We start from the raw sequence: 57289 nt of genomic DNA, 5'->3' as shown, positions 1-57289 counted from the left end.
GCACGGCCAGATCAAGGAGCTGTGCACCAACTACGGGCAGCTGGACATCCTCTGGTTCGACTTCTCCTACGAGGGGATGGGGCCGCAGGAGTGGGGCGCGCAGGAGCTGATCGACACCGTCCGCGCCCTGCAGCCGACCGCGCTCATCGACAACCGGTTGGAGGCCGACGGCGGCGGTCCCGGCTCAATCGTGACCGACGCACCGACCGACTACAGCGGCGACTTCGCCTCCCCGGAGCAGCTGATACCCGTCGACGGCATCTGTGCCGAGGACGGCAGCCCCGTGCCGTGGGAAGCCTGCATCACGATCAACAACAACTGGGGCTACACCGCCGGCGACGACCTCTGGAAGAGCCCGGAACAGCTGATCACCAAGCTCGTCGAATGCGTGGCCAAGGGCGGCAACCTGCTGCTCAACGTCGGCCCCGACCCCCGCGGCCGGATCCAGCCCGAGGCCGTCGAGCGGCTCCACGCCATCGGCGCCTGGCTCTCCGCCAACGGGGAGTCGGTCCACGGCGCGGGCCCCGCCGGCCTGGAGACCCCGGAGTGGGGCTACTACACGCGCAGCGGGAACACCCTGTACGCCCACGTCCTGCGAGCGCCGATCGGACCGCTGGCCCTGACCGGCGGACTCGACAAGGACAGCATTGCGCGGATCTCGCTGCTCGCCGACGGCCGCGAACTGCAGCTGTGCGACGCCTGGGTCGTCAAGTCCTACCCCGACATCCCGTTCGTCCAGTTCGGTGAGGTCGGGCACTTCACCTACCCGCTGGCGGACCCGATCGACACGGTCGTGAAGATCGAGCTGGTCGAAGCACCGGGCGCCGTCCAGCCGGCGTAGTCCGCGCGGCCCTGGAAGCCGGTGCGCGAAGAGGGCACTCCGGACGGTCCCATCCGGAGAAGTCAGTCGATCACGGCGGTCCGCCAGGTTTCCTCGTCGGCGTCCAGGAGTGCCGCGACGAGGGCGGGATCCGGCAGCGGCGCTCGTTCTCGTCGTGCAGTTTGCGGTTGGCGTCTCGCAGTGCTCTGACCACCGTCTCGTGTGACCTGGTGGTGATCCGCTGCTGATCGGGCAGAGCTGTCTTCGACCGGCTGCTTCTTCCCGGCGCCTTCGAGACCTCGGCGTCGCTGAGGGACGGCGCCGTCCGCTACGTCCAGGTCACCAGCAAGGCAGGCGGCACCCTGCGTCTGCACAACCCTTGGCCGAAGCAGCAGAAGTTGACGGCGACCGATGAGCTCGGCAAGCGCTTCGGCTACTCGGTCAAGGACGGTGTCATCACCGTCCGGACCACGCGGGGTAGGACGTATCGTCTCCAGCCCGTCCTGGGCTGAGGCCCCGGTGACCGGGGGCTTCTTGGGTTCTAGTGGTTGTTGCAACACCCCAGTTCAAGGGGTGCGATGGACTTCGAGGTCCGCAAGGTGCGCTCGGCTCAGGGGCCCAGGAAGCTCCATGCTGAGCGGGCGGAATACTTCCGGCTCGTGAAGGCGGGATACACCAGCAAGGAAGCATCCGCGGCAGTCGGTGTGAACGAGCGCACCGGACGTGAGTGGCGCAACGGCCGCTGGGACCCGCAGCGGCTCAGACCGCCGGCGGCCCAGGCGACGCGCCGTCTCGATCAGGAGCGCGTCTACGCCAAGCGGGCACCCGTTCTCCAGGGTCGGGTGCCCGCAGCCGTACCCGTGTCTGTGGAAGTGCGGTCGCGCTATCTGTCGGAGTGCGAGCGCATCCACATCGCTGACCGGCTCCGGGAGAAGGCGTCCATCCGGTCGATAGCCGCCGAACTGGGACGCAGTCCTTCCACCATCAGCCGGGAGATCCGGCGCAACCGCACCAACGGCACCCGCAACCAGTGGCACTACCGGCCGTTCGCCGCCCAGGCCCGCGCCGATGGCCGCAGACCACGGCCGAAACCGCGGAAGATCAACCAGAACCCCGAACTGCGGAGCGCCGTCCAGGCGGGCCTGGACGAACGCTGGAGCCCGGAGCAGATCTGTCACGCTCTGCGCAGACAGTTCCCCGACCGGCCGGAGATGCATGTGGTCCACGAGACGGTCTACCAGGCGCTCTACGTGCAAGGACGCGGCCAGCTGCGGCGGGAACTGGCGAGCGTCCTGCGAAGCGGACGCGCCCGGCGTAGGCCGCGCCGCCAGGCCAACTGCCGTCAGCCGCGCTTCACCGATCCCATGGTCATGATCAGTGAGCGGCCCGCCGAAGCGGACGACCGGGCCGTGCCCGGCCACTGGGAAGGCGACCTGATCATCGGCAAGGACAGCGGCTCGGCGATCGGCACTCTTGTCGAACGCAGCACCCGCTACGTGATGCTTCTGCACCTGCCTGTCGACCACACCGCCGCCAGCGTCCGTGATGCCCTGATGCAGACCGCGCACAGGCTCCCGCAGCGCTTGAAGCGGTCCCTGACCTGGGACCAGGGCAGTGAGATGGCCGCTCACCGCAGTTTCACCCTCGCCACGGACGTCCCGGTCTACTTCTGTGACCCAGCCAGCCCCTGGCAGCGCGGCTCGAACGAAAACACCAACGGCCTGCTCCGCCAGTACTTCCCGACTTGTATTGGGGCTAACGGTGTCGTGATCGGGTTGGCCGCCCGTAACGTGCCGCAGGACGCCGGGCAGGCTGACTCGAGTACTTCCTGCCGCCCTCGCGGGCTGGCTCTCTTTGGGTGTGTCGCCCTGCCCGGTGCCCGTTCGCGGCTTGACTCAACAGAGGCATGACCATCGGCTACCCCACGTTTCTCGAAGTCGGGATGTCAGCTGCGGATTCCACTGACCCGACGTCCGAGGAAGGGGACTGCCGATGCTGATCGGCATCGATCCGCACAAGTCCACGCACACAGCCACGGCTGTCGATCCCGGAACCAATCGTGATCACGCCTCGATCCGAATCGATGCGACGCTCCAGGAATACCAGCGCATGCTGGACTGGGCTCGTCAGTGGCCAGAGCGGCGATGGGCTGTCGAAAACGCCAGGGGCCTGGGACTCCACCTGACCTCATGGCTGCTCGCCCGGGGAGAACAGATCGTCGACGTTCCGCCCAGCGCCACCGCACGGGTCCGCCAGCTCTCCCGCGGCGCAGGCCGCAAGAACGACCGCATCGACGCCGCAGCAGCAGCATGCGTCGCCGCTCTCCAAGGCGACGCGAGGCCGGTGCAGCCTGAGAGTTCAACGGATGCGCTGGCGCTGCTGGACGAGCGGCGCAGCAATCTCGCCCAGGCCAGAGTCCGCGCGGTGAACCAACTCCACGCTCTGCTGCGTGCTCTCCTGCCCGGAGGGGCACCGCGCGACCTGTCCGCCGCCAAGGCCGAGCAGTTGCTGGAGTCTGTCGTCCCTGTCGGTCCGGCCGAGCTCACCCGCCATACCCTCGCCGTCGATCTGATCGCCGAGGTCCGGACCTGGGACATGAAGCTGAAGGACAACGCCAAGGCCATGGCCTCGCTGGTCACCGAGTCCGCGAGCAGACTGACCGACACACCAGGGATCGGGGCCGTGACCGCGGCCCGTCTCCTGGGCCGGACTGGGAACCCCAACCGCTTCCCGACCGCGAGTGCTTTCGCTCAGTACGCCGGCACGGCTCCCATCGAGATCGCCAGCGCCGACCGCGCACGCCACCGCCTGTCCAGGCGTGGCGACCGCCAGCTCAACGCAGCACTCCACACCGTGGCCATCACGCAGATCCGCATGCCCGGCACGCGGGGCCACGCCTATTACCAGGCCAAACTCGCTGAAGGCAAGACATCCCGGGAAGCGCAACGCTGCCTCAAACGCCGCCTGGCCGATCACGTCTGGCGCACGATGGTCGTTGATGAGCGCCGCCGCGCGCTGTTGACGGGCCCGGGAGGACAACTGGGGGCGGCTACAGAATCCAGCGCGTCCGGCCCAACCCCGTCGGCCGGCTCTTCGGACAAGTCACTTCCCGGACCCGCCATAGCCGAGCCTACGCCACCACACCAACCAGCTTGACAAACACAGAGGCACCCAAGGGCACCGACCTGTCCGTCCACACCCGCGAGCACCTCGACGCCGTCGCCGCCCAACTCAACGGCCGACCACGCAAAACGCTCGACTGGGAAACCCCAGCCGAGCGTCTGCACAAACTACTCGCCTGCTGATCAGACCAGCCGCGTTTCGCGGGATCGCTAAAGACCGCGATTCTTGTCCCTGCGAGGCTTGCGCGGTGCCCTTCCCCAGGAGCCGGCAGGCCGTTCTTGCCGCACCCTCGATACGAATTCTTCGCGAGTCAGGACAGCTCGTGGCTGGGGGCGCAGGAGGGAGTCTGCGTCCCACGGGTCCACATGCGTCCATCCGAACCCCCGGACCACCTCGTCGAAAACCGGCGCGAAGTCCGCACCGACCAGGTCCGGCATCTGATGGCGGAACCCTCGGACGCGGGTAACGAAGTCTGCGGGCAACGGCACGTGGTACGCCTCCAAATAGTGCGCAAAGTCCGCGCGCCATACCCACAAGCCATCGGTGACAAGGGACGAACAACCGGACGTGTGCCGGTGAACCTCACCCGTGAGAACGTCAACCCCTGCCTCCATGAAGTACGTGAGGTGATGACCAACGTCCAAATATTCCACAATTTGCGCTTCGTCCGGTTCGCCAGACGCTTGCACCTGGGCCCCTAACGGTCCCGCAGCCAGCTCACCGGAGTGACCGAAGTCATCGAAGAAACCGAGCAACTTCAGCACGCCCACCCCCTCAGCCCCACCAGTCGAGGCGAGCATACGCAGGACCGATGCCTATCGGTCTCACCAAGGCGTAGCCACCGCCGCCCGGCCGCATGATCGCGACCGGGCGACTGCTTAACTGCCAGTGCAACACATCAGAGATCACGTGTTGCGACGACCAGTGGAATCCGCCCTTCGCATGGCGGGGCTTCCCGCCGACGCCCAGGACCTACAGTTCCTGACCCACGGCCACCGTCTCATCGCCGGTCCGCAGACCGGACGCTGAGACGGTGGCCGCTTCCGTCCCCGGACCAGCCCCGACGGGCACGCCCAGGATCGGCCGAGGCCCGGAAGGCGGTACCGCCCCCGCGATCACGGCCTCCGCGCCGGCGGGGGAGGCAGACGGAGTGCCCGGAGTACGTCCAGAGAGGGGAGGCGCGCGCAGTGCATTCCGCGGCCGCCCGGTTCATCGAGACCCCCACGGCACTGTCGGCACACACACTTGCCGAAGCAGGGAATCAGGACCGTGACTGGTTCGGGGGAGCGCGCAATCGATCGATCCGATGGCCACACGGAGGATTCACTTGATTCCGCCGCGTGTTCGAGCCGGATAGGGCGCGTGGCGGGTCGAACCCGTACACCACGATCCTGCCGGCTCCTACCGGTCCTGGCTCGACTCCGCTACCTGCGATCACCCGTGAGTCTCGGCATTCGACGGCGAAAGGCCTTGCCCGCCCAGGTCACCTCGCCGTCGTCACCGTGCCGAACACGTCGGTGGTGTTGGTGACCAGCGTGCCGGTGCCGGAGGTGCCGCGGGCGAGGTTGTACGTCTTGTGGCCGCCTCGCGTGGTGTCGTACAGCTGGTACGTCGAGCCCGACAGGTACGAGCCGACGGTGACCGTGCCGGAGTAGAGGGTCTTGCCGGTGCCGGTCTCGATGCCCTGGTACTCGTGGAGCTTCTTGCCGGTGGCGGCGTCGGGGCGACCGCACGAATGGGGGGCCGTGCGGAAGATGTGAGTTGCGGTGCGGGTGATCCGTGCGGTGGAAGCGTGGCATCAAGGTCGCGTACATGTCAGGACCCCGAGGTGATGTTGGCCGAAAGCCGTCTGCCTGATCTGTGTTTCGGCGCAATGAACGGGCGCCGTTCCGGATGCGCAATCTCCGGAACGGCGCCCTGTCCTCGAGGTTCGAGTGACCTAGCGGAGGGTTTTACGGGAAGGACAACTTCCAGCCATCGATGTACCCGGTGTCACCGGCGTACATGTCCTGGACCTTCAGCTGCCAGGTGCCGTTGGCCGGGGCGGAGGACGCGTTGACCGAGTAGGTCTGGTGCACGTCGGCCGCCGAGTCGGAGATGCTGTTGTTCTTCAAGCGGTACGACGTCCCGTTCGGGGCGACCAGGTCGATCCGGAGGTCACCTCGCCAGGTGTGCACGATGTCGACCGTGACCTGAAGGTTCGACGGGGCGTTGCCGCTCACCCCGGAGACGGTTATCGGCGAGGTGACCGCCGGGCCGGCGTCCGGGATCGACACGTTGGACTGGTTCTCGAACACGGTGCCGCCGGGGTTGCCGCCGCCACCGGAGCGCGAGCCGACCGCGACCGCCGCCCAGGCGTCCATCACCGCGTTGTACTCGGGGCTGGAGGTGCCGTACAGCTCACCCGCCGCCGCGAGCGTGCCGGTGCGGGCCGCGGCGTAGTTGGTGGAGGCGGTCCACTTGGTGGTCAGCGCCCGGTACCAGATCTGCAGCGCCTTGGCCCGGCCGATGCCGGTGACCGGAAGCCCGTCCACCGTGGGCGAGTCGTAGCTGACGCCGTCGATGACCTTGGCGCCGCTGCCCTCGCCGAGCAGGTAGAAGAAGTGGTTGGCGATACCGGACGAGTAGTGCACGTCCTTGTTTCCGGCGGTGGAGGTCCAGTAGTCGAGGGAGGCGCCGTCCTTGCTGGGCTTGTCCATGTAGCGCAGCGGGGTGCCGTTGCCGTTGATGTTGATCTTCTCGCCGATGAGGTAGTCACCGGGGTCCGAGGCGTTGTTGGCGTAGAACTCCACGCCGGTGCCGAAGATGTCGGACGTGGCCTCGTTCAACCCGCCGGACTCGCCGCTGTAGGTGAGGTTCGCGGTGGCGGAGGTGACACCGTGGCTCATCTCGTGGCCGGCGACGTCCATCGAGGTCAGCGGGTTGTTGTTGGCCGAGCCGTCGCCGTAGGTCATGCAGAAGCAGCTGTCGTCCCAGAAGGCGTTGACGTAGTTGTTGCCGTAGTGGGTGCGGGAGTAGGCGCCCACGCCGTCATTGCGGATGCCGCTGCGACCGAAGGTGTTCTTGTAGAAGTCCCAGGTCTCGGCGGCGCCGTAGTGCGCGTCCGCGCCCGCGGTGGCGGCGTTCGTGTTGGTGCCGTCGCCCCAGGTGTCGTTCGTCTGCGAGAACAGCGTGCCGGTTCCGGACGAGCCGTGGTTGAGGTTGTACGTCTTGTGGCCGCCGCGCGCGCCGTCGGTCATCGTGTACGTCGACCCCGACTGCGTGGTGGTCAGGGGGACCTGCCCGCTGTACCGGGTGTTGCCGGTGCCGGTCTGGATGCCCTGGTAGCGGTAGAGTTCCTTGCCGGTGGAGGCGTCGGTGATGACATGCAGCTGGTTGGGGGTGCCGTCGTCCTGGAGGCCGCCGACCACCGTCTCGTACGCGAGAACCGGCGTGCCGCTCGCCGCCCAGATCACCTTGCGGGGGGCGCCGTCGGCATCGGTCCGCGTCGAACCCGCGTCCTTGGCGGCGGCCAGCGCCTGCTGTTCCGCCTTCGAGGCGGCGATCGAGGGTGCGAGCGAGGCAACCTTGATGGTGGCCTTGGAGCCCCTGATGACCTGCTTGGTCTTCCCGGCCGAAGTAGTGTCGACGATCATGTCGCCGCCGAGGACGGGGAGTCCGGCGTACGTGCGCTCGTAGCGCGTGTGGACGGTCCCGTCGCCGTCCTTGACGACGTCCTTGACGACCAGCTTCTCCTGCGCGCCGAGGCCGATGTCGCGGGCGGTGTCGGCCTTCGCCGCGTCGGCGGTGCGGATCAGTTCGGCGCGCTGCGAGGGGGAGAGCTTCACGGCCGTGTGGGCGGGGTTGATCTTCGACGGGGCGGGCCCGGCCGGGGCGGCGCTCGCGGTGCCCGCCTGGACGGCGGCGGCCAGCAGGGCGGAGACGCCGACGAGGGCGACCACCGCGGCACGACGGGAGGGGGCGTGGGCGGTGGGTCTGCGAGAGGAACTGCGTCTCAACACTGTCTCCTTCTGCGTGGCCGCGGATCGCGCGGCCAAGGGGGGCCGGACGGCGGGTGACCGTCCGGGCAGAACAAGGCGGAACGCGGAACCAGATGCACGAAGGTGATGAGCCACGACACAGCGGTGGCACAGCGGGGCTGCTGTGGAGTGACCTTGGGAAGCCTGACAGGAGAACGCGTGAGCTGTCAGGTGCGCATCAAGAACTTGGCTGGAATCGGTCGTTGGCCGGATGGTCATGCTCGCTGTACGAACCGTTCACCGAAGTGGGTCGGCGCCGCCGGTCCGTCATCCGTGCCACGAGCGCCACAGCGCCGCGTACGCCCCGTCCGCCGCCACCAGGTTGTCGTGCGGCCCGACCTCGGTCAGTCGGCCGTCCTCCATCACCGCCACACGGTCAGCGTCGTGCGCGGTGTGCAGGCGGTGCGCGATGGCGATGACGGTACGGCCCTCCAGCACGGCGGCCGGCGCGCGTTCGGTGCGGCGGGCGGTAGTCGGGTCGAGGAGGGCCGTCGCCTCGTCGGGGATCAGGGTGTGCGGATCGGCCAGAACCATCCGGGCCAGGGCCAGTTGCTGGGCCTGGGAGCCGTCCGTACGGTGGCCGCCCTCGCCCAGCGCGGTGTCCAGACCCTCGGGCAGCTCGCGCACCCAGTCGTCGGCGCCGACGGCGGTGAGGGCCGCCCACGGCTCCTCGTCCGTGGCGGACGGCTCGGCGACCCGCAGATTGTCGGGTACCGTGCCCAGGAAGACATGGTGCTCCTGGGTGACCAGGACGACCTGACGGCGCGTCCGCTCCGGTGCGAGACCGGCCACCGGCACCCCGCCCACGGTCACCGAACCCGAGGTCGGCGCGTCGATGCCCGCCAGCAGCCTGCTCAGCGTCGTCTTTCCGGCGCCGGAGGGGCCCACGGATCCCGTCCTGCCCGCCCTGGTGATCTTCCAGACGGACGGCGCCCCGGACACGAAGACGCCCGCCACCCAGGCGCTCACGGCCGCCGCGAAGGACCACCCGGCCGTCTTCTTCTCCTTCATCGCCTTCGGCGACCCGGAGAACAAGGACTTCGACTACCTCCGCAAGCTCGACCGCCTTGCGGGCGTTCTTCGCGACCGTCGAGCCCTCGCCGGGTGCGGCGGCCGCGATCTGGCCGAGCCCGCTCGGTCAGGGTACGGCGCTGGGCCTGCGGATGGGCCGATAGGCCGGCTGTTGCGGGGGCGGTGCTTGTCACGGTGTTCCTTCGCTGGGTGGCCGTGGCCGTCGGGTGGGGGCCCGGCCGTCCTGCGCGGGGCGGGTGGCCGGACTACGGGCGGTGCGGGGACGTTCCTCTGACTGTCAAGCCGCCGGCGCGAGATCGGTCTGTGTGATTCGTTCCGTTGGTGCGGTGGTCAGGGCGCGATAGACCTCGCGGGCGACGAGTCGTCAGGCAGCACCGTACGGTGACCGGCGCCCGGCACGGAACGTCGGCCCGGTCGGCGGCATCGTCTCAGCGGCACACCGGTCGCTGCGTGGCGGTGGGGCCGCCGCTCATGCCAGCTCTCCGACGTCCACGGGCAGCTCGGCCAGGCGCCATTCGAGCATGCCGTCGTCGAGACGGATCGCGCGTCGACCGCGGTCGGTCAGCAGGCGCACCGCGTCGTAGGCGAGGACGCAGTACTCGCCACGGCAGTACACGACGATCTCGGTGTCCTCGGGCAGTTCGTTGATCCGCTCGACCAGCTCCTCCATCGGGATGGAGAGCGAGCCGGGGATATGGCCGGCCCGGTACGCCGTGCTGGGTCTGGACCCCCTGTACGTCGCCAACGAGGGCAAGCTGGTGGCGTTCGTACCGCGCGAGCACGCCGACGCCGTCCTGGACGCGATGCGGGTACACCCGCTGGGTACGGAGGCGAGGGTCATCGGAGAGGTGGTGGCGGACCATCCGGGCATGGTGGTGGCTCGCACCGGCCTGGGCGGCACACGGGTGGTCGACCTGCCGATCGGGGAGCAACTGCCGAGGATCTGCTGAGGGTTGGTCAGCCGCGGGCGCCCGGCCCGCGCCGCCGGGCCCCTGGGCGGGACAGCGGCGCCGCCGCCCGTCCCGGGGTACCGGGCGCCCGGCGGAAGAGCGGACGGCGGGGGCGGCATCCCGGACCCTATGCTGATCGCAGAGCTCGATGGGAGCGAAGTGATCATGGCCGAAGACGACGGGAAGCTGGCCGAGGGGCAGCGGCGGCATTGGCAGGACACCTACGCCGCCCATCCCGGCATGTACGGTGACGCTCCCTCCGACCCGGCCGTCCACGCCGCACAGGTGTTCCGCTCGGCCGGGGCCGCGGACGTCATGGACCTGGGCGCCGGGCATGGCCGCGACGCCCTGTACTTCGCGCGCGAGGGCTTCGCCGTCCGGGCCGTCGACTTCAGCCCGATCGGCCTGGCGCAGTTGCGGGGCGCCGCCCGCGCCCAGGGGATCCGGGGACGGGTGACTACCACGGTGCATGACGTGCGGGAGCCGCTGCCGCTGCCCGACGCCTCCGTGGACGCGGTCTTCGCCCACATGCTGCTCTGCATGGCCCTGTCCACCGAGGAGATCCACGCACTGGTCGACGAGGTGCGCCGGGTCCTGCGACCCGGTGGCATGTTCGTCTACACCGTGCGGCACACCGGCGACGCCCACTTCGGCGCCGGAACCGGGCACGGCGACGGCATCTGGGAGAACGGTGGCTTCGCGGTGCACTTCTTCGCCCGGGATCTCGTCGACGCCCTCGCCGACGGCTGGGAATCGAACGAGGTCCACGCCTTCGTGGAGGGCGGACTTCCCCGCCGTCTGTGGCGCGTCACCCAGACCCGGCCGCGGTAGCGCCGCCGCGCGCTGACCACGACGGCACTTCTTGCACCAGGAGAGCGTGAATGGTCTCCGCCGCTTGTGGGTACGGCCTACCAGGTTGTGGTGGTTCCGCGTCGCGTTGGCGGGTCCATGCCATGTCATGCATTTGCCACGCACGGCCCTCTTGTCGAGGACATGCCCATGATGCATTAGTTATCTCGGTGGATGAATCCATCCACTGTCGACCGAGAACCAGCGCACGGGTCGACCCCAGCTCAGCAGCATGGGAGTCACACATTGCGCACTTCTAGGTATTCCAGACCGGCCGCGCGGAAGAACTCCGCACGGTTGGCTGCGTTGACCGCGACGGCCATCGCCGTCCTGGGTTTCCCCGTCGCCCAGGCGACCAGCGCCACGGCAGTCACTCAGGGCACCGCCGCAACCGCGGCCATCGGCTCGCACGGCGAGGTTACCGGCGCCGTCACCGACAGCTCCGGTAAGGCGCTCGCCGGCGCCTCCGTCGTGGCCGGTGACTACCGGGCGACCACCGACGCCCAGGGTCATTACACCCTGACGATCCCGCCCGGCACCTATGACATGGCGGCGTACGGCTACGGGTACAAGGCCAAGAAGGTCCGCGGCGTCGTCGTCGACGCGGACGGTACCGTCACGACCAACTTCGCGCTGGACGCGGTGCCCCACCAGACCGTCACCGGTAAGGTGACCGATGGCTCCGGCCACGGCTGGCCGCTCTACACGAAGATCACCATTAACGACGTGCCTGGCGCCCCGGTCTTCACCGACCCGTTCACCGGCGAGTACAGCGTCGACCTTCCTGAGGGTAACGACTACACCCTGAACTTCACGTCCGTGTACCCCGGCTACAAGGCCGTCACCAAGCAGGTGACCGTGGACAACGCGGCGCAGACCGTGAACGTCGCGGTCCCGGCGGACGCCCAGGAGGCCAAGGCGCCCGGTTACGAGGTCAAGCGGTCCGGCTCGACCGAGCCCTTCGACTCCACCACCGACGCCCCCGCGGGCTGGACCATCGTCAATGCCGACGGCACCACCGGCGGCTGGTCCTTCACCGACATCGGTAACCGGGGCAACAAGACCGGCGGCTCCGGCGCCTTCGCCATGGTCGACAGTGACAAGATCGGCGCAAGCAAGAAGCAGGACAGCTCGCTGATCACCCCGGTCTTCGACCTGACCGGTAACAACAGCCCGCAGCTGGAGTTCGACACCGACTACAAGAGCTACAGCAACCAGACCGGCAACATCGACGTCACCACCGACGGCGGTGCGACCTGGACCAAGGTCTGGAACCGCACCACCACCCTGACCGGCCCGGCCCACGTCGAGGTTCCGCTGACCGACTACGCCGGGAAGCCCGGCGTGCAGCTGCGGTTCCACTTCACGGGTAGCTACGGCTACTGGTGGGAGCTCGACAACGTGTTCGTGGGCAAGCGGACCTACGAGCCCGTCAACGGTGGTCTGGTGGCCGGTACGGTGAAGGACGCCAACACCGGCGACGGCGTCGTCGGCGCCACTGTCGTCAACACCGACTCCCCGCAGGACAAGGCCACCACCACGGCCACCCCGGACGACCCGGCGCTCGGCGGCAGCTTCTACTGGATGTTCACGTCCAAGACCGGCAGCCACACCTTCACCGCCTCCAAGTCGCACTACGCCGACGTGGACAAGACGGTGGACGTGGCGGCGGACACCACCAACAAGGCTGACTTCGGCCTGAAGGCCGGCAAGCTGGCGTTCACCTCCAACTCGGTCGACAAGACGGTCGGCTGGGGTGCGAAGGCCACCCAGGACCTGACGGTGAAGAACACCGGCGGGGCACCTGCCAGCCTCACCCTGGGCGAGCAGCCGGGCGGTTTCACCCAGCAGGTCAACGGCGGCGCGCCGCTCAACCTGGTGGAGGGTGACTACTCCCCGCTGGCCCTCAGCAAGGGCAAGACCGCGGATGCGGCTCCGGCCGCCAACGCGGCGGGTGACGCCTGGCAGCCGGTGGCCAACCTGCCGGGCGCGGTGCAGGACAACATCGGTGCCGTCTACGACGGCAAGGTCTACTCCGGCTTCGGCTACACCGGCAGCGCGGACAGCAACGCGCTGTACGCCCTCGACCCCGGCGCCGGCACTTGGACCAAGCTGGCCTCCGCGGCCGACACCCGTGAGGGCAATCCGGCCCACGGCTTCATCGGCGGCAAGCTGTACGTGGTCGGCGGCTGGGGTGCCAGCGGTGCCCCCGACGCCAAGCTGGAGGTCTACGACCCGGCGTCGAACAGCTGGTCCACCAAGGCGTCCTCGCCCAAGCCGTACGCTGGTTCGGGCAGCGCGGTGCTCGGCGGCAAGCTGTATGTCGTCGGCGGCTGCACCAGCACCTGCGGCACCACGGACGTCACGGTCTACGACCCGTCGTCCGACAGCTGGTCCCAGATCGCCTCCTACCCGGAGCCGATCGCCTGGCAGTCCTGTGGCGGTATCGGCGGCAAGCTCTACTGCGCCGGTGGCAACGGCGGCAGCAGCTCGACCAAGCACGCCTACGTCTACGACCCGGGCGCCGACAGCTGGTCGTCCGTCGCCGACATGCCCGCCGACCTGTGGGGTTCGGCGTACGGCGTGGGCAGCGGCAAGCTGGTGATCTCCAGCGGTGTCGTCAACAACAGCTCCGCCATCACCAACCAGGGCTTCGCCTTCGACCCGGCTGCCGGCAGCTGGTCCGCCCTTCCCAACGCCAACACCAGCGTCTACCGCGTGGGTGCTGCCACCGGCTTCTACAAGATCGGCGGCAACCCCGGTGGCAGCAGTACGCCGCCGGTGTCCACCGTCGAGGTGCTGCCCGGCTACGACCAGGGCGGCGAGTCCTCGGACGTCTCCTGGCTGTCCACGAGCAAGGACAAGGTGACGCTCCAGCCCGGGGAGAGCACCACGATCACCGTCGGCCTGGACTCCACGGTCGCCGAGGTCACCCAGCCCGGCGACTACACCGCGGTGCTGACCGCCCAGACCGACACCCCGTACTCGGTCGCCAACGTCGGCGTGAAGATGCACGTCAACCCGCCGAAGGACTGGGGCAAGTACGCCGGCACCGTGCTCGGCGAGGACGGCAAGGGTGGCACCACGCCGCTGGCCGGGGCGACCATCCAGATCAACGCCTCGACGACGAGCTACACCCTGCGGACGACCAAGGAGGGCACCTACGGCCTGTGGTTCGACAGCCGCCTCAACCCGGTCAAGGTGATCGTGTCCAAGGACGGCTACCAGCCGGTGACCACCACGGTGAAGCTCGCGAAGGGGGGCACCGTCACCGGTAACTTCACGCTGAAGAAGGTCTCGTGACCCAGTTCCGGTGAAAACAGCGCGGGCCGGTCCCTCGGGACCGGCCCGCGTCGCGTTCAACGGCTGGTCGCCGTTCAGACCGCGCGCCTCTTGTACAACTCGCCGACGTTCGCGCGCGGTGCGGGACGGTGGTGTGCGGCGGGGCCCTCCGCGAAGGCGCGCAGGAGGTTTTCCGTAGTGCGGGTCACGAAGGTGCGGGTACGGGCGTCCATGCCGTGGTCGCGGCCGCCGTCGGGGGTGCCGGCCATGAGCCCCTTCACCCAGCGCATGGTGCCGGTCGCGAAGACGCCCGCGCCGCCGCTGACCGTGTAGTACGCCGAGTCACTGTGGCTGCGCCGCCCGTTGCACACCAGCGGAGAGTGAGCCGTGATCTCCAGCGGTGCGGGGACGGGCGCACCCGGGGTGACCCGGTCGTACTCGACGCCGACCAAGTGGTCGAAGCCGTCTGCGGGGCGTACGCCCGTCCCCTCGTGCAGCCAGTGGTCCGCCGCGTGGACGACATACGGCGCGTCCGTCGAGTAGCCCTCGTAGAGCACGCCCGTGAGTGACGACTCGGGGTCGGCCGCGGGCGCCTGGCGGAAGTCGGTCGTCGCCACGGCGGGGCGGGTCGCGTAGCAGGGGTCGGACCGGACGGAGGACTTGTAGCAGACGACCGTGCGGTCGGGCCGAGTCCCGCCCTCTTCGAGCCGGATGCGGCGGAAGCAGGTGTTGGCGCCCAGGAAGGCGATGTTGGCGCCGGCATTCGGGTGTACGCCGACAACCCGATCCGTGCCGGTCGGACTGGCCGTAGGTTCACGCCATGACGATCGTTGACGACATGGACTACGAGTTCCGCACTGCCCGGCCTGAGGACGCCGAGGCCATCGAGGCACTCGACGGATCCTTCATCACCCGCACCATCTTCCACGTGGCCGTCTCCAAGGCCGGGTTCGCCCTCCAGGAGATCCCGGTGGCCCCGCCCATTCACAAAGTGGAAGTACCAAGGCTTCCCATCGATGTCAGCGAGGCCAGCGCGTGGTCCGTCGTCCCACTCCAACTCGGCGTACATGCTCGAAGCCGTCCGCTCAACTGCGGGTAGTCGCCGCACCCTCTCTGTGACGGCAATCTTTCCGTCCTGGCGACGCGTCAGGAAAGTCAGCAAACGGTCAGCGTGAGTCCTGCAACACCTGGGGACAGCTGATCGAACATGCGAATCGTTGTAGGCTCCGAAGGACGCCCTTGACCCGCAGGAAGCAGGCAGGGAGCAGACAAATCGGGAGTTTCTCCGTGTTTCGTACAATGTTCAAGTCCAAGATCCACCGTGCCACCGTGACCCAGGCCGACCTGCACTACGTCGGTTCCGTCACCGTGGATGCCGCACTCATGGAAGCCGCGGATCTTCTGCCCGGCGAGCTCGTGCACATCGTCGACATCGACAACGGTGCTCGACTGGAGACGTACGTCATTGAGGGCGAACGCGGCTCCGGCGTCATCGGTATCAATGGCGCCGCCGCCCACCTTGTCCACCCCGGCGACCTCGTGATCCTGATCAGCTACGCGCAGGTCGACGACGCCGAGGCCCGCACGCTGACCCCGAGCATCGTCCATGTGGACGCGGACAACCGGATCGTCGCGCTCGGCGCCGACGCCTCCGCGCCCGTGCCGGGCACCGCCACCGAGCGGAGCCCGTACGCCGTGCCCGCCGCCAACTGACCGTTCCACCGTTCCTGTGGACTGAGCAGGACTGAGTCCGCTCGGACGCCGTCGGCCGCGTCCGCGTCGTCGTACGTGCCGCGCTGGCGGACACCCTGGCACCGACCCTGGCCCTGCTGGCCGAGGAGACCGGTGATCGGGCCGCGGACATCCGTACGGTCCGGGTCGAGGGGGCATGGACGCGGTTCGAAGCCGGCAACCGCGACGGCTGTCTGGAGCTGGTGGCCGCTGCCGCAGACCGGGTGACGGACGCCGATGCGATCGTGCCGGCCCAGGCGTCCAGGGCCGACGCCGTCACCCGGACAGTCACGCGGATTCCGGTCCCCTTCAGTCCCCGGCCCGGGCTTGCTGCCGCGGCCGTGGCCGCCCGATCAGAGGTCGCCCGGCAGGCTCTGAGCCGCCGCACGGGCTCTCGTCCGGTGGCACGGAACCCGTACGTATGCTCTCGGCAGGCGCGGGCAGCTGCTCCGGGAGACGGTGGACAGGAGATCCGCCCGCGCTTATGGAGCCCGAGATGACCAACCCGTATCCCGAACCCGTGCCGCCTCCCGACCCCGTGCCGCCCGCGCCGACGCCCGGACCTATGCCCGGACCTCCCTCGCCGCTGCCGGGGCCGACACCTGCCCCGCCCGTACCCGGCCCGGTGCCGCCCGGTCCTTCACCGGACCCGATTCCCCAGCCCCCGTCGCCCAACCCCGAACCGGTGCCGGAGCCGGAGCCCACACCCCGCCCCGCCGAATGACGAGTGAAGGCCGGACGGCTACTCCGTGTGCTGGGGGCCGATTCCGAGGAGGGAGTCGGCGTGTCCCGCCCCGCTCTCCTCGGCGATCGACTCCAGCGACTGGGCGTCACGCACCGGCGCGAATCGAACGGCCTCCTCACCCGGGCTGCCGCTCCCGGCGCCGACCGTGCTGAACCCGTATACGGCGGGCCTCGGCAGACTGTTGTACGACCAGGGGGTCGAGAAGTAGTACGCGCCGGTGTCGTACAGCACCACGAAGTCGCCCTCCCGCAGCTCCGGCAGTTCCCGGGCGTGTGCCACGACGTCCCCGGCGAAACAGCACGGTCCCGCGATGTCCTGGACCAGCGGCGGTCCGTCCTTGGGGCGCCCCTCGGCGTCGAACGCACCGACCCGCAGCGGCCAGGACTCGGGCATGAAGACGGTACGGGTGGCGATCTGGGCGCCCGCGTGGGTGAGCGCGATACGGCGGGAGCCCGCGTCCTTCGTGTACTCCACCAGTGCCCCGATGAAGCCGTTCTTCGCGAGCAGCGACCGGCCGAACTCCGTGACCAGCTCGTACCGGCCGTCGAAGAGCCCCGGGGCCGCTTCGCGCAGCGCCGCCACATAGTCGGAAAAGGTGGGCCGTACGGAGTCGTCCTCGAAGTTGACGGGTAGTCCGCCGCCGAGGTCGATGCTGGTGATCTGCCGGGCACCGAGGGTTTGGTTGATCTCCTCGGCGAGTCGGTACGTCTCCGCGACCCCGGTCGCGATCAGCTCCAACGAACAGCCCTGGGAGCCGACGTGGGCATGCAGCCGGGTCAGCCAGGAGTGTTCGGCGAACGCCCGGACGACACTCTCGCGCGCGCCGGGGTCGTGCAGCGCCACGCCGAACTTGGAGGTCGGCGTCGCGGTGCTCATCGCACTGATGGAGCCTCCGCCCACCTGCGGGTTGATGCGCAGTCCGATGACGGAGACCGAGCTCCGGGGGCGCAGCGAGGCGATGCGCCGCACCTCCTCGAGGCTGTCGGCATTGAGTGCCACACCGAGCGCGAGCGCCTGGCGGATCTCGTCGCGCGTCTTGGCGGGGGAGTCGAGGACGATCGCCGAGGGTGCGAATCCGGCGTCGAGGGCGAGCCTCAGCTCACCGGGGCTGGCGACCTCGCATCCCATGCCGCAGTCGGCGAGCAGCCTCAGCACGGGGACGAGGGCCGCGGCCTTGGCGGCGAAGGTGTGCAGCACGGTGGCGGGCGTGTCGGTGAACGCGCCATGGAGGGCGGCGACCGAGTCGCGCACCCCGTCGGTGTCGATGAACCCGGCGACGGGCCGGCCCTCGCCGAGCAGCCCGGTTGCGACAGCGTGGCGGACCGCGGCGGCGACACGCGCGGAGGACGAAGGGCCCGGAGCTGGCGTGGTGAGAGGCATACGGCGAGAGTCGGTGATGGGAGCCCCGCAGGTCTCTGTCGAGCAGAACAGGATCGGCGCCGGACCTTGGCCGCAGGGCCAACGACCATACGAATCAGGGACAAATCTAGCCGTTCAGCCGGACGGCGAGGGTGATGAGCAGCCGGGTGTCGGGGTCGTCGAGATCGACGCCGTACCGCTCCCGGGCGCGGCGCAGCCGGTACCGCAGCGTGTTGGGGTGCAGGACGAGCTGCCGGGCGGCCCGGGCGATGTCGCCCGACGCGTCGAAGTAGGCGGCGAGGGAGCGGACCAGCTCGCCCCCGGTCGCCAGGTCGGACCGTACGAGGTCGTGCACCGGCCCGCGGCCCGCTTCCCAGACGGGCCGTACGGCGTCCAGGATCCGCAGGACGTCCAGGGAGGGACCGACCTCGGCCGCCCCGGCGTACCGCGGCGGCTCAGGATCCCAGCCGCGCGCGGCGCGGTTGCGCAGCACTCGTACGACCAGCGTCGCCTCCTCGCAGGAGGCGGCGGCCCGCAGGGCGGTGGGCACGACGGGACCCGCACCGACCCGGACCGGCGCAGAGCCGTGCATCGACACGGCGAGTGCGTCCAACTCGCGTGCAAGGCCGAGCACTTCCCTGTCCCGGCCGCGCTCGACGGGCAGCAGCACCAGCAGCCGGTCCCCGTCGCGCAGCACGCGGACCGAGGGGCGGTACGAGGATGCGTGCAGACCGAGTACATCGAGGACGCGGTCGGCCGACGGCCCTGCCGCGCCGTCGCGTTCGGCCACCAGGACCGCGCACGGCGCGTCCGGTGGCAGCCCCAGCGACCAGGCGTGGGTGCGCCGGTCCCCGCACCCGTACAGCAGACCGCGCAGCGCATGGTTCCTCCGGCGCACGGCCCCGCTCGCGCGCAGCCGGTGCTGCACGAGGTGGGGGGCGGCGAGTTCAGCTCCGCGCCGCAGCGCGTCCGCTGCCTGCGCGGAGAGCGCGCGCCCGTCCGTGGCCGCCCAGATGGAGCCGAGGACTTCGGAGCCGCTGCGGACCGCGATGATCAGTCGCTCGGGGCTGTCGCCTTCGGCGGCCCGGTGGATGACGTCCCGGGACGTCCACAGGGCGCGGAGGATTCCGCTGCGCCGGAGCTCGGCGACGCGCCACTCGGGAACCCTGCCGCCGAGAATCGTGGACCGGCGGACCCCGTCGGCCTCGGGGCGGGTGGCGGAGTGGGCCAGCACCCGGAAGTGGGTGTCCTCGATAGTGATGGAGCCCCCGGTGTGCTCGGCGATGGCCGAGGCGAGGGCTGTCAGCCCGCCGACTGAGGTGTCCGCTGTGATGGCCGTGTCCCCGGCACGGCCCGTCGCGGCGTAGGAGAGCGCGGAACGCAGCAGAGTCGCGGTGTCGGTCCAGTCGGCCCAGGCCGCACGGGCGAGCAGGGCGATGCCCGACTCCTCGGCGGCGGCCAGTACTTCGGGCGCCGCGGGCACCCCCTCCGTATCGCGGAGCACTACGGCGCAGGCGCCGCGCCGGGCGGCCTCGCGGACCGGGCCCGCCGCATCGGCGGAGGAGGCCGGCGGGCCGACGGCCAGCACGATGCGCTGTTCGAGTGGCTGTGCCTGCCCTTCGTCGCCGACCGCCACACCGCGGACGCCGACGACGTGGTCGGCGGGCGCGAGCAACAGACGGAGGGCGCCGCCGTCGTCGAACGCCAGGATCTCGCGGAGCGTGACCCCGGATTGCGGCTCCCGCTCCGGCTCGGGCACGTCGCGCCTCGTCATGGGAACCGAGCATACGAGCGACCGGCCGATGGCAGGACCAAGTACGGCGGCGCCGGCTACTCCGGTCTGCAGGCCGAGGACTACCCCTTCGGCGGCGTGTCCACGCCCTCCTCCGACAACTCCAAGTCGAGCATGATCGCCGTTCATGAGATAGGCCACTCGGTGGGCCTCCTGGACGACGAGTACACGTACCCCTCGTACGGCACCTGGACCGGCGGCGAGACCGACGGGCCGTCAAGGCGGCCGGGCACCGGTAGGCAGCAGCCGCGGACCCGGCCCCGGCCGTCAGGCGATGATCGGGACCACGGCTTCCGGCGTCAGCATCCGGAACGTGAACGACTGGTGGAAGTAGAGCCGGATGTGCGTCGCGTCGTGGTCCCGATAGCCGATGGACAGGTCCTGGCCAAGGCGCAGTTCGAAGTCGCCACCGCGGGTGGACAGCAGCACACCGCCCGCGACGGCGGGCGCCCAGAGGATCTGGTCGTCCAGCAGCCGAGCGAGATGCGTGGCCACCGGATAGCCGTGGTCGGACGTCTCGGTCGCCTCGGTGAATGCGTCGGCGCCGAGCAGCAGCCGGTACGGCCCGTCCACACCGGCCAGCCGCAGCTGGGTCAGCGCCTGGCTCACCGTGGCCGGATAGTCGCGCGCATCGGCGGGCAGCGGCAGCGGAGTGTGCGAGGAGCCGTCGCGCAGGCCGGTGATCCCGGCCGCCGCGTACCCGTCGATGATGGCCATGTCCTCGGCGAACGCACACGTCCGGGCGGCGTCCTTGACGGGCTGCCAGTCACTGTCGTCGGAGCCGCGCTCGACATCGTCCACGGCCGCCCGCGTCACCGTGAACGGCACCCGCCACTCGATCACCGGCACGGAGGTTCGGGCCCGGGCGATGACATCCGGCGTCGGTGGGTCGATCTCCCGCAGATGCCCGTCACCGACCGCCGAGAACGACGGTCCCTCGGGATCCGTCACATCGACGACGCGACGGCCCGCCAGATGGCGGCTGAAGGTGCGCCGGGCCTCCTCCTCGATCTGGTCCCAGGCGGCTTCCGTGACGGGGGCGAGTTCGCGGTGGAGGTTGTTCATCACTGGGCGCTTTCTTGCAGGCTGCCGATATGCAGCGAACCGTCCCGCGCATCCGCCGGAACCGCGATCCGAGCGACTGGCGCGGACGCCGGCTGCGACAGGGATTCGGTCCCGGACAGGACGGGGGTCGGCGGCGGGGCGTCGAAGAAGTCGGCGCTGGGGGCGTAGAAGAGGGTGCCGGTGACGGCGGTCGAGAAGTCGAGAATGCGGTCGTACGTGCCCGGCGGATCTCCGAGGAACATATTGCGGAGCATCTGTTCGGTCACGTCCGGATCGGCGGCATATCCGATGAAGTACGTGCCGAACTCGCCCTGTTCGAAACTGCCGAACGGCATGTTGGCGCGCAGGATCTCGCGCGCGGTGCCGTCCGGCGCGGTGAGGGTGTTCAACGCGACATGGGAGTCATGGGGTTTGACGGCGTCGGGCAGCTCGACGTCGTCCAGCTTGGTGCGGCCGATGACACGCTCCTGCTCCTCCGTGCTCAGCGTGTTCCAGGACGCCAGGTCGTGGAGATACTTCTGCACGATGACATAGCTGCCGCCCGCGAAGGCGGGGTCGGCTGCGGAGCCCACGAGCGCCGCCGTCCGCGCACCGGCGCCGACCGGGTTTTCCGTCCCGTCGACGAAACCGAGCAGGTCCCGGTGGTCGAAGTACCGGAACCCCTGCGTCTCGTCGACGACCGTCACCGCCCCGTCGAGCCGGTCGAGCAGTCGGGCGGCCCACTCGTAACACACGTCCATCTGCTCGCCCCGGATGTGGAACAGCAGATCGCCCGGGGTGGCGGGGGCGTGGTGGCGCGCGCCGTGCAACTCCCGGAACGGATGGAGGGAGGCCGGCCGGGGCCCCGCGAACAGCCGGTCCCAGGCGTCCGAGCCGAACCCGGTCACACAGGCAAGTCCGGCGTCGGGCACCCGGAAGTCGATGGAACGGGCGAACGCCGCAAGGTCCGGCAGCACCTCGCGTACGGCGCTCTCACCACCGGGTTCGATCGTGACGACCAGGATCAGGGCAGCGGTGGTCAGCGGCGTGACGACGGGTTGGGCGGCGGCCGGGTCCGGGACGGCGTCGGGCATGCGGCGGCTCCGAGTGGGTGGTGGCGACAGCTCGGCTGGGGCATCCCGGTGGTGCGGGACGCCGACGGTACTCGCTGCTACTTACGCATACGTGCGGCCCCGCCGCATCCCGCGGGACCCGACCGGGCGACCGGGCGCCCCCGTCAGCCGGTGGCGACCTCCGACCGGTCGCCGCCCCAGAGCGTGTGGAACGAGCCGTCACGGTCGGTACGCCGATAGGTGTGCGCTCCGAAGAAGTCCCGCTGCCCCTGTGTGAGCGCTGCGGGCAGCCGGTCGGCGCGCACCCCGTCGTAGTACGAGAGCGCGGCGGCGAACCCGGGGGTCGGCACCCCTTGGCGCACCGCCTCGGCGACCACCGTCCGCCAGTCGTCCTGCGCCGCACCGATCTCGGCGGCGAACTGCTGGTCGGAGAGGAGACTCACCAGCCCGGGACGCGCGTCGTACGCTGCGCGGATCCGGTCCAGGAATGCGGCCCGGATGATGCATCCGGCCCGCCAGATCGCCGCTACCCCACCGAGATCGATGTTCCAGTCGTACGCCTCGCTGCCCGCCCGGATCTGGTGGAACCCCTGCGTGTAGGAGACGATCTTGGAGGCGTACAGCGCCTGTTCGACCTGGTCGGCGAAGGCTGCCGCCCCTGACCCGGTGAGGGGGACGGCCGACGGCCCCGGCAACTCCCGTGCGGCCTCCCGGAGATCCGCGTGGCCCGACAGGGAACGGGCGAACACCGCCTCCGCGATACCGGAGACCGGCACCCCCAGATCCAGCGCGATCTGCACCGTCCAGCGGCCCGTCCCCTTCTGCTCGGCACGGTCCTGCACGATGTCGACGAAGGGCTTGCCCGTCGCCGCGTCCGTATGGGCGAGGACCTCGGCGGTGATCTCGATCAGATACGAGTCGAGGCGGCCGGTGTTCCAGCTGCGGAATGTCTCGGCGATCTGCGCGGGGGAGTAGCCGGCCACCCGGCGCAGCAGGTCGTAGGCCTCCGCGATCAGCTGCATGTCCGCGTACTCGATGCCGTTGTGGACCATCTTCACGAAATGCCCGGCGCCGTCGGGGCCGATGTGCGTGGTGCACGGGGTGCCGTCCTTCGCCTTTGCGGCGATCCTCTCCAGCAGCGGCCCCAGGGATTCGTACGACCGGGTGGAGCCGCCCGGCATGATGCTCGGCCCGTTCAGCGCACCCTCCTCGCCGCCGGAGATACCGACACCGACGAAGTGGATCCCGCGCTCCCGCAGGTCCTTCTCGCGGCGGCGGGTGTCCTCGAAGTGGGCATTGCCGCCGTCGATGATGACGTCGCCCTCCTCGAGCAGCGGGGCGAACTCCTGGATCACGGCGTCGGTCGGATCGCCCGCCTTCACCATGATGACCAGCCGACGCGGTCGCTCCAGTGCCGCCACGAACTCCTCCGGTGTGCGTGCGGCGACGAAGGTGCCCTCGTCGCCGAACTCCTTGACCAGGGCATCGGTTTTTGCGGTCGTACGATTGTGCACCGCGACCGTAAAGCCGTTGCGGGCGAAGTTCCGGGCGAGATTGCGGCCCATCACCGCGAGTCCAGTGACGCCGATCTGCGCAGTGCCGCTCATCTGTGTGCTCCTGCAATCTGTCGAGGATGCCGGGATGACCAGTATGGCTACGGGAAGCGGGCCCGGCCTGTTCATGCCGCACCGCTCCGTTCACGCTGTTGCAGCAGAACGCCCGTACGGTCGGGCGGGGAGCCGGCCGGGCCGGTGGAACAGGGCTCTCCCGCGGGGGACAGGCCCCGCCCGTCCCCGCCGCTGGACGCGGTGGCCGGCATCGCTCCGGCTCTGTCGCGGCGGCCCCCGGGCGCGGTCGGGTGAGGCGCAAGCAACGGGCGGTATGCGCATCGCATACGGCACCCGCGCCCCGGGCGATGCCGGTGCCGTCGTCCACGGCCGGACGACCGGCCGACGGGACGTACCGTTCGAGCGGACGGTGCGCGCCGCCGTCAACATGCCCCGGAAGAGCCTCTGTTCCTCGCGATCCGAGGTGCGCCCGTTTCGTGCGTGACAAGCGGGATCTCGGCTGAGCCCTTGTCATCCCCCTTTACCTGCACCTAAGTTGACCGCTTGCGACGTGTCCTACAGCCAGTGGGGGAGCCAAGTCATGGCCGCGAACGGACGGCACCGCAAATACCAGCCCAGCCGCATCAACCGCGCCTCGCTGACGGTCACGGCAGGCGGTGCGGGCATCGCGCTCCCGCTCATCAGCGCAGCTTCGGCGGGTGCCGCGTCGACGGATGTCTGGGAGAAGGTCGCCGCCTGCGAGTCCACCAACAACTGGCACATCAATTCGGGCAACGGATACTTCGGCGGGCTGCAGTTCACCCGGTCGACCTGGGCCGCTTACGGCGGCACCGCCTACGCGCCGCGCGCCGATCTGGCCACCAAGGCACAGCAGATGGCTATTGCGGAGAAGGTACTGGAGGCGCAGGGCCCCGGTGCCTGGCCGGCCTGCTCCACCCGGGCGGGCCTGACTCGGGGCGGCGGCGCCCCCGACGTCAAGCCGCAGGCGGAGCGGACCGGCGGTCCCGTCGACACCTCCTCGAAGGGGACTTCCACCCCGAAGAAGTCGAAACCGAAGGCCGACAAGGCACCCGCACCCGTCACACCGACCACGGTGCCCGGCAAGCGCGAGTCGTACACCGTTGCGCGCGGCGACTCGCTCTCCGCGATCGCGTCGACCGAGCGCGTGAGGGGCGGCTGGCAGCATCTCTATGCGGCCAACCGCAAGGTGGTCGGCGACGACCCGGACCTGATCTTCCCCGGCCAGCGGATCACCCTGGACGCGGCCCGGACCCCGAAGCCCGCTTCGAAGACCGGCCTCAAGCCGGGTGCGTCCACCGGACCGCAGCAGAAGGCGAAGCCGCGTCGACAGGCGGAACCGAAGCACGAACAGGCGGAACCGCAGCACCAGGCGGCGAAACCGCACCACACGAAAGAGGCGAAGCCGCACCAGGCGGCAAAGACTCACCCCAGGAAGGCCGAGCGGGCCGAGAAGCACTCCGGGCTCACCGCCCCGGTGGCGGCGACCCGCATCGGCACCTCCTACCACCAGGCCGGTTCCTGGGCGAGCGGCTATCACACGGGCATCGACTTCCCCGTCCCCACCGGCACGTCGGTCAAGGCGGTGGCCTCCGGCACGGTCGTGTCGGCTGGCTGGGCGGGAGCGTACGGCTACGAGATCGTCATCCGGCACAGCGACGGCACGTACAGCCAGTACGCGCACCTGTCCGCGCTCCATGTGCGCGAGGGCCAGCACATCAGCGGCGGTCAGCGCATCGCGCGCTCGGGCTCCACGGGCAACGTCACCGGACCGCATCTGCACTTCGAGATTCGTACCGGCCCCGGCTACGGCTCCGACATCGACCCCGTGACCTACCTCAGGGCGGGCGGCGTCAGCGTCTGAACGCTGCCGGGAGGTTGCGCGGAGTCATCGGGCTCGGCGGCCGACAGGACACGTCGTCCCGAACCCGTGCGCGGCAGCGACGCGGGGCCGAACCCAACCCGACCCGCCCGGCGACCCCTCAGCGTCACCGGCACCGTCACCGGCGGCGGGGGCAGCGGGGGAATCGAGCCGGCAGCGGCCGAACCGGACACGGCGGGCGTGCCCCTGGCAGGCTCCGCCTGCGGCTGATGCCCGGCCGGTACCCCCGCGAACTCCACCGCACCGGCGGACTCGGCGGCACTCTCCGCGCCCTCCGGGGCACCTTCCATGTCTTCCAGGGCAACCCGGGAATCCATCTCCGGCACATCCGCGCCGATCCCCTGGACCCGCTGATTCTCGCGCTGCTCCGCGCTCATCCGCTCCGTGGTCAGCAGGATCAGCCCGCCCGCGGCCACCACGCCGCACGCGAGCGCCAGCACCGTGCCCGCCGTGCCGTGCCGGAACTCCTCGCCGAACAGCGTGATGCCGACCGCCGCCGCGATCACCGGGTTCACGACGGTCACCGTCGCGAGCGGAGCGGTGAGGCCGGCGCCCCGGTACGCAGCCTGGGCCAGCAACAGTCCGGCCCCTGCCAGCGCCGCGATCACCAGGAGCGTGGGCAGCCCCGCGCCCACGGCACCCGACGTCCACTCCATCGCCTCCGTCTTCGTGAACACGGAGGCGATACCGAACGCGACACCGGCCGCACCGGCCAGCACCACGCTCCGTACCACCGGCTTCCGCACGCCCTTCGAGACCACGAGAAGCAGCGCCACCGCACCGAACGTCACCGTCGCGAGCATGAACTGCTCCGGCCCGTCCAGCGTGTGCGACTCGCCGCTGCCGGTGAGCGCGAGCAGGCCCGCCAGACCGGCCGTCGCCATGATCGCGCCGCGCCAGGCAGTCGCCCCGGCCCGGCGGCGCACGAAGAGGGCGGCCATCGGCAGGGCGAAGACGATCGTCAGCGCACCGAGCGGCTGCACCAGGCTGAGCGGGCCGTACGCCAGTGCCAGCACGTGCAGCACCGCACCCACACCGTTCAACGCCACCGCCACCCACCACACGCGGTTGCGCAGAGGGGTGAGCGAGCGGCCGTCTCCGGCCGTGGCGACGCGCTCCTGGACGATTGCCCCGGCCGCGTACGCGACCGCGGAGACCAGTGACAGCAGCACCGACAGTGCGAGGAAACTCATGTGCACCACGATGGCCCTTCAAAGCCGCCGAGTCGTCGTCCTTGAGACTGCGATCCGACGTACTGCTTTGGTAGTACGGCAGTGGTCCGCGTGTCCTCCTCCCGACGGTAGTCCTCCTCCCGTCGGGCCTCAGGACGATCATCCTGCAGCGATACAGTGAACGGCGAGCCGCGGTACCCGGGATGCCCGGGATGTCACCAGGAGTGATCGATGGACCGGCGCAGGAACAGCGCATGAAGCAGGCGGACGCGGCCTCGCCGGGCGGCTTCTTCGCCCTGCGCAGCACACCGGTACCCGGTGGCGCACACCGTCCGCTGGCCCGGCTGTACGCGGGAGAGACGGAACCGCTCACAGTCCGTATCGACACGGTCGCCTCTGCGCTCCGTGCCCCGGACCGCAGAGTGGCCGCGTCCGTCGCTCACCTGGGCCTGGCCGCCCGTCTCTGGTCGACCGCCCTGGGGCCGGCGGCCATCAGGGGCCGCTTCCCCGATCTGTCCCCCGGCACGCTCCACTGGGACCCGCAGCGCCCCGCCCCCGACGACCTGTGGCACGAGCCGGTCGCCACGCTGCCCGGCACCGCGGACCGGATCCGCGAGGTCGTCCAGTTCGGCCATCTCGTCCCCCTGGCGGAGGCGATCCGCCAGGACGGACACCTCGCTCCGCGGCTGCTCTGGGGCAACGCGGGATCGGCCCTCGCCGGAGCACTCCGCGAACTGATCGCCTGGGCGCGGACCCACCACCGCCCGGACGTCGCGCAACGGGCCCGCGCCCTGGTCGCCGAACTCTTCGACCACCCGGATCTGCGCACCACCGGCTCCCCGCACACCCCGGCGTTCCGCAGACGCAGCTGCTGCCTCTACTACCGGTGCCCGGGCGGGGGCCTCTGCGGGGACTGCGTCCTCGACCGCAAACCGGGACCCCCTGCGGACTGCGCCCCTCGGTGATCGACCGCGCGCCGGCAGAGATGCCGTGACGGCGTCGCAGGCCCTCACGACCCCTCGACCGGCTCCTTCCGCGCCCGCGACGCCCTGCGGCCCCGCGTGGGCAGCCGGAGCCCGACCTCCCGGCGGCTGGTCCCCGGAACAGGGCCTGAAGGCTGTCCACCGGACCGTGGCCGGGCTGCGAACGGGTCAGCTGCTGAGCTCGAACTCGGCCCGGATCCGCTTGCCCACCGGCACCCGCTCGGCGGTGAGGCGGTCGCACAGGGCGACGACGATCTCCATGCCGTGACCGCCGAGGCGGGTCGGGTCGGGGGAGAAAAAGACGGGAAGTGCCGTGCTGCTGTCGTAGACCGTGACGCTGACCCGCTGCGCGGTGCCCTCCAGCTCCAGCAGGTAGGGGCCGTGGCTGTAGCGGTCGGCGTTGGTGACCAGCTCACTCACGGCCAGCATCAGATCGTTACGCGTGTGCTCGCCGAGCACCGCCAGCCATTCCGTGGCGAGCCTGATCAGAAAGCGGTCGGCCAGTGCGCGCGCCTGTGCGATGCATCCCGGCTCACCACCGAACACTTCGGTGATGTGCAGTGCCTCAGTGGGCCGGTGACCCGGATGCGGGTCGTCCGGCCGGGAGAGGGCGTATGGGTTCATGAGCTCCAGCCAGGGCGCAGCAGGGGAGGTCGGTGACCTATTCTTCGCGGTTCATCTACCCGTGTCATGACATCCCACTCCTGGGAACGACGAGGGTGGTCAGGGGCGTCCCGGCAGTCGTACGACCGTCACGAAGCACTCGTCGATCCGGCGCACGGCCACGGTGAACCGGCTTTCCTTTCGCCGGCCCGGTCACGGCACCCACCGTGGCCCCTGCGCGTGCGCGATCCTGTCCTGGGTGCTGCCGTCGGGCTGCCGACGTCACCCGGGTCCCTGGGGTTCCCTCCCGCGGCCCGCTGGCCGCCCTGATCACCCGGATGGAGCAGCGCGGCGGACATGGCAGACTTGAGCGGGGCGTTCGGCCCGAAGTGCGGCGGCTTCGCGCAAGCCCGCAGCCGGGCCTCAGCCCCGTGGATACCAGTCCTCGTGAGCCCGGTGCGGCAATGCGCCGGGGCCGCCGAGAGATCCCGGCGGCATGACTGACAGAGGAACGGCAATGACGGTGACAGAGGACAGCGCGGAGTTCGCTCCCGGTATCGAGGAGTTCGGTCCCGGCATCGACCCGGAGCGGCTGGCCGTCTGCCTGAGCGTGCTCGACGAACTCGACACCATCGAGGTCGACCACCCGGACGCCATCGCCGTGCGCCGCGCCACCGCCGGTATCTACCGGACGGTGAAGCAGCGCCGACGTCAGGAGCGCCGGGCCGCCAAGACCGCGCACGACAAGGCTGTCACCGAGGCCACCGCCACCGGCTCGGCCGACCGCATCGATGACGAGACCCAGGGTGTCCTGCCGTCCTCCTCGGCCACTGCCGAGATCGCCGGGATACTCCAGCGGCCCCGTTCCTGCTACATCTGCAAGACCCGGTACGTCGAGGTGGACGCTTTTTACCACCAGCTCTGCCAGCAGTGTGCCAAGGAGAACCGGGCCCGCCGCGACGCGCGGACCGACCTGACGGGACGCCGGGCGCTGCTCACCGGCGGCCGGGCCAAGATTGGCATGTACATCGCGCTGCGGCTGCTGCGCGACGGCGCGCACACCACCATCACCACCCGCTTTCCCAACGACGCGATCCGCCGCTTCAAGGCGATGCCGGACAGTGACGAGTGGATCCACCGGCTGAAGATCGTCGGTATCGACCTGCGCGACCCCGCCCAGGTCGTCGCGCTCGCCGACTCGGTCGCCGCCGAGGGCCCGCTGGACATCCTGATCAACAACGCCGCGCAGACGGTTCGCCGCTCCCCGCAGGCGTACAGCGAACTGCTCGGTGCCGAGTCCGCACCGCTGCCCGCGGGGGAACTCCCCGCGGCCGAGGTCATCGGCACCTTCGGCAGCGGCTCGGTCGACCGCGTCGCCGCCCTGCCCGCCGCCCGCAAGGAGGGGCTGAGCGCGCAGGACGTCACGGAACTGGCCCTGGTCACCGGATCCGCCTCGCTGGAACGGATCGCTGCGGGCACCGCGATCGACGCGGGCGGTCTCGTGCCGGACCTGCATCACACGAACAGCTGGATCCAGACGGTCGAAGAGGTTGAGCCGATCGAGCTGCTCGAGGTCCAGCTCTGTAATTCCACCGCGCCCTTCATCCTGATCAGCCGGCTCCGTCCCGCGATGGCCGCGACGGCGGCCAAGCGCGCCTACGTGGTCAACGTCTCCGCGATGGAGGGTGTGTTCAGTCGCGGCTACAAGGGCGCGGGCCACCCGCACACCAACATGGCCAAGGCGGCGCTGAACATGCTCACCCGCACCAGCGCCCAGGAGATGTTCGAGAAGGACGGCATCCTGATGACTGCCGTCGACACGGGCTGGATCACCGACGAGCGCCCGCACCCCGACAAGATCCGGCTGGCCGAGGAGGGCTTCCACGCCCCACTCGACCTGGTCGACGGCGCTGCCCGGGTCTACGACCCGATCGTGCGCGGCGAAGCGGGAGAGGACCTGTTCGGTTGCTTCCTGAAGGACTACGCGCCGGCCGGTTGGTAGATCGATCCGTTGTCCGAAAGTGACTGAGCGCACACGTTCCATCGAGCGCGAAAGCGCTCATTTGGTTAGGCTGAGGTGAACGGACGCCACCCGGGGAACCACAAAACTCCCCGGGCCGTCCTGGGACAGGCTTGTAACCAGGCCGCCGTTCCGCCTTGTACCCGGCGCCACCGCGACCGAACTGTTCCTGCCCCGCCCCCTGTGGGCGGTCGATTTCCGGTAATGAGGCCGGAGTGTCGGCAACGCCCGGGGTTTCGCGACACAAAGGAGTGCGCGGTGACACCAGAACTGACGAAGCAAGAGAAGCGACCGGCCGAGCGACAGGGAGAGCGGGCCCGTCGGCCCGAGAAACTCCAGAACCTCGAAGTCTGGGCCAGATCCGCGCCGATCCGGCTGGCCGGCTACGAGGACGATCTCGCCGAGCCGCACATCCTGCCCGGCATCGACTGATCTGCGGGCCCGGCTGCGTGCCCGCCCGATGTCCGCGATGTCCGTCAGCCAGGGAGCCCCGGCCTTCCGACACAACGGAGGGCCGGGGCTCCGGCGTGTCCCGGCCGGGTCACCGCACCGGGCGGAATCCAGGTAGCCCCGGGGCCCGGGTCTTCAAGGGGGCGTGGTCGGGCTGATGCGGGCGGGGGCGAGGGCCACCGGTCTGATGAATTCCCGCACATAGGTGCGGTGCCACCAGTTCCCGGTGGCACGCAGCTCGCGCCAGGTCGTGTACCGGTAGCGGTACACCCTGGCGCGGAGGTGCGTGGGCGGGGTGCTGGGGAACGGGTTGTGGCGCAGCAGCCGCAGCGTGTCCCGGTCGTTCTCCAGCAGCCGTTCCAGGAAGGGCCCGAACCAGGGATGGGCGTACGCGGGAGAGAGCGCCGCGAACCACATCAGCCAGTCCAGGCGCAGGTGATAGGGAGCGAACTGGCGCGGAAGCCTCCGGGGATCGCCCGGCTTGCCCCGGAAGCCGTACTCCTGCCAGACGGTGTCGGGGTGGAGCACCGTCTCGTCGGTGCCCTCGACCGCGATCTCCAGCCGGACCCGGCTGATGCTGCCGAACGCGCCGTACGTGTTGACGAGATGCAACGGGTCGAACGAGCGGTTCATCACCTGGCGGCGGGAGATCAGATTGCGCGCCGGACGGTAACTGAGGGCGACCACCAGCGCGGTGACGGCGATGACCAGCACCTCGTACCAGAGCGGCGGCGCCGACTGTGCGGGCTGCGCGGTGACCAGCGACCAGTCGACTGCGGACAGGGCGAGAGCGATGGTCACCCAGTTCAGCCAGGCGAAGTTCCCGGAGAGCACCAGCCACAACTGGGTGACGATCATCAGTCCCGCGGCCGCACTCGCCACCGGTTGCGGGGTGAAGAGCAGTATCGGGACGAGGAGCTGGGTGACATGGTTGGCCGCCACCTCCACCCGGTGGACCGATCGGGGCAACCGGTGGAAGAACCAGCTCAGCGGTCCCGGCATCGGCTGGGTCTCGTGGTGGAAGTACAGGCAGGTCAGCTTGCGCCAGCACTCGTCGCCCCGGATCTTGATCAGCCCGGCGCCGAATTCGACCCGGAACAGCACCCAGCGCAGCAGCCACAGCACCAGCACCGGCGGAGCCGTGTCCGCGTTGCCGAGAAAGACGGCGAGGAAGCCCGTCTCCAGGAGCAGCGACTCCCACCCGAAGCTGTACCAGACTTGGCCGACCTGGACGATCGACAGATACAACGCCCAGGGCAGCAACCACATCAGCATGGCGGCCCAGAGCGGTACGTACGAATCCACCCCGGCGATCAGCGCGACCGCGAGCGCGCAGCCGGTCCAGGCGACCACCGCGAAGAACCGGTCGGAGTAGTGGAGCCGGAAGAGACCGGGAGCGAGCCGCCAGTCCGTTCGCCGCAGGAACTCGGGCACGGGCAGCATGCCCCGTTCGCCGATCAGCGCCCGGAACTGGAGGGCGGCGGCGAGAAACCCGGCCAGGTAGATGCAGGCGAGAGCCCGCTGGAAGATCAGCCGGCTGAGCCAGTAGCCATCTGCGGTGAACCATCCCATCACTTCCAGTATCGATGCTGCGGAGCGGCTGAGCGCTTCAGTCCTCCGACACGATCCGTCCCAGCGCGGTGCCGAGCCGGCGTGCGTACCAGCGCTGGAGCACCGGCACGAGGGGTCCCGCCACCCTGCTGTACCAGCGGGCCGGACGGGAGAACGCCAGCACGGTGAACCACACCGTCCCGTCGTCCGCCAGCTCCACCACGAAGCACTCCTCACCGCACTCGGGGTGCCGGTGCCGGGTCCCGTACCCGAAGCCGATGCGCTCCTTCTCGTACGCGGTCCAGACGACTTCGCACGGCGCGGTGAACCGGAGCGGACCGAGCCCGATCGACACCTGCACGGAGGTTCCGGGCTCGGCGCGAGCCGTCGACGCCCGCACCCGGGCGCCGGAGGTGCGGTGCATGCGCCAGCCGGTGACGGCTGCGCCGGCCGTCTCGAAGTCGGCCCGGCCGCGGCCCACCGCGACCCGGTGGTGGAGGTGGTGGTAGCCGTCGGGGAGCGGGCCGAGCCGGGTGGCTCCGACCTCCGGGTACGTGAGGGTGCTCATGACGACCTGCCTTCGGGGTCGGTGAGAAATGGGACGGTGCGGGTCGGGGCAGTAGGGGCGGAGCCGGCGCCGTTCTGGAGCCTTTGCCGGGCGAGCACCGAGCAGAGCGCGCAGCGGAGCAGGCGGGGCGGCGCGTGCAGGGCGAGAAGTGCGGCCCCGAGTGCGTAGCAGGCGGCGAGAGCTGTCGCGGGGCCGCCGCGCGGCAGCCAGAGGGAGGCGGCGCCGGGTGCGGCGAAGAGCGGCCACAGGCGGCGGATCCGGTCGAGCTCGGGCGCGCCGGTCAGGCGCAGACCGGCGGGTACGAGGACCAGCATGCCCAGCATCACGATCGTGCCGACCAGTACGGACATGCCGCACCCCCCGCCTTGAACGCGTTCAAGTAGCTTGCCGTGCCGACTCTAAGGGGTTTCTTGAACGCGTTCAAGACCGTTGTGGCAGAGGAGGGGTGACCGGGCTCGCCGCAGGCGGCAGCTCGATCCGGCAGCCGCGGAGGACGACGAGCGGGCCGTCGCGGAGGGCGTCTCCGTGGGGCCGTACGCCTGCTTCGACCGGGGATGGCGGGGCGAGTGAGGGTCCTGGGTCAGCGCGGGAGGGCCACCCGGAACGCCGTGTGTCCCGGCCGGCTCACGACATCGGCCGTGCCGCCGTGGGCGGTCACCACCGCGCGGACGATGGCCAGGCCGAGCCCCGTGCTGCCGGTGGCTCTTGCGCGACTGGGGTCGGTGCGGACGAAGCGCCCGAAGATCTCCGGCCGCAGCGTGTCGGGGATGCCCGGACCGTTGTCCGTGACGGTCAGCCGGACCTCGGCGGCGTCCGCCCGGAGTCGCACCGTCACCTCCGTACCGTCCGGGGTGTGTACCCGGGCGTTGGCGAGGAGATTGCCGATCACCTGCTGGAGCCGGTGCGCGTCGCCGGTGACGGTCACGGGCTCCTCGGGGAGGTCGAGGAGCCAGCGGTGGCCGGGGCTCGCGGCCCGTGCGTCGTCGGTCGCGTCGAGCACGAGCAGGGTCAGATCGACCGGTTCGTGGTCGAGCGGGCGCCCTGCGTCGAGGCGGGCGAGCAGCAGCAGATCGTCGACCAGGCGGCTCATCCGCCCGGACTCCGACTGGATTCGTTCCAGGGCGTGCCGGACCCCGGCGGGCACGGGGCCGTGGTGGCGCAGCGCGAGTTCGGCGTGGCCGCGGATGTTGGCGACTGGTGTGCGCAGCTCGTGGCTGGCGTCAGCAGCGAAGTGCCGCAGCCGTTCCTCGCTCGCCTGCCGCCGGGCGAGCGCGTCCCCGATGTGTCCGAGCATGCGGTTCAACGCGGTGCCGACCTGCCCGACCTCGGTACGAGGATCGGTGACGGGCAGCGGGTCGGGCATGGCGACCTCGCCGCCGGCCAGCGGCAGCCGGGCCACGCCGACCGCCTGCTTCGTGACGCGTCGCAGGGGGCGCAGGGAGACCCGTACCCACAGGGCTCCGGCCACCCCGGTGGCGAGCAGGACCGCGCCGAACACGACCCCCTCGACCGCTTCGAGCCGGTGGAGGGTCTCTTCCACGGGGTGCAGCGGCAGTCCGGTGATCAGCACGTCCCGGTCGTCGCCGGTGACGGCCGCGACCCGGTAGCCACCGAGCGCGGCGAGCCGTACGCTGCGGCCCTCCCCGGCGTCGGGCACAGCCGCGAGCGTGCGCCGGTCGTCGGCGGTCAACGGCACCTTGCGGACGTTCTGCTCATCGACCACGGCGGCCTGGGTCACCCGGCCGTTCTGCAGCCTTGCGCCGAAGGTGGAGTCGGCCTGGCCCCGCGAGTCCGGGTGGTTGTCGGCGTCCGGCGCGGCCTCGTGCTCCAGGCTGGCGGGGAACCTGCCGCCGGACGCGGTCAGCTGCTGGTCCAGGCGGCTCACCAGGAAGCCCTTGAGGGCGTAGACGGTGGTGAGTCCGACCGCGAGACATGCGGCGGCGAGCAGCAGGACGAGCCCGGCGGTGAGCTGCCCGCGCAGCGTGTGCGGCGGCGGCCGCCTCATGACCGATCCGGTTTCAGGACGTACCCCACTCCGCGCACCGTATGGATCATGGGAGCGCGGCCCGCGTCGATCTTCTTGCGGAGATAGCTGATGTACAGCTCGACGACATGGGCGCGGCCGCCGAAATCGTATGCCCAGACCCGGTCGAGGATCTGTTCCTTGGACAGCACCCGGCGCGGATTGCGCATCAGGAAGCGCAGCAGCTCGAACTCGGTGCGGGACAGCTCGACGACGGCGCCGCCGCGCCGGACCTCCCTGGCCTCCTCGTCCATGGTGAGCTCGCCGACCGTCAGCCGGTGCCGGCCCGGCGCACCGGCCATCCCCGCCCGCCGCAGCAGCCCGCGCAGCCGGGCGAGGACCTCCTCCAGACTGAACGGCTTGGTCACATAGTCGTCGCCGCCCGCCGTGATCCCGGCGATGCGGTCCTCCACCGCATCGCGGGCGGTCAGGAACAGCACGCACACCTCACGGGCCTCACGGCGTAGTTCCCGCAGCACGCGCAGCCCGTCCATGTCGGGCAGCATCCAGTCCAGCACGACGGCGTCCGGCCGGAAATCGCGCGCCGCGGCCAGGGCGGAGGCACCGTCCGCCGCGGTACGGACCTGCCAGCCCTCGCCGTTCAGCGCTCCGGCCAGCACCTCCGTCAGATCGGGTTCGTCGTCGACGACCAGCACCCGGACCGGGCCCCCGTCGAGGCGGTGCAGGGGCGGCTGTGCGCGGTGGTTGTCCATGGTCTGTCCAGCATCCCCCAGCGCGCACGGCGGCGGGCCGCCGGGGACCTCTGAGTTCCCTCTGAGTTGCCTCTGCACTCCCTCTGGAATCCCGGCGGACCGGGGCGGCCGCCGCCCATTCAGAAGGTACGCAGAGGATGCGCTGCGAGGCTTGCCGCCGTCGGCCGCCCCAGCGGTCCCTTACGAGGGGAGCCCCATGACCACCACAGCCCCCGCCTCGCCGTACGCGAGCAAAGGCACACGTCACCGCCGCCCGCCGCGCAGCGTCGCCCCGCATCTGGTGTCCGCCGTCATCTACGCGGGGGCCGCAGCCGTCCTCGCCCTGTGGTGGAGCGACACGTCCGCCGTCGTCGGCGCCGCGGGCCGGCTGACCAACGCAGGGCGCATCACCGGGCTGCTGGCCGGGTACGCCTGCGCGGTCCTGGTGGTTCTGATGGCCCGCGTCCCCCTGCTGGACCACAGCATCGGCACCGACCGGCTGGCGCGCCTGCACGCCGCCGCCGGCCGGTGGACCATCTCCCTGGTCCTGGCCCACACCCTTCTCGTCATCTGGGGCTACTCCCTCAGCGCCCACACGGACGTGGTGAGCCAGACCTCGGTCCTGGTCCTGCACTACCCGGACCTCCTCAAGGGCACCGCGGGCTTTCTTCTTCTCCTCCTCACCGGTGCCGTCTCTGCCCGCGCCGCCCGCCGCAGGATGAGCTATGAGACCTGGCACTACCTCCACTTCGCCACCTATCTGGCGATCTTCCTCGCCTTCGGACACCAGCTCTCCGACGGCGCCGACTTCGTCGGCAACCGAACCGCGCAGCTGGCGTGGTACGCCCTCTACCTGGGCGCCGCCGCCCTGCTCGTCTGGTACCGGTTCGCGGTCCCGGTACGCCGCGGCCTGAGGCACCGGCTGACGGTGACCGCCGTCCACTCCGAAGCCCCCGGCGTCGTCTCCGTACACCTCACCGGCGAGCGCCTCGACGAACTGGGGGCCGAGCCGGGACAGTTCTTCCGCTGGCGCTTCCTCACCCGAGGCCTGTGGTGGACCGCCAACCCGTACTCGCTCTCCGCGCCCGCCCATCCCCGCCACCTGCGGATCACCGTCAAGGCCGGCGGCGCCCACAGTGCCGCGCTGGACCGTCTCGCACCCGGCACCCGGGTCTGGGCCGAGGGACCGTACGGGGGACTCACCGCGCGGCGCCGTACCGCACACCAGGTGCTCCTGCTGGCGGGCGGAGTCGGCATCACTCCGCTGCGGACCCTGTTCGAGACGCTGCCCGGACCGGTGACACTCGTCTACCGTGCCCGTCGGACCGAGGACCTGGCGCTGCGCGCCGAACTCGATGCCATCGCCGCCCACCGCCGCACAACGGTCCACTACGTCGTCGACGGGGGTGCCCCACTGACCGCACCGGCCCTCAGTCGTCTGGTCCCCGGCCTGGCCGCGCACGACGTCTACCTCTGCGGACCGCCCGGCATGACCGAGGCTGCGATCCGCGCCCTGCGCGACGCCGGAGTGCCGCGCCGCCGCATCCACCACGAATCGTTCACTTTCTGATGAGTGTCCCGAGGAGAATCACCGTGCGCCGAGCCGTTCTCGCCACCACCGGCACCAGTGCCCTGGTCGTGGCCCTGCTGTCCCTGAAACCACACCAGGCTCCAAGTCTCCTCGACGCGGGCAGGCGCCCGGCGACCACGGTCTCCCCGCACGCGTCGACCGACGCCGCCGCTCCGACGGGCACGTTCAACGGTGATCCGGTGGACACGCGGTACGGACCGGTGCAGGTCGCCGCCACCCTCGTCAAGGGGAGGCTTACCGCCGTGCGGGTGCTCCGGGCGCCCGATGAGAACGGCCACGACCGGGAGATCGCCGCGTTCGCGCTGCCCCGGCTCACCCGGGAGGCGCTCGGTGCCCAGAGCGCGGACATCGACTCCGTCTCCGGAGCCAGCTACACCAGTCAGGGCTATATGGAGTCCCTGCAGAGCGCATTGGACCGGGCCGGTGGCTGATCGCGCGCCCGGGATGCGCCATGTCGAGCACGTGATGGGCACGGTGTTCTCCTTCGACATCAGGGACCGGCCCACCCCTGCGATCCGCCGCGCCCTCGACGATGCGGTGCGCGGGCTGCACCACGTCGACGCGGTGTTCTCCACCTATCGTCCGGACAGTGCCATCAGCCGACTGAGCCGCGGCGAGTCCGGACTCGGCACCTGTCCGGCGGAGGTCCGTGAGGTCCTCGACCTGTGCGGCGATGTCACCCGGGCCAGCCACGGCTGGTTCAGCGCCACACCGGGCGGTGTCCTCGACCCCTCCGGGCTGGTCAAGGGGTGGGCGGTCGAGGCCGCCTCGCAGCTGCTCTACGAGAGCGGCGCGACCAACACCTGCGTGAACGGTGGCGGCGACCTTCAGCTGCGCGGCGAGGCGTGCCCCGGCGTCCCCTGGCGGATCGGTATCGCCCACCCCCTGCGCGGCGGGGCGCTGGCCACCGTCGTGTCCGGACGTGATCTGGCAGTCGCCACCTCCGGCACGGCCGAACGCGGTGCGCACATCCTCGACCCGCACACCGGCACCCCGGCCCTGGGCCTCGCGTCGATCACTGTGGTGGGGCAGGCGCTGACCCTGACGGACGCCTTCGCCACGGCTGCGTTCGCTATGGGCGGTGAGGCGCGCGGCTGGCTGGAGTCGCTGGACGGGTACGAGGCGCTCGCCGTCACACCCGACGGCCGGGAGTGGCGCACCAGTGGGTTCGGCTGGTAGCCCTCCGAAACGGGCTGACGGGTCTGATGACCTGGTCGCTCAACCGGGACGGGCCGAAGTGGTGGACGTGCCGCTTCAACGTCAAGGCGCTCCAGGGTTGCGGAGAACCGCTCATCGGAGGCATTCCGCCTGCCGTCCGTCGGACGGGATCGTTCGAGGAATCGGACAATCAATGGCTCGCATGGGGCGTGGAGCCCCGCGGCAGCGGCAAGTGCGTGTGGTGCGAGTTCATCGTCCCGAGGCGCGAGTGACACGTGGCCATGGTTGACGCCGATGAGTGCGACGCGTACTACCAGTTGGTAACAGAACGTAACATGTCAGTACTTGACCGTAACCGATCGCGAGCGATTGACTGCGACTGCGGCAGGCGTTGACTCCGGCAAACTTTGCCTTCGATGACATGAGGACCCGTTGGGCACTGAACTACTGGCACCTCTCGATCTGGCTTTCTGGCACCTCGAAACCGATGCGCACCCCATGCACCTCGGCGCGCTCGCCGTCTTCTCGCCGGCGCCCGCCCCGGCGCCGGGCGTCACCGCGGACGCCGTGGTGGAGCTGCTCGGCGCCCGCGCCGCGGCGATCCCCCGGCTGCGGATGCGCGTACGGGACGTCCTGCTGCCGGTCGGCGGCGCCGCCTGGTCCGTCGACAAGGACTTCGACGTCCGTCGGCACGTCCAGCGCGTGCTGCTGCCCCGGGACGACGGGTCGCCGGACGGCGGCTTCATGGCCGGGGCCACCCGGCTCGCCGGCGAGCTCATGGAGCGGCCGCTGGAGCGGGGGCTGCCGCCCTGGGAGATGTACGTCATCTCCGGCGCCGACGAGGGGCCCTTCGCCGTGCTCGTCAAGCTGCACCACGCGCTCGCCGACGGCATGCGCGCCGTCGCCATCGGCGCCGGGATCTTCGACGAGATCGCCTCCCTCGGAGCCCGCGCCCGCGGCGGTTCGAGCGCCCGCCGACCGCGCCCGGTCCCGCCCCGCTCGTGGATGCCGGGGCCGCGCCAGGTGGCCGGATTCGCGCTGGGCCGGATCGAGGACCTCTCGCGGGCGTTCGGGGTCGGTGCCTCCGTCGTGTGGGCCAGCCGCCTCGATCTGCGTGGCGCCCCCGCGCTCACCGCGATCTCCAGTGGCACCCGTCGGCTGGCCACCGCAGAGTTGGACGGCGAGTCCGTCCACCGGATCCGCCGGGTCGCGGGCGGGACCACCAACGACGTCCTGCTCGGCGTCGTCGCCGGAGCGCTCCGCCGCTGGATGGTGGAGCGCGGCGAGCGGCTGCCCGTCGCTGACCCGCGCGCCCTCGTCCCGGTCTCCCGGCGCCGGCCCGGCACCGGCGCGGCTTCCGGGAACCGGCTCTCCGCCTATCTGCTCGGACTCCCCGTCTCCGAGTCCGACCCGTGGGAGCGACTGCGCACCGTCCGCACCGCAATGGACCGCAACAAGGCCGCCGGACCACTGCGGGGTGCGGGCGCCGTCGCGGTGCTCGCCGATCAACTGCCCTCACTGGCTCACCGATTCGGCGCCCCGCTCGCCGGCAGCGCCGCCAGGATGCTCTTCGACGTGCTGGTCACGAGCGTGCCCCTGCCGCGCTCGGCGCTCTCGCTGGGCGGCTGCCCGCTGCGGGCCGTCTACCCGATGGCGCCGCTGGCGCGCGGGCAGTCGCTGGCCATCGCTCTGTCCACGTACGGCGGCCGGGTGCAGATCGGCCTGGTGGCCGACGGCAAGGCGGTCCCCGACCTGGAGCGGCTGGCCTGTTGCGCCGAAGACGAACTGCGCGAGCTGCTCGACCTGCTGCCGGTCGGTCAACCCACCCAGAGGTCCCGATAGATCGGACAGGTTTTGGCGGTGGTGCGGTATTTCTTGGCGCCGAGGGTGTTGACGCGTTCAAGTGATCCGATGAATATTCGTTACGCAGGAATTAACGATCATTGGTGAGGACGGCAGCGGCATGCGGCGAAACAGGCTGGGAACGAGTGCGGTCGAGGTGACCGAGCTGTCCTTCGGGGCGGCCGCCATCGGCAATCTCTTCCGTGAGGTCGACCCCGCCCAGGCCGCCGCCGCCGTGGACGCCGCCTGGGACGACGGCGTCCGCTACTTCGACACGGCACCGCACTACGGGCTCGGCCTCTCCGAACGCAGGCTGGGCGCGGCCCTGCGTCACCGGCCGCGCGACTCGTACGTGGTCTCCACGAAGGTCGGCCGGCTGCTCGACCCCCTCCCGGCCGACCCGATCGCGTCGTACGACGGCCTCTCCGAGGGCTTCGCCGTGCCCGCCACCCACCGCCGCCGCTGGGACTTCAGCGCCGACGGCGTACGCCGCAGCATCGAGGACAGCCTCGAACGGCTCGGTCTCGACCGCATCGACATCGCCTATCTGCACGACCCGGACGACCACGCCGAAGCCGCCTTCCGCGAGGCCTATCCGACCCTGGAGAAGCTGCGCTCGGAAGGCGTCGTCGCAGCCATCGGCGCGGGCATGAACCAGACCGCGATGCTCACCCGCTTCCTTCGCGACACCGATGTGGACACCGTCCTCTGCGCGGGGCGCTACACCCTCCTCGACCAGTCCGCGCTCGCCGAGCTGCTGCCCGAGGCGACCGCACGCGGCCGCAGCGTCGTCGTCGGCGGAGTCTTCAACTCCGGGCTGCTCGCCGACCCGCGGCCCGGTGCGACCTACGACTACACGGCCGCCCCACTGACCCTTCTCGACCGGGCCCTGCGCATCAAGGCCGTCGCCGAGGGCCACGGCGTGCCACTGCGCGCCGCCGCCCTGCACTACCCGCTCGCCCACCCCGCGGTCGCCACCGTGCTCGTCGGCACTCGCTCGCCCGACGAGATACGCGACGCCGCCGACCTGCTCTCCCGCGAGATCCCCGACGCCCTCTGGGACGAACTGCGCGCCGAGGGCCTGCTCACCGAGGACGGACACCGGCCATGAGAATCGCCCTGCACACCAAGGTCCGCGCCGACCGCGTCGAGGAGTACGAGGCGGCGCACCGCGAAGTTCCCACGGAGCTCACCGCGGCGATCCGTGCCGCGGGCGCCACCTCCTGGACGATCTGGCGCAGTGGCACCGAGCTGTTCCACGTCATCGAATGCGAGGACTACGCCCGGCTCCTCGCCGAACTCGAGCAGCTGCCCGTCAACGTGGCCTGGCAGGCCCGGATGGACGAACTCCTCGACGTGACGCACGACTACTCGTCGGACGGCGCCGAAGCCGGTCTCCCCGTCGCCTGGGAGCTGTGACATGACCGACCCGCAACGGATCGTCGACGCCCACCACCACGTGTGGGACCTGTCGGTACGCGACCAGGAGTGGATCACCGGCGAGGAACTGGCCCCGCTCCGGCGCACCTTCACCCTGGCCGACCTGGAGCCCGAGGCCCGCGCCGCCGGGGTGCACGCCACGGTCCTCGTCCAGACCGTCACCGTTCCCGAGGAGACCCCCGAGTTCCTCGCCCTCGCCGACGGCAACGACCTCGTCGCGGGCGTCGTCGGCTGGACCGACCTCACCGCGCCCGGCATTGCCGACACCCTCGCCACCCTGCGTGAACTCCCCGGTGGCGACCGGCTCGTAGCCATCCGCCACCAGGTCCAGGGCGAACCCGACCCCGAGTGGCTGCTGCGCCCCGAGGTGCAGCGCGGACTGTCCGCCGTGGCCGCCGCCGGACTCGTCTACGACCTGGTCGTCCAGTCCCACCAGCTGCCCGCCACCGTCAGGGCCGCCGCGCTGCTGCCGGAACTCACCTTCGTGCTCGACCATGCGGGCAAGCCGCCCATCGCCGCCCGGAGCCTGCACCCCTGGGCGGAAGACGTCCGGGCGCTGGCCGACCGGCCCAACACCGTCTGCAAACTCTCCGGCCTGGTGACCGAGGCCGACCTGCGCTCCTGGACGGTCGACGACCTCCGCCCGTACGCCGACACCGTCCTCGACGCCTTCGGGCCCGACCGCCTGATGTTCGGCTCCGACTGGCCGGTCTGCCGGCTCGCGGCGAGCTATACGGAGGTCGTCGACGCCGCACGCGCCCTCACCGACGGACTGGGCGCGGACGAGCGGTCGGCGGTCTTCGCGACCACCGCGGAGCGGACCTACGGCCTCTGAGGTCGGTGGCAGGGGCCGGCGGGCTGCGGCATCCTGGGACCCATGCCCGAACTACCGGAGGTCGAGGCGCTGCGGGTCTTTCTCGACGAGAACCTGACCGGCAAGGAGATCGCCCGCGTCCTGCCGCTCGCGGTCAGCGTGCTGAAGACGTACGACCCACCGCTCACCGCCCTGGAGGGCGGCACCGTCACCGGCATCGCCCGGCGCGGCAAGTTCCTGGACATCGGCGCCGGTCCGCTGCATCTGATCACCCATCTGGCCCGGGCGGGCTGGCTGCACTGGAAGGACAGCTTCCCCGCCGCCCCGCCGCGCCTTGGCAAGGGACCCCTGGCGCTGCGTACCGTACTCACCGGTGGGGACGGATTCGACCTCACCGAGGCGGGCACGACCAAACGTCTCGCCGTGTACCTCGTGCACGACCCCGCGGAGGTGCCCGGCATCGCCCGCCTCGGCCCCGACCCGCTCGACGCCTCCTTCGACCGGGACGCGTTCGCCGCGCTCCTCGCCGGGGAACGGCGGCGGATCAAGGGCGCCCTCCGCGACCAGTCCCTGATCGCGGGCATCGGCAACGCCTACAGCGACGAGATCCTGCACGCCGCGAAGATGTCTCCGTTCACACTCGCCGCGAGCCTCACCGACGACGACATCACCCGGCTGTACACGGCCCTGCGCACCACCCTCCGCGACGCCGTCGCACGCTCCTGCGGAGTGCCGGCCGGGAAGCTCAAGGCGGAGAAGAAGAGCGGGCTGCGTGTCCACAGCCGCACGGGCGAACCCTGCCCCGTCTGCGGGGACATCATCCGGGAGGTCTCGTTCAGCGGCTTCTCGCTCCAGTACTGCCCGACCTGTCAGACCTGCGGCAGGCCACTGGCCGACCGTCGCCTCTCCCGACTTCTCAGATAGGGCAGCTCAGCGGGTGAGTTCCAGCAGCTGCCGCCTGTCGGCCACACGCACCTCGAACGGAACGCACCCGTGAATCACTGGGGCCAACACCTCCGGACACGCTCTACACTCCGGCCTCATGCTGCGCGTACTCGCCGTCGACGACGAAGCACCCGCCCTGGAGGAGCTGCTCTACCTCCTGCGCGCCGACCCCCGCATCCGCAGCGCCGAAGGCGCCACCGGGGCCACCGAGGCGCTGCGCCGGATCGGCAGCGCCGTCGACGCCGGTCCCGACGACCCGTCCGCCATCGACGTCGTCTTCCTCGACATTCACATGGCGGGCCTCACCGGCCTCGACGTCGCCCAGCTGCTGGCCGGGTTCGCGGCGCCCCCGCTCATCGTCTTCGTCACCGCCCACGAAGGGTTCGCCGTCCACGCGTTCGACCTCAAGGCCGTCGACTACGTCCTCAAGCCCGTCCGCCGCGAACGCCTCGCCGAAGCGGTCCGCCGCGTCGCCGAACAGGTCGGCGGCCGCTCCGCTTCCGTCCAGGACACCGCAACCGACCAGATAGCCGTCGAACTGGGCGGAGTGATCCGGTTCATCCCGATCGACGACATCGCGTACGCGGAGGCACAGGGCGACTACGCCCGGCTGCACACCGCGGGCGGCAGCCACCTCGTCCGGATTCCCCTCACCACCCTGGAGGAACGCTGGCGCTCGCGCGGCTTCGTACGCATTCACCGCCGCCATCTCGTCGCCCTCGGCCGGATCGACGAACTGCGGCTCGACGCGGGCAGCATGAGCGTCCGCATCGGCACCGCATCGCTTGCCGTGAGCCGCCGCCACGCCCGCGCCCTGCGCGATCTGCTCATGCGGCAGACCGGCCGCTGACCAGGGACTACCCAGGTCCGACACCTTCCCAGAGCGGTCCCCGGCTGCGTACACTCCGGGCCCATGTCCGCAGAGTCGACGCCCCGGCGTGAAGTGGTGACGGGGGAGCCCCGGCGGGTACGCCCGCTGCCCCGCTACCGCACCCAGTCGGAGATCGACGAGCAGACCGCGCTCGGCGGCGCCTACGTCCGCTCGCTGATGCGCAGCCAGCTGCGCGCCGGGCTCACCGCGTTCACCGTCCTCGCCGTCGTCGCCGGCACGCTGCCGCTGGTCTTCGCGGCGCTGCGCAGCGCCGCCGTCGTCTGGACGGTCCTCGGCTTCGCCGCCTACCCGCCGCTGACTCTGACCGCCTGGTGGTACGTGCGGCGGGCCGAGCGCAACGAGCGCGACTTCGCCCGGCTCGTGGAAGGCCGCCCCGCACAGTGAGCCGCACGTATGCGGTGGTGGCCGTCGCCGCCGTCGTCCTCGCCACCGTCCTCGTCGGCGGTTTCGGGCTGCGGATCTCCCGTACCACCTCGGACTTCTACGTCGCCTCCCGCACCGTGCGCCCACGGCTCAACGCCGCCGCGATCAGCGGCGAGTACCTCTCCGCCGCCTCCTTCCTCGGCATCGCCGGCCTGGTGCTCGTGCACGGCCCCGACATGCTCTGGTACCCGGTCGGCTACACCGCCGGCTATCTGGTGCTGCTCGTCTTCGTCGCCGCGCCGCTGCGCCGCTCGGGGGCGTACACCCTGCCTGATTTCGCGGAGGGGCGGCTCGAATCCCGGCAGGTGCGCAGGCTGGTGAGCGTGCTCGTCGTGGGGGCGGGCTGGCTCTACCTCGTACCGCAGCTCCAGGGTGCCGGGCTCACCCTCAAGATCCTGACCGGGGCGCCCGGCTGGCTCGGCGATGTGCTCGTCGCAGCCGTCGTCGTGGTCGCTGTCGCGGCGGGCGGCATGCGGTCCATCACCTTCGTCCAGGTCTTCCAGTACTGGCTGAAGCTGACGGCGCTTCTGGTTCCTGCGATCTTCCTGGTGCTGGCCTGGCAGGGCGACGGGCGGCCACGGGTCACCTTCGACGAGCAGCTGTCCGTCTTCCGGGCCGACCATCCGCTCTACGCGACCTACGGGCTGATCATCGCGACGTTCCTCGGAACGATGGGGCTGCCGCACGTCGTCGTCCGCTTCTACACCAGCCCGAACGGCCGCGACGCCCGCCGCACCACCGTCGCCGTCCTCGCCCTGATCGGCGTGTTCTACCTGCTGCCGCCCGTGTACGGGGCACTGGGCAGGCTGTACGCCCCCGAGCTGATCCACGGCGGGGACGCCGACGCCGCCGTGCTGCTGCTGCCCGAACGCGCCGTCGGCGGGCTCGGCGGGGACCTGCTCGGCGCACTCATCGCCGGCGGTGCCTTCGCCGCGTTCCTGTCGACCGCATCCGGACTCACGATGGCCGTCGCCGGCGTCATCACCCAGGACGTCCTGCCCTCGCGCGGCGTACGGCACTTCCGGCTGGCCACCGTTCTCGCCATGTGTGTGCCACTGGCCGGCTCGCTCATGGTCAGCCGGGTGCCGGTGGCGGACTCCGTGGGGATGGCGTTCGCCGTATCGGCGTCGTCCTTCTGCCCGCTGCTGGTCCTCGGCATCTGGTGGCGGCGGCTCACCCCGCCGGGCGCGATCGCCGGACTGGTGCTCGGCGGCGGCTCCGCGTTCCTGTCCGTCGCGATCACCGTCAGCGGTGCGGTGCGCCCGCCCGGCTGGCCGCACACCCTGCTCGCCTGGCCCGCCGTCTGGTCGGTGCCGGTCGGCTTCCTCGCGATGGTCCTGGTATCGCTCGCCACGCCCGGTCGCATACCGTCCGGCACGAATGCCGCGATGACCCGCTTCCATCTGCCGGAGGCCCTGATGCCCGGGAGGCACCGATGACAGGGCCCGCGTACGCCGTCCTCGTCCTGCTCGTGCTCCTCCTGCTCGGCGCCGGGTTCCTGCTCGGCCGCCGCACCGCCCGTCCCGTCCGCCCCAGCGACGTCGGCACCCCCGTCGAGCACGCCACCTTCGAGACGCTGCACACCGCGTCGCTCGCCGCGCCCCCGCTGCGCGCCGGACTCACCGAGGAGAGCGCCCGCAAGTCAGCCCGCAGACTGCGTTCCCTCCTCGGCACCGACGCGCTCTGTCTCACCGACCGGGACCGGGTCCTCGTCTGGGACGGCGAGGGCGACCACCACGGCAGACACGTCATGGACCAGGTGCAGGGGCTTCTCGCCAGCGGCCGCGACACCGCCTTCCACAGCGACTGCGACGACCTCGACTGCCCGCTGCGCTGGGCCGTCGCCGTGCCGTTGACCGTTGACCACCGTGTCCTCGGCACCCTGATCGCCTACGCCCCGCGCGAGTCGGCGGTCCTGGCCAGGGCGGCCGGAGAGGTGGCCCGCTGGGTCTGCGTACAACTCGAACTCGCCGAACTCGACCGGTCCCGCACGCAGCTCATCGAGGCCGAGATCAGGGCCCTGCGTGCCCAGATATCCCCGCACTTCATCTTCAACTCCCTCGCCGCGATCGCCTCGTTCGTCCGCACCGACCCCGAGCAGGCCCGCGAACTGCTGCTGGAGTTCGCCGACTTCACCCGCTACTCGTTCCGCAGCCACGGCGACTTCACCACCCTCGCCGACGAGCTGCACTCCATCGACCAGTATCTGGCCCTCGTCCGGGCCCGCTTCGGTGAACGGCTCGCGGTCACCCTCCAGGTCGCCCCCGAAGTCCTGCCCGTCGCCCTGCCGTTCCTGTGCCTCCAGCCTCTGGTCGAGAACGCCGTCAAGCACGGACTCGAAGGCGCCGTCACCCGCAGCCGCATCACCATCAGTGCGCTGGACGCGGGCTCGGAGGCAGAAGTCGTCATCGAGGACGACGGCACCGGCATGGACCCGGAACGGCTGCGGCACATCCTGCGCGGCGAAGGAGGACACTCCACCGGCATCGGACTGCTCAACGTCGACGAACGGCTCCGCCAGGTGTACGGCGACGACTACGGGCTCGTCATCGAGACGGGCATCGGCGCCGGGATGAAGATCACGGTGCGGCTGCCGAAGTACCGCGCCGGGGTTCACGGTTCGTGAGAGGCGAAGGCACCCGCCATGCTCAGTGCAGATGGATCGCCAGATGCCCCAGGGGCAGCCCCAGCTGCCAGGCGGGCGTCCACACCTGGGCCGACGCCTGCGCCCACTCCTCGTCGCCCTCGGTGCCGGGCGGCTCCCACGGCGGCGGCCCTATCGCGTCGAGATCGGCCGCGAGCAGCTCGGTCTCGTCCAGCCACCGCCATGCGCGACGGGCCAGCGCCAGATCGGGATCCGGAACACCCCGGCCGCCGACCTGCGAGGGGACCCCGGACGCCGTCGCGCCGAGCCGTTCGCAGACCCAGCGGCGCCAGGCGCTCCCGTACGCCGTCAGCAGCCGCAGCTCGTCCATCCGGGTCGCGGGCAGCGCATCGGCCGCCGCCCCGTCGGAGAGGAAGATGGTCAGGGCGAGCGCCTCGCGCCCCGCTCGGTACTCCAGTGTCGACGGCTCCATCAGATCGCCGGTCCGCAGCAGTTCATCGGCGATGTACTCGGCGTACATCCAGGCCATCGGGACCAGCAGCCCGCCCCCGCTGGTTCCATCCGCATGTTCCGGGCGCATCCCGTCTCGCCTCTTCCTCATCTCGGCACCGGGCCACACGCAGCATTGAACCGGGGGAGCGCGCCCCGCGTGGCCAGAAGGACAGGATCCGTCCGACCCGATCCGTCACAGACATGAGGTTGCGATGACCGCCGATCCCGGGGAGGGACCGCACATGCGGCAATTGCTCGGCGCGTACGTGCTCGATGCACTCACCGACGGGGAGGCCCGGCAGGTCTCGCGGCATCTGCAGGACTGCGACGGATGCGCCGCCGACTATGTGGAGGTCGCGGAGACGGTGTCGCTGCTCGGCCTGCTGAGCGAGGAGGACCTGCTGGAGTAGCCGGGCAGATTGCGGGAGAGCAGGCGCAGCGCGTAGTAGGAACGGGACTTGACCGTGCCCGCCGGTATGCCCAGCACCTGCGCCGTCTCGCCCACGCTCAGCCCGCGGAAGTAGATCTGGACCAGCACCGCACGGTGCTCCGGGCTGAGCGTCCGCACCGCCTCGCGGACATCGAGCGCGGCGACGGTCGCCTCCGTCGTGTCCTCCCGGTTCGGGGCGCTCTCCAGTACGAGGTCGCTGACCTCGGTCGGCCGGGCCTGGCGGGATCTGCGCGCATCGATCGCCAGCCGCCGGGCGACCGTGAAGAGCCAGGGCCGCATCGATTCGTACGGACTGTCGAACGCCTCGGGGTGCTGCCAGGCGCGTACGAGCGTCTCCTGGAGCAGATCCTCGGCGCGCTGCCGGTCGCCGAAAGTCAGACCGAGCAGGAAGTGGAGGAGCGCGGGACCGTGTTCGCGCTGCAACTCCGCGAGGGCCCGCTCATCGGTCGTCGTGGTCATGGTGAACGCCCCTTTCCCGCGGAGGCCCCTGCTGCCTCGCCGCTGCCTGCGCCGTATACGAACGCATCGGGGCCGCGACGAACAGAAGTAGCACCGAGGCGTGCGACGAGCGGTCGCACGGAGCGGCGAATGGTGCGGTGAACGGTCGGCCGGGCGGTGAACGGACAGGAGCAGGCAATCGTGCGGCGCGCGCGACCCCGCACTCGGCCGGCGTGCGGTGTGCCGAGTGCGGCGTCGGTGGCGGTCAGCGAGGCGCGGACGCCGGCCGTACGGACAGCAGCCACCCCCGGCCCGGCGCCACCGGGACCGGCTCGCCTGCCGCGAACGAGCGTTCCGGCTGGAAGCCCTCGATCGCGGGTGCGTACGCGGCAACCGGGTCGCCGGAGCTGGTCAGCACGCACTCCACCGGAGTCGCAGCCCACGAAGCGACCGCGGTCGCCGTTCCGCCCGGTCCCTTCCAGCTGGAGGCGAGGACATCGTCCCGGCCGGTCGCCACGGGCTGTTCGTCCGCCCACCATCCGGTGAACCCGGCCTCGGGCAACCGCAGCGTGTCGAAGGCCCGCCACAGTGGCCGGACATCGGTCATCGGGGCGCGCGCCGTCATCCCGAAGACCAGGCCCCGCCACGGGTTGCCGCCACCCTCCAGCATCTCGCCCATCATTCCGAACGGAATCCCTGAGAGCTCCACCAGCCAGTAGGCGGGGTCGGTCCCCTCGTAGTCGAACAGCTCGCCCAGCCAGAGCCGGTCGGTGTACGGCATCAGCTCCGCGTACAGATTGGCGCTGGACGCGAAGCCGTCCGGCTCCCGGTACTGGTTGCAGGAGTGCAGATCGATCAGCGGCGCGGTGTCGCCGGACCGGGCCAGTATCTTGCGGACCCGCTTCATGGTGGTCCGGTCGTACGCCACGTCGTCGAGGTAGAGTCCGTCGATTTTGATCCGGCGGCGGAGCCGGTCGATGCCGCACACATAGGAGTTGTGCCAGCGCGAGTCGCCCGAGGTCACGACAGCCACATCGGCGACGTCGGGGGCCACCCAGCCGGGGACGTAGTCCGTGCCCAGGTGCTCGCACAGCCAGGCGTGTCCGCCGCCGGGCCCCGGCGCCAGGACCTCGCTGCCCAGCGAGGCGAGGGCAGGCAGCTCCGGGTTGTGCCGGGTCAGTTCGCGCACGGTGTCGTACACCTTCACGCGGATGCCGAGCCGGTGTGCCTCGGCGGTGTAGTCCCGCAGCACATCGGCGGCCAGCAGGGGGTCGTTGATGTACGGGTTGGGCGGCGTCGCATGATGGATGTTGACGACATTCGCACCGTACGCGGCTACCTCGGCGGGGGCGGCGTACGCATGGAAGTAGCGCTCGGCGAGCTGGAGTCCGGGCCTGATCGGCTTGAACGGAGTGAGCAGCAGCCGCAGTTCGAAGCAGCGGCTCTCCCCGGCGGCCATCCGGAGCGGGCCGCTGTACGCGCTCACCGTCCGCACCCCGTCCTCGGTGCGCAGCCGGACCCCGCCGCTGCCGTCGCCGGCCCAGGAGCGAGGCATGACCAGAGGCTTCTCGCGGTAGTAGTTGGTGTTCAGCGGCCGTGCATAGTGCTCGTCGCGCAGCGAGAGCTGAACACCGGCCGCGGGGGAGCCGAGCCAGAGGGCGTCCTGGTTGTGGACGGGGGTGTCCCACTGCCAGTCGTACGTCTGCGGGCAGAACTGCCCCGGCAGCCCGAGACCCATCGCGTACCGGGCGATCTCCGCCCGGACCGGCACGTTCAGGCGCACGTCGAGGGCGAGCTCGTCGACCGCCTCGACAGTCGTCCGTACGACGAGGAAGCCGTCGGCCTCCAACGCTCCTTCGGTACGCAGCCGGATACCCGGGCCGGTGGCCTCGCAGGACCAGCAGCCGCGCGCCGGTCCGGTCCGGTCGAGCCTCAGTGGACCGTGGTCAAGCGGGTGACCGACCGTGAACGAGACCGGTCCGGCAAGCAGATCGCGTTCCGGACCGTCCGTGCCCGTCACCCCGGAGGTGAACGAGGAGGTGAGCCGCTGCGGCAACCCGGCGGGGCCGATCTCCACTGCCCGGCCGAGGATCTCCAGGCGGTTCCCGGCCATCTTCACCGGGGTGAACGGCGGGACGATCTCGTCGTCCTGGCCGAGCGTCGAGTCCAGCCAGCGCAGCCGCGCCAGCCGGGCGGGGTCCCCGGCGCCGTGGTCGGCAACGGTCTGCGGACCGACGGTGATCCGCAGCGGCAGCACGCGCTCCCCGGTGCCGTGGGCGCGTACGGCGATCTCGCCCTCGTACGTACCGGGTTCGGCGGCATCCGGGATGTCCAGGCCGAACCAGAGCGCGTGGACATGCCCCGTGCCGACATCGATCCGGTTCTCGAACGGCTCCCCCCGTGCGTCGGTGCCGCCCGCACTGAGAGACCGGACCGCGAACGGCAGCCCGCGGACCTCGGTACGGAGCTCCGTCAGCTCCTCCACCGCGTACACCCCGGCCTGCAGCACATAGAACTCGCCGCGTGACGCCGCACCCGTGAACGGGGCGGACGGCACGGCGCGGGCCCAGGTGGCGGGCAGCCGGTCGTACCGGCCCAGCGGATGGTCGCGGTCCTCGCCGAACAGCAGGAACGGCTCGTCCGGATGAGCCGCGGTCAGCGCCTCGCACTCGTCGTCCGTGGCGGCGAACCCCAGTGGGGCGAAGGAGTCGACGGCGCTCACGGCCTCGTACCGGAACGCTTCCGCGCGCGGCAGCGAAGCCCAGATCACGTCCGGCCGGTGCAGCCCGCAACGGTGCACCCAGTCGGGGTCCGCAGTCGGCGTCGGATGCCGGTAGGCGGCCTGCGGATAGTACGGACGGCCCGTGTGCGCGTACGGCAGATAGTGCACGGCGTAGTCGCCCCGCCCCTCCACCGGCTCGAACGCGATCCGGCCGCGCTCGGCCGTCACCTCGATCCGGACCGTGTTCCGTACCCGGCGGCCTGACGGGGCGAGGACCAGGATGTCCACTGCCCCGGGGTCCGGATCCCTGCGCCGCCACGGCAGTTCCGCCCCGAAAACGGGGCCGTCCGAGGGAGCGCGCACCAGGATCCGGTGATTGCCGTACATGTCGCTGTCCCATGAACCGAGCCCGCACTGCAGCTCGGGATGGCCCTGCTCACCCATGTTCGCACTCCCTCAAGGGCGCTATTTATTAGGTAAGTTGCTGAATTGCCATGGGACACCATGGAGATCCGACGATCAGGCTGTCAAGGGAGCGCCATGGACCGGGGTGGGGACGCCTCGCTGCTGCGCCGGCTGAACACGGCCGCTGCCCTGCGGGTGATGCGAGAACGCGACGACGTCACCGTGCCGGAACTTGCCGGGCTGATCGGGGTGTCCCGGCCGACCGCCCAGGACCTCACGGCGCAGCTGCTGCGCGAGGGCCGACTGGTGGAGCTGCGGGCCAACAGTGGTTCCGTGGGCCGCCCGGCCCGCCGCTTCCGGTTCCGGGCCGAGGCGGGACATGTCATCGGCGTGGACATCGGGGCGCACAAGGTGCTGGTGCAGGCCGTGGACCTGCTCGGCCGCACCGTCGCCTCGGAACGGGCCGCCGTCACCCCCGCCATGACCGCCCGGGAACGGCTGGGCACCGTCCGAGGGGCGATCGATGCGTGCCTGGCCCGGCCGGAGAGCACCGGGGTGCGCCCACTGGCCACCGGCATCGGCACCAGCGGGATGGTGGACCTCGCGGGCCGGGTGGTGCGGAGCACCGCGCTGCCCGGCTGGACCGGACTCGACCTCGGGAGCGAGCTCGCGGACAGTGCCCCGGGCCCAGTATTGGTGGGCAACGACATCCAGCTGGCCACCTTCGCCGAATGCGCCGGGGGGGTAGCCGTCGGGGTCCGGGACGCCATCTACCTCTACGTCGGCAACCGCCCCGGCATCGGCCTGTGGCTGCACGGGCGGCTCCACCGGGGGCACGGCGGTGCGGCAGGCGAACTGCTGCCCCCGGACGGCTGGTCGGCGGCCTACCGGCGGCTGCTGGACTGGGCTGCCGGACACCAGGGCGCCGAGCTGCCCACCCGGGACAGCGCCGCCCGCGCCGTGGTCGAGGCGGCGGCGGCCGGGGACGGCGGCGCACGGTACGCGCTGCGCGCCTTCGCCGAGTCGCTCGCCGCATGCCTGGCGCCCCATGTCGCCGCCCTCGATCCCGAGCTGGTCGTGCTGGGCGGCGGTATCTCCCGGGCCGGAGCGCTGCTCAGCGAGCCGTTCGGCGCGTCACTCTCCGCTCTCTGCCCGAACGCGCCGAATGTCCGGAACTCCTCGCTCGGCGAGGAGTCAACTGCGATCGGGGCAGCTCGGCTGGTACTGGAACATATCGAGAACACGGTTTAGAAAAGTCCAACTCGACAGGGCTGTATGGCTGTTGACGTACCAGGTCGACGCTTCGATGATGTGGCCACTCTTTTCGGAAAGTTGGTTTCTAAATTCGCCGTGTCGTCAGGCAAGGGAGTACGTGTGACATCCCCTGCAACAACGCGCAGCCCCCGGGCCGCGTCCCCTCCAGCGTCCAAGGCGAAGACCGGCCGGCCCCCGCTGCGCCGCGTACCGCTGCGGGTCCGGCTGCGGAACAACTGGGTGATGCTCGCCCTGATGGCCCCGGGCCTGCTCTTCTTCGCCGCCTTCTTCTACGTGCCGATGCTGGGCAACATCGTTGCCTTCCAGGACTACCAGCCGTTCATCGGCTTCAAGGGCAGCCCGTGGGTGGGCCTGGCCAGCTTCCAGGAGATCTTCTCCGACCCGGCGTTCTGGGAGTCCGTACGCAACACGCTGGCCTTTGCCGCGCTGCAGCTGATCTTCTTCTTCCCCGCCCCGCTGGCCCTCGCGCTGCTCATCAACAGCGTTGTCAGCAGCCGCGTGAAGAAGTTCGTCCAGAGCGTTGTCTACCTCCCGCACTTCATCTCCTGGGTGCTGGTCGTCGCCCTCTTCCAGCAGGTGCTCGGCGGTGCGGGACTCATCAGCAACTTCCTGCGTGACCACGGGCTCTCGGCCCTCGACGTGATGACCGATCCCAGCACCTTCCCCATGCTGATCACCGCACAGGTGATCTGGAAGGACATCGGCTGGGGCATGATCATCTATCTGGCGGCGCTCGCCAACGTCGACCAGAGTCTGTACGAATCGGCCGCCGTGGACGGCGCCGGACCCTGGCGGCGCATGTGGCACGTCACCCTGCCCGCCGTCCGCGGTGTCACGATCATGCTGCTGGTGCTGCGCCTCGGCGACGTACTGTCCGTCGGCTTCGAGCAGTTTCTCCTCCAGCGCGACGCGGTCGGCGCCCGGGCCTCCGAGGTCCTCGACACCTACGTGTACTACCACGGCGTGGTCTACGGCGATTGGGGCATCGGCGCCGCTGCCGGCCTGGTCAAGGGCGTGGTCGGCGCACTGATGATCTGGGGCGCCAACCGGCTCGCCCATGCATTCGGAGAGCAAGGGGTGTACAGCACATGACCATCGGACTGCCTCTCCTGAAGCCCCGGCCCGCCGACCGCAGGGCCGCCTGGGAGGAGCCGCCGACCCGGCTGGGCTCGGCTGCCAAAGCTGTCGTCCTCACCGTCATCGTCGCCGTGATGACCCTGCCATTCCTGGTCGTCCTCTCGACCAGCCTTGCCTCCCGTGAGGAGGTCACGGCAGCCGGAGGATACGTACTCTTCCCGACCGAGCCCACCCTGCAGGCGTACCGCACCATCCTCTCGGGCGGACTGGTCACACGTGCCGTCACGGTCAGCGTCCTGATCACCGGCGTCGGCACAGCGCTCTCCCTGCTGACGACCATCGCCCTGGCCTATGCGCTGAGCAAGCGCGGCGTCCCCGGCAGCAAGCCCGTGCTGCTGCTCGTCCTGTTCACCCTGCTCTTCGCGCCCGGCATGATCCCGATGTACGTCCTGGTCAAGGAGCTCGGGCTGCTCGACTCGTACTGGGCGCTGATCCTGCCGGGCCTGGTCAACGCCTTCAACCTGGTGGTGATGAGGGCATTCTTCATGAACATCCCCGAGGAGCTGTACCAGGCCGCCCGGATCGACGGAGCGGGCGACTGGCGGATCCTCACCCGGATCGTGCTGCCGCTCTCCAAGGGCGTCATCGCCGTCGTCGGGCTCTTCTACGCGGTGACGTACTGGAACGCCTTCTTCAACGCGATGCTCTACCTCAACGACTCCGGCAAATGGCCCATCCAGCTGCTGCTGCGCACCTATGTGGTGCAGAACAAGCAGATGGCGGCCGACCAGCTCGGCGTGGCCCATCTGCCGCCCCAGCAGTCGATCTCCATGGCGGTCGTCATGCTCGCGCTGATCCCGATTCTGCTGCTCTACCCGTTCCTGCAGAAGTACTTCACCAAGGGCGTACTCACCGGAGCCATCAAGGGCTGACCCATGCCCGCTCATCTGTCCCCAGCCTTCTCACACCGTTGCGGAGATTCCCTATGACAGGCATGTCCCGACGCACCTTCCTCGGCCTGAGCACCGCCGTCGCCGCAGGCGCCGCCACCACGCTCGCCGGCTGCGGCTCCTCCACCGCCGCCAAGGGCGAAGCCGCCTCGGGGAAGGTGAAGCTTCCCTCGTACGTTCCCAGCACCAGCATCAAGCCCGATCTGCCTCCCAACGCGAAGGGGCTCTCCGCGGGCTACCTCTCGTACCCCAAGGAGCTGATCCAGAGCGTCCCGAAGGCCCCCGGCGACGGTTCGAAGGTCACCCTGCTCACCGAGATCTGGACCCAGCCGCCGCTCCCCAAGGGCTCCAACGAGCACTGGCAGAAGGTCAACAAGGCGCTCGGTGTCGATCTCTCCGCCATCCTGGGCACAGACCCCGGGTATGACGAGAAGTTCTCCGCCACTGTTGCCGGCGGGGACCTGCCCGACCTGATGTGGATACCGCCCAACCAGGGCATCCAGCACGTCGCCCAGCTGCTGGAATCCAAGTGCGCCGACATCACCGTTTACGTCTCGGGCGACGCGGTCAAGGACTACCCGAACCTCGCCGCGATGACCCCAGCACACTGGAAGACTGCCGTGGTCAACGGCAAGATCTGGGGTGCGCCCAGTCCCTACCCCGCGTTCGGCCAGGTCTATGGCGGCAACCCCAACGTCTGGGAGAAGGCGGGCGGCCTGTCCGCCGGCAGTGCCGACGAGTTCCTGGCCAAGTGCAAGGAGGTCACCGGCGGCAAGGTCTGGGCGCTGGAACCGATCTACGTCAATGCCGTCAGCGTGATGAGCCAGTGCTTCGGAGCCCCGAACAAGTGGCGGCAGAACAAGGACGGCTCACTCACCTTCTGGCAGGAGACCGACGAGTACCTGGCGGCACTGGACTTCGTACTGAAGCTCAAGAAGGCCGGGGTTTTCTACCCGGGCGACCCGAAGATGGCCGATGCCTATCTGAAGATGGCCCAGGGCTCCATCGGCGCCGCGGTGTTCGCCAACCCGTCCGGCGCCCGTGCCAACCTCCGTACCAACGACCCCTCGCTCGCCGCCGAGATCCTGATCCCGTTCGCTGCGGGCGGCCGCCAGTCCAACCACCATTACCACCTGGGCACCATCGGCTACACCGCCATCAAAAAGGGCAGCGAGGAGCGGGTACGGATGCTGCTCGGCGTCCTCGACTACCTCGCCGCGCCCTTCGGCACCAAGGAGCGCGAACTGCTGGAATTCGGCACAGAGGGGGCCGACTTCACCTACGACAAGCAGGGCTTCCCGCAGCGCACCGACCGGGGGAAGCAGCAGGTCGAGGGGTTCTACAGCGGACTGGCCACCGCGACCACCGCCCCATTCGCATTGCTCCCTTCCACGTTCGCCGGATCCGATGGCCCGCAGGACGTGAAGGACATCTACGCCGTCGAGCAGAAGCTCACCGGGACCGCCATCGCCAACCCGACGGTGGGTCACTACTCCGACGCGTACACCGAGCACTACGGGCGTATGTCGACCGAGGCCACGGACCTGGTCAACGACATCGTCAGCGGCCGCAGGAAAACCGGCGAATGGAAGCCGTTCTGGACCGAGTGGCGCTCGCGGGGCCTGGACAGGATGGCCCGTGAGTTCCAGAAGTCCATCGAGAAGAACGCCTGACGGACCCGGAGGCGGGGCCCGTCCCGACGCTGCCCACCGTTCACGGGACGACGGTGACGGGCCAGCGCCCCGCCTTCACCAGCCGGATCGCCACCGATCCGATGAACCGGTGTCCCGCCGACTCCGACGCGCCCACCACGACGGCATCCGCCTTCAGCTCGTCTGCCGCGGTGACCAGGCCGCTGTACGGATCACCGCGGAAGGTGTGGAACTCCCAGCGCACATCCCATATGTCCTTGAACCGCTCCGTGGCCGCCCTGATCTCGCTCACCAGGCCCTCCACGACCTCGCCCATCGTGTCGGCGACCGGTGCGCCGAGCGCGGCACCCGCGGGCATCACCGGCTGGACATAGACGAGGGCGAGCATGGCGTTCTGCCGACGGGCCAGCCCTGCGGCGTACGCGGCGGCGCGCATCGACGAATCGGACCCGTCGAGGCCCGCGACGATCACTTTCGGACCGTCCGTGCCACGTTCGAACCGGTGAGGCTGCTGGTCTGTCACGGCAGTGAGGTTAGCCGCTTCCGTCGCTGCCCTCGGTCCGGGCTGCCCGCTGCCCTGACCGGCGCGTCCCCCGTGCGTCTTCAGTGGATGGGCCATCACGTGATCCGGTCGGCCGAACGCGGCCACCGGCCCGGGTCGCCCCGGGGGGGGGGGGGGGGGGGGCGGGCCCCCCCCCGGGGGGGGGGGGCCCCCGGGGGGGGGGGGGCGGGGGGGGGGTGCGGGGGTTGTGGCGGGCGCCCCCCCCC

The 57289-nt window shown here is 70.5% G+C and carries 45 protein-coding genes and 8 pseudogenes (1 of these 53 cut by a window edge); 32 read left to right on the top strand and 21 right to left on the bottom strand.

Translation table 11 applies throughout. The features are described from left to right. The 4 genes and pseudogenes from ACIBB8_RS16570 to ACIBB8_RS16555 all read left to right on the top strand — a co-directional run. Window positions 1-841, top strand: partial view of an alpha-L-fucosidase gene (locus ACIBB8_RS16570; protein WP_398952637.1) — the 3' portion only. 539 nt of this gene lie to the left of the window's left edge; the window shows 841 of its 1380 coding nt (coding positions 540-1380); its start codon lies beyond the left edge, outside the window; its stop codon occupies window positions 839-841. A 649-nt stretch (window positions 842-1490) separates the two neighbouring features. Further along, window positions 1491-2730 (top strand): annotated as a pseudogene (locus tag ACIBB8_RS16565) (IS30 family transposase). 82 nt (window positions 2731-2812) lie between these two features. Continuing rightward, entirely contained in the window at window positions 2813-3976 is a 1164-nt protein-coding gene (locus tag ACIBB8_RS16560) for an IS110 family transposase (protein ID WP_398952635.1), read from the top strand. Between the two features lie 14 nt (window positions 3977-3990). Further along, window positions 3991-4125: pseudogene (locus tag ACIBB8_RS16555) on the top strand (IS30 family transposase); the annotation flags it as partial. A gap of 1307 nt (window positions 4126-5432) precedes the next feature. On the opposite strand, the pseudogene ACIBB8_RS16550 reads toward ACIBB8_RS16555, so the two are convergent. From ACIBB8_RS16550 to ACIBB8_RS16540, 3 genes and pseudogenes are all read right to left on the bottom strand, one after another. Beyond that, window positions 5433-5663: pseudogene (locus tag ACIBB8_RS16550) on the bottom strand (peptidase M4 family protein); the annotation flags it as partial. Window positions 5664-5895: 232 nt separating this feature from the next. Further along, window positions 5896-7941, bottom strand: a complete 2046-nt coding sequence (locus ACIBB8_RS16545; RefSeq protein ID WP_398952633.1) for a M4 family metallopeptidase — start codon at window positions 7939-7941, stop codon at window positions 5896-5898. 288 nt (window positions 7942-8229) lie between these two features. Beyond that, window positions 8230-8862: pseudogene (locus ACIBB8_RS16540) on the bottom strand (ATP-binding cassette domain-containing protein); the annotation flags it as partial. On the opposite strand from ACIBB8_RS16540, the pseudogene ACIBB8_RS16535 reads away from it, so the two are divergent. After that, window positions 8855-9022: pseudogene (locus ACIBB8_RS16535) on the top strand (VWA domain-containing protein); the annotation flags it as partial. The pseudogenes ACIBB8_RS16540 and ACIBB8_RS16535 sit on opposite strands and share 8 nt — an antisense overlap. Window positions 9023-9463: 441 nt before the next feature. On the opposite strand, the gene ACIBB8_RS16530 reads toward ACIBB8_RS16535, so the two are convergent. Beyond that, a complete protein-coding gene (locus ACIBB8_RS16530; protein ID WP_345509430.1) occupies window positions 9464-9664 on the bottom strand; it encodes a rhodanese-like domain-containing protein in 201 nt (66 codons plus the stop codon). Window positions 9665-9704: 40 nt separating this feature from the next. Here ACIBB8_RS16530 and ACIBB8_RS16525 point away from each other — a divergent pair. The 3 genes and pseudogenes from ACIBB8_RS16525 to ACIBB8_RS16515 all read left to right on the top strand — a co-directional run. Continuing rightward, a pseudogene (locus tag ACIBB8_RS16525) lies at window positions 9705-9944 on the top strand (AIR synthase-related protein); the annotation flags it as partial. Window positions 9945-10073: 129 nt separating this feature from the next. After that, on the top strand, window positions 10074-10775 hold the full coding sequence (locus tag ACIBB8_RS16520) for a class I SAM-dependent methyltransferase (protein ID WP_398952631.1): 702 nt from the start codon (window positions 10074-10076) through the stop codon (window positions 10773-10775). Between the two features lie 324 nt (window positions 10776-11099). After that, a complete protein-coding gene (locus tag ACIBB8_RS16515; RefSeq protein WP_398952629.1) occupies window positions 11100-14096 on the top strand; it encodes a carboxypeptidase regulatory-like domain-containing protein in 2997 nt (998 codons plus the stop codon). Between the two features lie 74 nt (window positions 14097-14170). Here ACIBB8_RS16515 and ACIBB8_RS16510 read toward each other — a convergent pair whose 3' ends face one another. Further along, complete coding sequence (locus ACIBB8_RS16510; protein WP_398952627.1) at window positions 14171-14968, bottom strand: N,N-dimethylformamidase beta subunit family domain-containing protein; 798 nt, start codon at window positions 14966-14968, stop codon at window positions 14171-14173. On the opposite strand from ACIBB8_RS16510, the gene ACIBB8_RS16505 reads away from it, so the two are divergent. Beyond that, complete coding sequence (locus ACIBB8_RS16505; protein WP_398952835.1) at window positions 14896-15174, top strand: hypothetical protein; 279 nt, start codon at window positions 14896-14898, stop codon at window positions 15172-15174. The genes ACIBB8_RS16510 and ACIBB8_RS16505 overlap by 73 nt on opposite strands. 188 nt (window positions 15175-15362) lie before the next feature. Then, the gene (panD, locus tag ACIBB8_RS16500) at window positions 15363-15788 is read left to right on the top strand and encodes an aspartate 1-decarboxylase (RefSeq protein ID WP_398952625.1); all 426 of its coding nucleotides are present in this window, start codon (window positions 15363-15365) and stop codon (window positions 15786-15788) included. Between the two features lie 760 nt (window positions 15789-16548). Here the strand turns inward: panD and ACIBB8_RS16495 are convergent. Both ACIBB8_RS16495 and ACIBB8_RS16490 read right to left on the bottom strand, forming a co-directional pair. After that, complete coding sequence (locus ACIBB8_RS16495; RefSeq protein WP_398952623.1) at window positions 16549-17931, bottom strand: diaminopimelate decarboxylase; 1383 nt, start codon at window positions 17929-17931, stop codon at window positions 16549-16551. A gap of 106 nt (window positions 17932-18037) precedes the next feature. Continuing rightward, a complete protein-coding gene (locus ACIBB8_RS16490) occupies window positions 18038-19684 on the bottom strand; it encodes a PucR family transcriptional regulator (protein ID WP_398952621.1) in 1647 nt (548 codons plus the stop codon). Between ACIBB8_RS16490 and ACIBB8_RS16485 the strand changes: the two are divergent. Then, window positions 19565-19834, top strand: a pseudogene (locus ACIBB8_RS16485) (hypothetical protein); the annotation flags it as partial. The gene ACIBB8_RS16490 and the pseudogene ACIBB8_RS16485 sit on opposite strands and share 120 nt — an antisense overlap. Before the next feature lie 135 nt (window positions 19835-19969). Here the strand turns inward: ACIBB8_RS16485 and ACIBB8_RS16480 are convergent. From ACIBB8_RS16480 to gndA, 3 genes are all read right to left on the bottom strand, one after another. Then, window positions 19970-20767: a family 1 encapsulin nanocompartment shell protein gene (locus ACIBB8_RS16480; RefSeq protein ID WP_358861315.1), complete on the bottom strand. Its 798-nt coding sequence runs from the start codon at window positions 20765-20767 to the stop codon at window positions 19970-19972. After that, the gene (locus ACIBB8_RS16475; RefSeq protein WP_398952619.1) at window positions 20767-21840 is read right to left on the bottom strand and encodes a Dyp-type peroxidase; all 1074 of its coding nucleotides are present in this window, start codon (window positions 21838-21840) and stop codon (window positions 20767-20769) included. Before ACIBB8_RS16475 ends, ACIBB8_RS16480 begins: the two co-directional genes overlap by 1 nt. A gap of 143 nt (window positions 21841-21983) precedes the next feature. Continuing rightward, a complete protein-coding gene (gene gndA / locus ACIBB8_RS16470) occupies window positions 21984-23426 on the bottom strand; it encodes an NADP-dependent phosphogluconate dehydrogenase (protein WP_398952617.1) in 1443 nt (480 codons plus the stop codon). A gap of 541 nt (window positions 23427-23967) precedes the next feature. Between gndA and ACIBB8_RS16465 the strand changes: the two genes are divergently transcribed. Beyond that, on the top strand, window positions 23968-25269 hold the full coding sequence (locus tag ACIBB8_RS16465; RefSeq protein WP_398952615.1) for a peptidoglycan DD-metalloendopeptidase family protein: 1302 nt from the start codon (window positions 23968-23970) through the stop codon (window positions 25267-25269). Here the strand turns inward: ACIBB8_RS16465 and ACIBB8_RS16460 are convergent. Continuing rightward, window positions 25239-26480, bottom strand: coding sequence for a DMT family transporter (locus ACIBB8_RS16460; RefSeq protein ID WP_398952613.1), 1242 nt, complete (start codon window positions 26478-26480; stop codon window positions 25239-25241). The two genes, ACIBB8_RS16465 and ACIBB8_RS16460, sit on opposite strands and share 31 nt — an antisense overlap. A 233-nt stretch (window positions 26481-26713) precedes the next feature. Between ACIBB8_RS16460 and ACIBB8_RS16455 the strand changes: the two genes are divergently transcribed. Beyond that, entirely contained in the window at window positions 26714-27424 is a 711-nt protein-coding gene (locus tag ACIBB8_RS16455; RefSeq protein ID WP_398952611.1) for a (2Fe-2S)-binding protein, read from the top strand. A gap of 186 nt (window positions 27425-27610) precedes the next feature. Here the strand turns inward: ACIBB8_RS16455 and ACIBB8_RS16450 are convergent, their stop codons facing one another. Then, window positions 27611-28066: an ATP-binding protein gene (locus ACIBB8_RS16450; protein WP_398952609.1), complete on the bottom strand. Its 456-nt coding sequence runs from the start codon at window positions 28064-28066 to the stop codon at window positions 27611-27613. Between the two features lie 496 nt (window positions 28067-28562). Here ACIBB8_RS16450 and ACIBB8_RS16445 point away from each other — a divergent pair, with 496 nt between their 5' ends. After that, window positions 28563-30047, top strand: a complete 1485-nt coding sequence (locus ACIBB8_RS16445; RefSeq protein WP_358861322.1) for an SDR family NAD(P)-dependent oxidoreductase — start codon at window positions 28563-28565, stop codon at window positions 30045-30047. A 276-nt stretch (window positions 30048-30323) separates the two neighbouring features. Next, complete coding sequence (locus tag ACIBB8_RS16440) at window positions 30324-30497, top strand: hypothetical protein (RefSeq protein ID WP_266978285.1); 174 nt, start codon at window positions 30324-30326, stop codon at window positions 30495-30497. A 153-nt stretch (window positions 30498-30650) separates the two neighbouring features. On the opposite strand, the gene ACIBB8_RS16435 is transcribed toward ACIBB8_RS16440, so the two are convergent. From ACIBB8_RS16435 to ACIBB8_RS16415, 5 genes and pseudogenes are all read right to left on the bottom strand, one after another. After that, window positions 30651-32087: a lipase maturation factor family protein gene (locus ACIBB8_RS16435; protein ID WP_398952606.1), complete on the bottom strand. Its 1437-nt coding sequence runs from the start codon at window positions 32085-32087 to the stop codon at window positions 30651-30653. A 37-nt stretch (window positions 32088-32124) separates the two neighbouring features. Next, window positions 32125-32634 (bottom strand): DUF1990 family protein, encoded by a 510-nt coding sequence (locus ACIBB8_RS16430; protein WP_398952604.1) that lies wholly within the window; start codon window positions 32632-32634, stop codon window positions 32125-32127. Window positions 32635-32747: 113 nt separating this feature from the next. Continuing rightward, window positions 32748-32984, bottom strand: a pseudogene (locus ACIBB8_RS16425) (YndJ family transporter); the annotation flags it as partial. 230 nt (window positions 32985-33214) lie between these two features. After that, window positions 33215-34639 carry a sensor histidine kinase gene (locus tag ACIBB8_RS16420; RefSeq protein WP_398952602.1) on the bottom strand — a complete coding sequence of 475 codons (1425 nt, stop codon included), beginning with the start codon at window positions 34637-34639 and terminating at the stop codon, window positions 33215-33217. Continuing rightward, entirely contained in the window at window positions 34636-35370 is a 735-nt protein-coding gene (locus ACIBB8_RS16415; RefSeq protein WP_398952600.1) for a response regulator transcription factor, read from the bottom strand. Before ACIBB8_RS16415 ends, ACIBB8_RS16420 begins: the two co-directional genes overlap by 4 nt. Window positions 35371-35566: 196 nt before the next feature. On the opposite strand from ACIBB8_RS16415, the gene ACIBB8_RS16410 reads away from it, so the two are divergent. The 12 genes from ACIBB8_RS16410 (at window position 35567) to ACIBB8_RS16355 (ending at window position 47080) form a co-directional block, all read left to right on the top strand. Next, window positions 35567-36919, top strand: coding sequence for a ferric reductase-like transmembrane domain-containing protein (locus ACIBB8_RS16410; RefSeq protein ID WP_398952598.1), 1353 nt, complete (start codon window positions 35567-35569; stop codon window positions 36917-36919). Window positions 36920-36942: 23 nt separating this feature from the next. Further along, window positions 36943-37371 (top strand): FMN-binding protein, encoded by a 429-nt coding sequence (locus ACIBB8_RS16405; protein ID WP_398952596.1) that lies wholly within the window; start codon window positions 36943-36945, stop codon window positions 37369-37371. Window positions 37372-37405: 34 nt separating this feature from the next. After that, window positions 37406-38119: an FAD:protein FMN transferase gene (locus ACIBB8_RS16400; RefSeq protein ID WP_398952817.1), complete on the top strand. Its 714-nt coding sequence runs from the start codon at window positions 37406-37408 to the stop codon at window positions 38117-38119. A 411-nt stretch (window positions 38120-38530) separates the two neighbouring features. After that, window positions 38531-39940 carry a wax ester/triacylglycerol synthase family O-acyltransferase gene (locus ACIBB8_RS16395; protein ID WP_398952594.1) on the top strand — a complete coding sequence of 470 codons (1410 nt, stop codon included), beginning with the start codon at window positions 38531-38533 and terminating at the stop codon, window positions 39938-39940. A gap of 121 nt (window positions 39941-40061) precedes the next feature. Then, complete coding sequence (locus ACIBB8_RS16390; protein WP_398952592.1) at window positions 40062-41051, top strand: aldo/keto reductase; 990 nt, start codon at window positions 40062-40064, stop codon at window positions 41049-41051. Further along, window positions 41048-41359, top strand: coding sequence for an L-rhamnose mutarotase (locus ACIBB8_RS16385; protein ID WP_398952590.1), 312 nt, complete (start codon window positions 41048-41050; stop codon window positions 41357-41359). The genes ACIBB8_RS16390 and ACIBB8_RS16385 overlap by 4 nt, the downstream gene beginning before the upstream one ends. A gap of 1 nt (window position 41360) precedes the next feature. After that, on the top strand, window positions 41361-42215 hold the full coding sequence (locus ACIBB8_RS16380; RefSeq protein WP_398952588.1) for an amidohydrolase family protein: 855 nt from the start codon (window positions 41361-41363) through the stop codon (window positions 42213-42215). 42 nt (window positions 42216-42257) lie between these two features. Continuing rightward, window positions 42258-43118, top strand: coding sequence for an Fpg/Nei family DNA glycosylase (locus ACIBB8_RS16375; protein WP_398952586.1), 861 nt, complete (start codon window positions 42258-42260; stop codon window positions 43116-43118). Between the two features lie 118 nt (window positions 43119-43236). After that, complete coding sequence (locus ACIBB8_RS16370; RefSeq protein ID WP_398952584.1) at window positions 43237-43989, top strand: LytR/AlgR family response regulator transcription factor; 753 nt, start codon at window positions 43237-43239, stop codon at window positions 43987-43989. Window positions 43990-44052: 63 nt separating this feature from the next. Then, complete coding sequence (locus ACIBB8_RS16365) at window positions 44053-44415, top strand: hypothetical protein (RefSeq protein ID WP_398952582.1); 363 nt, start codon at window positions 44053-44055, stop codon at window positions 44413-44415. After that, the gene (locus ACIBB8_RS16360) at window positions 44412-45893 is read left to right on the top strand and encodes a cation acetate symporter (RefSeq protein ID WP_398952580.1); all 1482 of its coding nucleotides are present in this window, start codon (window positions 44412-44414) and stop codon (window positions 45891-45893) included. The genes ACIBB8_RS16365 and ACIBB8_RS16360 overlap by 4 nt, the downstream gene beginning before the upstream one ends. Beyond that, window positions 45890-47080 carry a sensor histidine kinase gene (locus ACIBB8_RS16355; protein ID WP_398952578.1) on the top strand — a complete coding sequence of 397 codons (1191 nt, stop codon included), beginning with the start codon at window positions 45890-45892 and terminating at the stop codon, window positions 47078-47080. The genes ACIBB8_RS16360 and ACIBB8_RS16355 overlap by 4 nt, the downstream gene beginning before the upstream one ends. Window positions 47081-47102: 22 nt before the next feature. Here the strand turns inward: ACIBB8_RS16355 and ACIBB8_RS16350 are convergent, their stop codons facing one another. Then, the gene (locus ACIBB8_RS16350; RefSeq protein WP_398952576.1) at window positions 47103-47639 is read right to left on the bottom strand and encodes a hypothetical protein; all 537 of its coding nucleotides are present in this window, start codon (window positions 47637-47639) and stop codon (window positions 47103-47105) included. Window positions 47640-47763: 124 nt separating this feature from the next. Here ACIBB8_RS16350 and ACIBB8_RS16345 point away from each other — a divergent pair, with 124 nt between their 5' ends. Next, window positions 47764-47961, top strand: coding sequence for a zf-HC2 domain-containing protein (locus ACIBB8_RS16345; protein WP_398952574.1), 198 nt, complete (start codon window positions 47764-47766; stop codon window positions 47959-47961). Here the strand turns inward: ACIBB8_RS16345 and ACIBB8_RS16340 are convergent. After that, window positions 47895-48461: a sigma-70 family RNA polymerase sigma factor gene (locus tag ACIBB8_RS16340; protein ID WP_398952572.1), complete on the bottom strand. Its 567-nt coding sequence runs from the start codon at window positions 48459-48461 to the stop codon at window positions 47895-47897. The genes ACIBB8_RS16345 and ACIBB8_RS16340 overlap by 67 nt on opposite strands. A 244-nt stretch (window positions 48462-48705) precedes the next feature. Continuing rightward, complete coding sequence (locus ACIBB8_RS16335; RefSeq protein WP_398952570.1) at window positions 48706-51606, bottom strand: glycoside hydrolase domain-containing protein; 2901 nt, start codon at window positions 51604-51606, stop codon at window positions 48706-48708. 96 nt (window positions 51607-51702) lie between these two features. Between ACIBB8_RS16335 and ACIBB8_RS16330 the strand changes: the two genes are divergently transcribed. The 4 genes from ACIBB8_RS16330 to ACIBB8_RS16315 all read left to right on the top strand — a co-directional run bounded on the left by ACIBB8_RS16330 (window position 51703) and on the right by ACIBB8_RS16315 (window position 56542). After that, the gene (locus ACIBB8_RS16330; RefSeq protein ID WP_398952568.1) at window positions 51703-52818 is read left to right on the top strand and encodes an ROK family protein; all 1116 of its coding nucleotides are present in this window, start codon (window positions 51703-51705) and stop codon (window positions 52816-52818) included. Between the two features lie 123 nt (window positions 52819-52941). Continuing rightward, window positions 52942-53934, top strand: a complete 993-nt coding sequence (locus ACIBB8_RS16325; RefSeq protein WP_398952566.1) for an ABC transporter permease — start codon at window positions 52942-52944, stop codon at window positions 53932-53934. Beyond that, window positions 53931-54851: a carbohydrate ABC transporter permease gene (locus ACIBB8_RS16320; RefSeq protein WP_398952564.1), complete on the top strand. Its 921-nt coding sequence runs from the start codon at window positions 53931-53933 to the stop codon at window positions 54849-54851. Before ACIBB8_RS16325 ends, ACIBB8_RS16320 begins: the two co-directional genes overlap by 4 nt. A 53-nt stretch (window positions 54852-54904) precedes the next feature. After that, window positions 54905-56542, top strand: a complete 1638-nt coding sequence (locus ACIBB8_RS16315) for a hypothetical protein (RefSeq protein WP_398952562.1) — start codon at window positions 54905-54907, stop codon at window positions 56540-56542. 40 nt (window positions 56543-56582) lie between these two features. On the opposite strand, the gene ACIBB8_RS16310 is transcribed toward ACIBB8_RS16315, so the two are convergent. Further along, the gene (locus tag ACIBB8_RS16310) at window positions 56583-57044 is read right to left on the bottom strand and encodes a universal stress protein (protein ID WP_398952560.1); all 462 of its coding nucleotides are present in this window, start codon (window positions 57042-57044) and stop codon (window positions 56583-56585) included. Window positions 57045-57289: the final 245 nt, after the last annotated feature.

It is taken from the genome of Streptomyces sp. NPDC051286 (genome assembly GCF_044455345.1).
Taxonomy (GTDB): domain Bacteria; phylum Actinomycetota; class Actinomycetes; order Streptomycetales; family Streptomycetaceae; genus Streptomyces.
Note: the sequence above shows the minus strand (reverse complement) of the source record. Positions and strands in the feature narration are given on the sequence as shown.

Coding starts and splice junctions, on each gene's coding strand:
- ACIBB8_RS16560 (WP_398952635.1), top strand. CDS start 2,813: ATGCTGATCGGCATCGATCCGCACAAGTCCACGCACACAGCCACGGCT.
- ACIBB8_RS16530 (WP_345509430.1), bottom strand. CDS start 9,664: ATGGAGGAGCTGGTCGAGCGGATCAACGAACTGCCCGAGGACACCGAG.
- ACIBB8_RS16520 (WP_398952631.1), top strand. CDS start 10,074: ATGCTGATCGCAGAGCTCGATGGGAGCGAAGTGATCATGGCCGAAGAC.
- ACIBB8_RS16505 (WP_398952835.1), top strand. CDS start 14,896: ATGACGATCGTTGACGACATGGACTACGAGTTCCGCACTGCCCGGCCT.
- ACIBB8_RS16495 (WP_398952623.1), bottom strand. CDS start 17,931: ATGCCTCTCACCACGCCAGCTCCGGGCCCTTCGTCCTCCGCGCGTGTC.
- ACIBB8_RS16490 (WP_398952621.1), bottom strand. CDS start 19,684: ATGACGAGGCGCGACGTGCCCGAGCCGGAGCGGGAGCCGCAATCCGGG.
- ACIBB8_RS16480 (WP_358861315.1), bottom strand. CDS start 20,767: ATGAACAACCTCCACCGCGAACTCGCCCCCGTCACGGAAGCCGCCTGG.
- ACIBB8_RS16475 (WP_398952619.1), bottom strand. CDS start 21,840: ATGCCCGACGCCGTCCCGGACCCGGCCGCCGCCCAACCCGTCGTCACG.
- gndA (WP_398952617.1), bottom strand. CDS start 23,426: ATGAGCGGCACTGCGCAGATCGGCGTCACTGGACTCGCGGTGATGGGC.
- ACIBB8_RS16465 (WP_398952615.1), top strand. CDS start 23,968: ATGGCCGCGAACGGACGGCACCGCAAATACCAGCCCAGCCGCATCAAC.
- ACIBB8_RS16460 (WP_398952613.1), bottom strand. CDS start 26,480: ATGAGTTTCCTCGCACTGTCGGTGCTGCTGTCACTGGTCTCCGCGGTC.
- ACIBB8_RS16455 (WP_398952611.1), top strand. CDS start 26,714: ATGAAGCAGGCGGACGCGGCCTCGCCGGGCGGCTTCTTCGCCCTGCGC.
- ACIBB8_RS16450 (WP_398952609.1), bottom strand. CDS start 28,066: ATGAACCCATACGCCCTCTCCCGGCCGGACGACCCGCATCCGGGTCAC.
- ACIBB8_RS16445 (WP_358861322.1), top strand. CDS start 28,563: ATGACGGTGACAGAGGACAGCGCGGAGTTCGCTCCCGGTATCGAGGAG.
- ACIBB8_RS16435 (WP_398952606.1), bottom strand. CDS start 32,087: ATGGGATGGTTCACCGCAGATGGCTACTGGCTCAGCCGGCTGATCTTC.
- ACIBB8_RS16430 (WP_398952604.1), bottom strand. CDS start 32,634: ATGAGCACCCTCACGTACCCGGAGGTCGGAGCCACCCGGCTCGGCCCG.
- ACIBB8_RS16420 (WP_398952602.1), bottom strand. CDS start 34,639: ATGAGGCGGCCGCCGCCGCACACGCTGCGCGGGCAGCTCACCGCCGGG.
- ACIBB8_RS16415 (WP_398952600.1), bottom strand. CDS start 35,370: ATGGACAACCACCGCGCACAGCCGCCCCTGCACCGCCTCGACGGGGGC.
- ACIBB8_RS16410 (WP_398952598.1), top strand. CDS start 35,567: ATGACCACCACAGCCCCCGCCTCGCCGTACGCGAGCAAAGGCACACGT.
- ACIBB8_RS16400 (WP_398952817.1), top strand. CDS start 37,406: ATGGGCACGGTGTTCTCCTTCGACATCAGGGACCGGCCCACCCCTGCG.
- ACIBB8_RS16390 (WP_398952592.1), top strand. CDS start 40,062: ATGCGGCGAAACAGGCTGGGAACGAGTGCGGTCGAGGTGACCGAGCTG.
- ACIBB8_RS16385 (WP_398952590.1), top strand. CDS start 41,048: ATGAGAATCGCCCTGCACACCAAGGTCCGCGCCGACCGCGTCGAGGAG.
- ACIBB8_RS16380 (WP_398952588.1), top strand. CDS start 41,361: ATGACCGACCCGCAACGGATCGTCGACGCCCACCACCACGTGTGGGAC.
- ACIBB8_RS16375 (WP_398952586.1), top strand. CDS start 42,258: ATGCCCGAACTACCGGAGGTCGAGGCGCTGCGGGTCTTTCTCGACGAG.
- ACIBB8_RS16370 (WP_398952584.1), top strand. CDS start 43,237: ATGCTGCGCGTACTCGCCGTCGACGACGAAGCACCCGCCCTGGAGGAG.
- ACIBB8_RS16365 (WP_398952582.1), top strand. CDS start 44,053: ATGTCCGCAGAGTCGACGCCCCGGCGTGAAGTGGTGACGGGGGAGCCC.
- ACIBB8_RS16355 (WP_398952578.1), top strand. CDS start 45,890: ATGACAGGGCCCGCGTACGCCGTCCTCGTCCTGCTCGTGCTCCTCCTG.
- ACIBB8_RS16350 (WP_398952576.1), bottom strand. CDS start 47,639: ATGCGCCCGGAACATGCGGATGGAACCAGCGGGGGCGGGCTGCTGGTC.
- ACIBB8_RS16345 (WP_398952574.1), top strand. CDS start 47,764: ATGACCGCCGATCCCGGGGAGGGACCGCACATGCGGCAATTGCTCGGC.
- ACIBB8_RS16340 (WP_398952572.1), bottom strand. CDS start 48,461: ATGACCACGACGACCGATGAGCGGGCCCTCGCGGAGTTGCAGCGCGAA.
- ACIBB8_RS16335 (WP_398952570.1), bottom strand. CDS start 51,606: ATGGGTGAGCAGGGCCATCCCGAGCTGCAGTGCGGGCTCGGTTCATGG.
- ACIBB8_RS16330 (WP_398952568.1), top strand. CDS start 51,703: ATGGACCGGGGTGGGGACGCCTCGCTGCTGCGCCGGCTGAACACGGCC.
- ACIBB8_RS16320 (WP_398952564.1), top strand. CDS start 53,931: ATGACCATCGGACTGCCTCTCCTGAAGCCCCGGCCCGCCGACCGCAGG.
- ACIBB8_RS16315 (WP_398952562.1), top strand. CDS start 54,905: ATGACAGGCATGTCCCGACGCACCTTCCTCGGCCTGAGCACCGCCGTC.